Here is a 55,901-nt window from a genome sequence, read left to right as displayed (position 1 = left end):
CCGCTGTTCGGTTACTGCTGCTCCGGCGTGGTTTATACCGAGCATGACAACCCGGAAGAGACGATGTACCAGGTGCTGCATCACCAGTTTGTCGCCAGCGCCCTGGCGGTGAAAGCTGCGCGTCGCATTAACCCGGAGATGAAAGTCGGCTGTATGCTGGCGATGGTGCCGCTCTATCCCTACTGCTGTAACCCGGACGATGTGATGTTCGCTCAGGAGTCGATGCGCGAACGCTACGTCTTTACCGATGTGCAGCTACGCGGCTATTACCCGTCCTATGTGTTGAACGAGTGGGAGCGTCGCGGATTTAACATCAAAATGGAAGACGGCGATCTCGATGTACTGCGTGAAGGCACCTGCGATTATCTTGGTTTCAGCTATTACATGACCAACGCAGTGAAGGCCGAAGGCGGCACCGGCGATGCGATCTCTGGTTTCGAAGGCAGCGTACCGAACCCGTATGTTAAAGCGTCTGACTGGGGCTGGCAGATTGATCCAGTAGGTCTGCGCTATGCCCTTTGCGAACTGTATGAGCGTTATCAGAGGCCGCTGTTTATTGTCGAAAACGGTTTTGGCGCTTACGACAAAGTGGAAGAAGATGGCAGCATCAACGACGACTACCGCATTGACTACCTGCGCGCCCATATCGAAGAGATGAAAAAAGCGGTGACTTACGATGGCGTGGATCTGATGGGCTACACACCGTGGGGCTGCATCGACTGCGTATCGTTCACCACCGGGCAGTACAGCAAACGCTACGGCTTTATCTATGTGAATAAACATGACGACGGTGCTGGCGATATGTCGCGTTCACGTAAGAAGAGCTTTAACTGGTACCAAGAGGTGATTGCCAGCAACGGCGAGAAGCTTTAAGTCGATGAAGTACCGGATGCAATACTTGTTGCATCCGGTCAGACAACTTCCCTGTTTTATTTCCCGCCCGCCAAATCGATAAAACTTCCCGTGACGTAAGAGGCTTTATCACTTAGTAGCCAGACAATGGCCTGCGCGACCTCTTCTGCCTGTCCACCACGCTGCATGGGGATGTTCGACTTAACGCGATCGACGCGTCCAGGCTCGCCGCCGCTGGCGTGCATTTCGGTATAAATAAACCCTGGCCGCACGCAGTTAACGCGGATCCCCTGCGCGGCGACTTCCAGCGATAGTCCGGTGGTTAACGTATCAATCGCCCCTTTCGATGCCGCGTAATCAACATATTCCCCTGGCGAACCCAACCGTGAGGCCACCGAAGAGACATTGACGATAGCGCCGCCACTGCCACCATTTTTAAGCGCCATGCGTTTTACCGCCTCGCGGCAGCAGAGAAAATATCCCGTCACGTTGGTGGAAAGTACTCGGTTGATTCGCTCTGCGGTAAGGTTTTCAACGGTGCACTGGGTAAACAAGATCCCGGCGTTATTGACCAGCGCTGCTAGCGGTTCATCGTGCTGATCGATTGCTGTAAACATCGCAACGACCTGGTTTTCGTCGCTGATATCCGCCTGGAGCACGAATGCTTTGCCACCGGCTTGCGTTATTAAGTTCATCACTTCCTGCGCCGCGTGGAGGTTTTGCTGATAATTAACCGCCACCGTATACCCTTCTTGCGCCAACAGTAATGCAGTTGCCCGCCCGATGCCGCGACTGCCACCGGTCACAAGTGCTATAACCATTTGTTTTTCCGAGAAAAATTCATTCGTTGACGTATCTTTGAGATTGCTAACAAACTGGCTCAATCTTCAATGTTGGCACGCTTTTCCCCCTCGCCCTTTCAGGGAGAGGGCCGGGGTGAGGGTAAATATTCGCGCCAGTGCCGGCCTGTTCCCCTCACCCTCTCCCCAAAGGGGCGAGGGGACTGTCTGAGCACTTTTGTACTTTGTCATCTGACTAAAAAGGCGCCGAAGCGCCTTTAGAAAATAGTCGAATCAGTGAATTACTGGTATTCGCTAATCGGTACGCAGGAGCAGAACAGGTTACGGTCGCCGTAAACATCATCCAGACGTTTCACCGTCGGCCAGTATTTGTCTGCCACACCTGCCGGGAATACTGCAACCTCACGGCTGTACGGATGCGCCCACTCGGCGACCAGTTCGTTCTGAATGTGCGGCGCGTTCACCAGCGGGTTATCTTCCAGCGGCCAGACACCGGCTTTAACCTGGTCGATTTCTGCGCGGATAGCCAGCATCGCGTCGATAAAGCGATCCAGTTCCACTTTGCTTTCAGATTCAGTCGGTTCAACCATCAGCGTACCCGCCACCGGGAACGACATGGTCGGCGCGTGGAAACCGTAGTCGATCAGGCGCTTGGCAATATCCAGCTCGCTGATGCCGGTTTCTTCTTTCAGCGGGCGAATATCGAGAATACATTCGTGCGCCACGCGACCGTCGCGACCGGTATACAGCACCGGGAAGGCATCCTGCAGGCGGCTGGCAATATAGTTGGCGTTGAGGATTGCCACCTGGCTTGCTTTTTTCAGCCCTTCTGCGCCCATCATGCGGATGTACATCCAGCTGATTGGCAGGATAGAGGCGCTACCAAACGGTGCCGCAGAAACTGCGCCCTGACGGGTTAACATGCCTTCGATTTGCACCACGCTATGACCCGGTACAAACGGTGCCAGATGCGCTTTCACACCGATCGGTCCCATACCCGGACCACCACCGCCGTGCGGAATGCAGAAAGTTTTATGCAGGTTGAGGTGCGAAACGTCCGCGCCAATAAAGCCCGGCGAGGTGATGCCAACCTGGGCGTTCATGTTCGCGCCATCAAGGTAAACCTGACCGCCGAACTGATGCACGACTTCACACACTTCACGGATCGTTTCTTCATACACGCCGTGGGTAGAAGGATAAGTCACCATGATACAGGAGAGGTTATCGCCCGCCTGTTCCGCTTTCGCGCGCAGATCAGTCAGATCGATGTTGCCGTTTTTATCACACGCCACAACCACCACCTGCATTCCTGCCATATGTGCAGAAGCGGGGTTAGTTCCGTGCGCAGAAGCCGGGATCAGGCAGATATCGCGATGCCCTTCGTTGCGGCTTTCATGATAATGACGAATCGCCAGCAGGCCCGCGTATTCGCCCTGTGCGCCGGAGTTCGGCTGCATACAAACGGCGTCGTAACCGGTCAGTTTCACCAGCCAGTCAGCCAGCTGCGCAATCATCTGCTGATAACCTTCAGCCTGTTCCGGCGGACAAAACGGGTGCAGTTCGGCAAATTCCGGCCAGGTGATTGGGATCATCTCGGCGGCGGCGTTCAGTTTCATGGTGCAGGAACCCAGCGGGATCATCGCCTGATTCAGCGCCAGATCTTTACGCTCCAGCGAGTGCATATAGCGCATCATTTCGGTTTCGCTGTGGTAGCGATTAAACACCGGATGGGTGAGGATTTCGTCGTCGCGCAGCATCGCAGGCTGGATAGAGCGGCTGTCGTGAGCCACGTCTTTGTCCAGCGTGTCGATGTCCAGGCCGTGGTTATCGCCCAGCAGCACGTTGAAAAGCTGCATTACGTTTTCACGCGTGGTTGTTTCATCAAGGGTGATCCCAACCGCGTTCAGAATATCGCTACGCAGGTTGATTTCAGCCGCTTCGGCACGCGTCAGTACGCCCGCTTTGTCGGCCACTTCCACACACAAGGTGTCGAAATAGTGCGCATGGCGCAGTTTCAGACCTTTTTGTTGCAGGCCCGCCGCCAGGATATCGGTCAGACGGTGAATGCGGTTAGCGATACGTTTCAGGCCAATCGGGCCGTGATAAACGGCATACAGGCTGGCGATGTTTGCCAGCAGCACCTGGGAAGTACAAATGTTGGAGTTCGCTTTCTCACGGCGAATATGTTGCTCGCGAGTCTGCATCGCCATGCGCAGCGCGGTATTGCCAGCTGCATCTTTCGATACACCGATAATACGGCCCGGCATTGAGCGTTTGTATTCATCTTTCGCCGCAAAGAAGGCCGCGTGTGGGCCACCGTAGCCCATCGGCACGCCGAAGCGTTGCGCCGAACCAAAAACAATATCCGCGCCCTGTTTACCCGGCGCAGTTAACAGCACCAGCGCCATAATATCGGCGGCGACACTGACCACAATTTTGCGTGATTTCAGTTCGCTAATAAGCGCGGTGTAGTCGTGGATTTCACCGGTTGTGCCAACCTGCTGTAACAGCACGCCGAAGACGTCCTGATGGTCGAGCACTTTTTGCGCGTCATCGACAATCACTTCAAAACCAAAGGTTTCGGCACGAGTACGGACCACATCCAGCGTTTGCGGATGCACATCGGAAGCCACGAAGAAGCGGTTGGCATTTTTCAGTTTGCTGACGCGTTTCGCCATCGCCATTGCTTCGGCGGCAGCGGTGGCCTCGTCCAGAAGAGAAGCAGAGGCCATATCCAGTCCAGTCAAATCCAGCGTTACCTGCTGGAAGTTGAGCAGTGCTTCAAGGCGGCCCTGGGAGACTTCAGGTTGATACGGAGTGTACGCGGTATACCAGCCCGGATTTTCCAGCATGTTACGCAGGATAACCGGCGGTAGCTGCACGGCGGTGTAACCCATGCCGATGTAAGACGTGAAGCGTTTATTGCGACTGGCAATAGCCTTGAGTTCTGCCAGTGCGGCGTATTCGGTCGCCGGTGCGCCAACCTGCGGCGGGGTCGCAAGCTGAATATCTTTCGGCACAATCTGGCCGGTCAGCGCGTTTAACGATTGTGCACCAACGGCATTCAGCATTTCTTGCTGTTGCGCGGCGTCCGGTCCGATATGGCGTTCAATAAAAGCGCCGCTGTTTTCAAGCTGGCTTAACGTCTGTGTCATGAGCGATGGTTCCTGAAACGTGCAGTGAATTGTGAACCTCTCTCCTTACGAAGAGAGTGAGGGTGAGGCATAAATTTTCCTCACCCTGATCCTCTCCCGCAGAAGAGGAATAAAGCCGTTACTCGTCTTCTAACAATGCTTCGTATGCGGTCGCATCCAGCAGTGATTCCAGTTCGCTTTCATCGCTGGCTTTGATTTTAAAGATCCAGCCACCTGCATACGGTTCGCTGTTCACCAGTTCCGGGGAATCGCTCAGTGCGTCATTTACCGCCACGATTTCACCGCTTACTGGCGCATAAATGTCTGACGCCGCTTTTACTGATTCGGCAACCGCGCAGTCATCGCCCGCGCTAACCGTTGCGCCCACTTCCGGCAGGTCAACAAACACCATATCGCCTAACAGCTCCTGGGCATGTTCGGTTATACCAACGGTGTAAGTGCCGTCGGCTTCTTTACGCAGCCATTCGTGTTCTTTGCTGTATTTCAGTTCTGCTGGTACGTTGCTCATCAATCAATCTCCAAAAAAGTAAATCACGCGACGGCTTTACCGTTACGCACAAAAACAGGTTTCGTCACTTTAACCGGCATTTCACGGTTGCGAATTTGCACAATCGCCGTTTCGCCAATACCTTCCGGCACGCGTGCCAGCGCAATGCTGTAACCCAGCGTCGGGGAGAAAGTCCCGCTGGTGATAATGCCTTCATGCTGGTTGCCCTGCGCATCGGTAAAACGTACCGGCAGTTCATTACGCAGCACGCCTTTTTCGGTCATCACCAGACCAACCAGTTTTTCTGTACCATGCTCACGCTGCACTTCCAGGGCTTCACGACCGATAAAGTCACGATCTGCCGGTTCCCAGGCGATAGTCCAGCCCATGTTGGCGGCTAAAGGAGAAATAGTTTCGTCCATCTCCTGACCATAAAGATTCATGCCCGCTTCCAGACGCAGCGTGTCACGCGCGCCCAAGCCACATGGCTTAACACCCGCTTCCACCAGCGCACGCCAGAAATCGGCCGCTTTTTCATTGGGCAGCGCAATTTCATAGCCCGCTTCACCGGTATAACCAGTGGTGGCAATAAACAGATCGCCCGCCTGCACGCCAAAGAACGGTTTCATCCCTTCCACCGCCTGACGCTGGGCGTCATTAAACAGTGTGGCAGCTTTTGCCTGCGCATTCGGCCCTTGCACGGCAATCATGGAAAGGTCATCACGAACGGTAATTTCGATGCCGAAAGGTTCAGCGTGTTGGGTAATCCAGGAGAGGTCTTTTTCGCGGGTGGCGGAGTTAACAACGAGGCGGAAGAAATCTTCAGTAAAGTAGTAGACGATGAGGTCATCTATCACACCGCCAGAGGCATTCAACATCCCCGAGTAAAGGGCTTTGCCGCTTTTGGTGAGCTTCGCCACATCGTTCGCCAGCAGATAACGCAGAAACTCCCGGGTGCGGCTGCCGCGGAGATCGACGATGGTCATATGTGACACATCAAACATTCCGGCATCGGTACGTACCGCATGATGTTCGTCGATTTGCGAACCGTAATGCAGCGGCATCATCCAGCCGTGGAAATCCACCATGCGAGCGCCGCAAAGCGTGTGTTGTTCGTACAAAGGAGTCTGTTGTGCCATCTTGTCCTCATTGAATAAGCGGGGCTGACAACTTTTCATGGTGAAATTATCACCACGAAACCCAGCATCGGAGCCACTCCCGGTCCCCAACGCAATCGTTCTCTTTTGCCTGAACTTACCACCGAAACAGACTGTTAACCATAAGGTAAAATTGATCATCACATTAGCTTATGGTTAAAAAACGCCAAAATCGCGACAGAATAAAAAACCAAAAAACACACCAGTTTCTATATAAAGATGATGCCATTAGAAAGCTAATTTGAATAAGGCAATATTAAGAGCTAAAAAAATGTCAAAAAACACTAAATCAAAAAATAATGACATTAGAAAATATAATGCGAAAACGGAGGTGAAATTAGTTTATTTCAAATGAGGAAAATCTCCCGGCGAAAAAACCGGGAGATGAAAGTGTGATGGGTATCAAATAAACAGCAGAAGAGAAATTTTTAACGCAGCCATTCAGGCAAATCGTTTAATCCCATTGCCTGGCGGATAAGTTGTGGTTTAACGCCAGGAAGCGTGTCGGCCAGTTTCAAACCAATATCACGCAGCAGTTTTTTCGCCGGATTGGTACCGGAAAACAGATCGCGGAATCCCTGCATACCAGCCAGCATCAGCGCCGCACTGTGCTTGCGGCTACGCTCATACCGGCGCAGGTAAATGTACTGCCCGATGTCTTTCCCCTGACGATGCAACCGTTTCAGTTCAGCAATCAGCTCTGCAGCATCCATAAAGCCGAGATTTACTCCCTGCCCCGCCAGCGGGTGAATGGTATGCGCGGCGTCGCCCACCAGCACCAGACGGTGCGCGGCAAACTGGCGCGCATAACGCCCCGTCAGTGGGAACACCTGACGCGCGCTCTCAACCTTGCATAAGCCCAGGCGATTATCAAAAGCGATATTTAACGCGCGATTAAATTCATCTTCACTTGCCTGCTGCATCCGCTGCGCTTCCTCTGGCGACAGTGACCAGACAATTGAGCAAAGATGCGGATCGCTAAGCGGTAAAAAGGCCAGAATGCCTTCGCCATGGAAAACCTGCCGTGCCACCGCATCATGCGGTTCTTCCGTGCGAATGGTCGCTACCAGCGCGTGATGCTGATAATCCCAGAAAGTCAGCGGAATATCTGCTTTGTTGCGCAACCAGGAATTAGCACCGTCCGCGCCAATCACCAGACGCGCCGTTAACATGCTGCCATCTTTCAGCGTCAGGAAAGTTTCATTTTCTCCCCAGGCGACCTGCTGTAATTCTGCGGGGGCCAACAGAGTGATATCTGACGACTGCTGCGCTTTGTTCCACAACGCGTAGTGAATCACTGAGTTTTCAACGATATGCCCAAGATGGCTATATCCCATGCTTTGATCGTCAAACGAAATGTGACCAAAACTGTCTTTGTCCCACACTTCCATACCGTGATAACAACTGGCCCTACGAGAGAGAATGTCCTGCCAGACGCCAAGACGGGTGAGTAATTTTTCGCTGGCGGCATTGATAGCCGAAACGCGCAGTTGTGGTGGTGCATCCGCCGCCAGAGGTTCCGGTACGCGCTGCTCCAGTACGGCAACGCGTAAGCCGCTCCCCTGTAAGCCGCAGGCAACCGCCAGCCCCACCATGCCGCCACCAACAATGGCTACATCAACACTTTGCATTGTTTATTCCTTAAAACCGCCTTCAACGCGCCACCCAACCGAGGGTGCGCTGCGCCAGCACATCGCGTGCCGGGGTGAATAATTCCATCGTCATCAGTCCGATGTTGCGCCCGACAACCAGCGGTGCCCAACGGTTGGCAAAAAGATGTACCAGGCTGTCCGTGACGCCGATGGTTGCTTCGCGATCGCTCTGTCGACGCTGTTGATAGCGGCACAATATGCCGTAATCACCGATGTCTTCTCCGCGCTCATGCGCCTGAGTTAGGGTTTCCGCAAGGCTCATGACATCTCGCATACCGAGGTTAAACCCTTGCCCGGCAATCGGGTGCAGAGTTTGCGCCGCATTGCCCACCAGCACGGTACGATGGGTAATAGCTCTGGCGGCGCGGGTTAACGCCAGCGGATAAGCACTGCGTTTACCGGCGTGGGTAATTTTTCCAAGTCGCCAGCCAAAGGCCGACTGGAGTTCACGGCAAAACTTCTCGTCGCTCCACGACAGCACCTCTTCGCGCCGTTCCAGTGGATGACACCAGACCAGCGAACAGCGTCCGTCAGACATCGGCAACATCGCCAGCGGGCCATGTTGCGTGAAGCGTTCAAAAGCGCGGCCTTCGTGCGCAACGGAAGTCGCAACGTTGGCAATCACGGCCAGTTGTTCGTAAGGCTCCTGCTGCCAATCAACGCCGCACGCGGTGGCTAACGCTGAATGGGTGCCATCAGCGGCTATCAGCACGCGGCCCGTCAGCATCTCGCCGCTCTCCAGCGTCACTTCAACGTGACTCTGAGTACGGGCAACGTTAGCTACGCGATCGGGGCAATGCAGCATTACGCCAGGTGCTTTTCGCAGCAATGCAAACAGCCGTTGCCCGACATTATGCAATTCGACAACCTGCCCCAGCGCCGCCAGTTGGTAATCTTCTGCGGCGAGGGTGACGAATCCAGCATGACCACGATCGCTGACATGCACGGTAGTGATGGCGGTTGCGCAATCAGCCAGAGATTGCCAGACGCCGATGCGCGCCAGTTGCTGACAGGTCCCCGCCGCTAGCGCAATAGCTCGTCCATCAAAGCCCGGATGAGCATGTGACTCTGGCGCGGTCGCTTCAATCAAATGTACCGGCAGCGCCCCGTGACTTAACCGGGAAATAGCCAGCGCCAGCGTCGCGCCCGCCATGCCGCCACCGACGATGATTACGCTCATTGCTTTCTCGCAGCTGCCATCAACGCTTCGATTTCTTCCGGCTTTTTCACCACGCTGGCGGTGAGGTTTTCGTTACCGGTTTCGGTAATCACAATGTCGTCTTCAATACGAATGCCGATACCGCGATATTGTTCTGGCACTTCTGCATCCGGCGCAATATACAGCCCTGGCTCTACGGTCAGTACCATGCCCGGTTCCAGAATGCGCGAGCGATCCTGACCATAAACGCCAACGTCATGGACATCTAGCCCTAACCAGTGGCTAAGGCCATGCATAAAGAAAGGACGATGGGCGTTCTGAGCGATCAGTTCATCAACATCACCTTTCAGAATGCCGAGTTTTACCAGGCCGCTAACCATGATGCGCACCACTTCACCGGTGACTTCCTGCATGGAAGTTCCCGGACGATACAGGCGCAAGCTGGTTTCGAGAGACTCCAGCACAATGTCGTAGATTTCACGCTGGGCCTGAGTGAATTTGCCGTTGACCGGGAAGGTGCGGGTAATATCGCCAGCGTAACCTTTGTATTCACAACCCGCGTCAATCAACACCAGGTCACCGTCACGCAGTTCACACTCGTTTTCGGTGTAGTGCAAAATGCAGCCGTTTTCACCGCTGCCGACAATGGTGTTATAGGAAGGATAGCGCGCGCCGTGGCGGTTAAATTCGTGGTGAATTTCGCCTTCCAGGTGGTACTCGAACATTCCCGGACGGCATTTTTCCATCGCCCGGGTATGCGCCAGGGCGGTGATTTCACCCGCGCGGCGAAGTACGGCAATCTCTTCTGGCGATTTGAACAGGCGCATTTCATGAACAATGGGACGCCAGTCGATCATCGTTGCCGGCGCGGTGAGATTTTGTCGCGAACCTTTACGCAGCTTTTCCAGCGCGCTGTTCACGATTTCATCAGCATAGGTATATTCGCCCTGGGCGTGGTAAACCACATCCAGACCATTAAGTAATTGATAAAGTTGCTGATTAATTTCGCTGAATGCCAGTGCGCGGTCAACGCCCAGTTTCTCTGGCGCGGCATCCTGACCTAAACGACGGCCAAACCAGATCTCCGCCGTCAGGTCGCGAACGCGGTTAAACAGAACGCTGTGGTTATGAGTGTCATCGCTTTTAATCAGCACCAGCACCGCTTCCGGTTCGTTAAAGCCGGTGAAGTACCAGAAGTCACTGTTCTGACGATAGGGGTATTCGCTGTCGGCGCTACGTGTTACTTCTGGTGCAGCAAAAATCAGCGCGGCGCTGCCGGGTTGCATTTGCTCCACCAGGGCCTGACGGCGACGCTGAAACTCTTGCCGGGATATCTCACTCATAACACTCTCCTTACGTTTTTTGTTTTTAGTGTAGAGTCGGTTTTTGTACTTCTGGCGCGGTCGGTTGCGGATGAGTAAAGGTGTCGTGGCATAACAGCGCGGCAACACGAACGTATTCGATGATCTCTTCAAGCGACATTTCAAGCTCTTCCTGATCTTCGTCTTCGTCGTAACCCAGTTGCGCAATGTTACGCAGATCGTCGATAGCTTCACCGGTTTCGCCGGTCACTTTATCCAGCTTCGGTTGCGTAACGCCAAGACCAAGCAGGAAGTGATTGACCCAACCTGCCAATGCATCAGCCCGATCGAAAACGCTGACATCATCGCCATCAGGCAGATAAAGCTGAAAAAGGAAGCCGTCATCCTGCAGGGCATCGCTGGTGGCAGAGTGCATTTTACGCAGTGCCTGTGCCAGCTCATGACCGAAAGCCATGCCTTCGTTCGTCAGGTCGTGAAGTAGCGGTAGCCATGAGCTGTCATCGTTACCGCCACATATCATCCCACTGATTAAACCATGCATCTCAGCAGGGGTCAGACCCGTCCCTTGTTGGTTCAGATACTGGTTCATTTCGTTGTAACCAGGCATTTCGTTCTGTATAGACATAAGCATTCGTCGTCAAAGGGAGGAATATTCATGATATGCTACCACTTTGGGCCCTGGTGGACCAGAAAAGGGCTTGTCTCTTCTCATCAGGGTAGCTATAGTGTCGCCCCTTCGCAGACCATGGGTCTAAAGACGAAGGCAGCGCAGTCAATCAGCAGGAAGGTGGCATGTCTGCACAACCCGTCGATATCCAAATTTTTGGCCGTTCACTGCGTGTGAACTGCCCGCCTGACCAAAGGGATGCGTTGAATCAGGCAGCGGACGATCTGAACCAACGGTTGCAAGATCTGAAAGAACGCACTAGAGTCACAAATACTGAACAGTTGGTCTTCATTGCCGCATTGAATATCAGCTATGAGTTAGCGCAAGAAAAAGCGAAGACTCGTGACTACGCGGCAAGTATGGAACAGCGTATTCGGATGCTGCAGCAGACCATAGAACAAGCGTTACTTGAACAAGGTCGCATCACCGAAAAAACTAACCAAAACTTTGAATGACACTTTTCGGTTTACTGTGGTAGAGTAACCGTGAAGACAAAATTTCTCTGAGATGTTCGCAAGCGGGCCAGTCCCCTGAGCCGATATTTCATACCACAAGAATGTGGCGCTCCGCGGTTGGTGAGCATGCTCGGTCCGTCCGAGAAGCCTTAAAACTGCGACGACACATTCACCTTGAACCAAGGGTTCAAGGGTTACAGCCTGCGGCGGCATCTCGGAGATTCCCTTCTTATCTGGCACCAGCCATGACGCAACTACCAGAACTCCCACTGACATTATCCCGACAAGAAATCCGCAAAATGATTCGGCAACGTCGTCGTGCGTTAACGCCGGAACAACAGCAGGAAATGGGTCAACAAGCCGCTACCCGGATGATGACTTATCCCCCGGTGGTGATGGCGCATACGGTCGCTGTATTCCTCTCTTTTGATGGTGAACTCGACACCCAGCCGCTAATAGAACAACTCTGGCGCGCCGGTAAGCGCGTATATCTTCCAGTTTTGCATCCCTTTAGTGCCAGTAATTTGCTGTTCCTGAATTACCATCCGCAAAGCGAACTGGTGATGAACAGGTTGAAGATCCATGAGCCAAAACTGGATGTGCGTGACGTGCTACCCCTTTCCCGATTAGACGTGCTGATCACACCGCTGGTCGCCTTTGATGAGTACGGTCAGCGCCTGGGAATGGGCGGTGGTTTTTATGATCGGACCTTACAAAACTGGCAGCACTATAAAACGCAACCGGTGGGTTATGCGCATGATTGTCAGTTGGTGGAAAAACTCCCCGTTGAAGAGTGGGATATCCCTCTTCCTGCGGTGGTTACACCGTCGAAAGTCTGGGAGTGGTAAGGGCGATACACCTGCATCGCCCTGATTGACATCGTTGATTCTTTAACCTAATTTAGTGAGTAAGGGTAAGGGAGGATTGCTCCTCCCCTGTGACTGACTGTTAATAAGCTGGGAAACTTATGAGTAACAGTACAATCAGTATGATGGCAAGTCGCATCATAACCCTTCTCCTTCAAGCCCTCGCTTCGGTGAGGGCTTTACCGTTACAGCCCCATGCTGCCCAGCTATCGTAAGCTCTCTTTAAATAACCACAACGCATTGATCTACCTTTAAATCTTTTCTTCGAGCGTGCTCGAAAAACCCCATGCAAAACAGAGATAATTTTTGGGAAAAAGGATCTATTACGGCAGTAAACGTGGGCGATGAAGTGGCTATCAAAAAGTTCGGTTCAGGGCGATGCACCCCGCATCGCCCTGATTGACATCGTTGATTCTTTGACCTAATTTAGTGAGTAAGGGTAAGGGAGGATGACTCCTCCCCTGAGACTGACTGTTAATAAGCTCCGAAACTTATCAGTAACAGTACAATCAGTATGATGACAAGTCGCATCATAACCCTTCTCCTTTAAGCCCTCGCTTCGGTGAGGGCTTTACCGTTACAGCCCCATGCTGTCCCGCCATCGTAAATCCCCATTAAATAAACACAACGCATTGATCTGACTTTGATTTATTTTCTGGAGCAGACTCGCAAAGTAGAATGCGCAACGCGGCAACGGTGTGGAGAAGGGATAAAAAAACGGGCAAGTCAGTGACCTGCCCGTTAATTTTCAGAGAAGGGGAATTAGTACAGCAGACGGGCGCGAATGGTACCCGGAATAGCTTTCATTGCCTGCAGCGCTTTTTCGGCAACGTCTTCGTCAGCTTCAATATCAATAACTACATAACCCATCTGGGCGGAAGTTTGTAGATATTGCGCGGCGATGTTGACGCCCTGCTCGGCGAAGATTTTGTTCAGCGCAGTTAGCACGCCCGGACGGTTTTCGTGGATGTGCATCAGACGACGACCACCATGCAGTGGCAGCGAGACTTCCGGGAAGTTCACCGCAGAGAGCGTTGAGCCATTGTCAGAATACTTGATCAATTTACCCGCAACTTCCAGGCCGATATTCTCCTGCGCTTCCTGAGTCGAACCGCCAATGTGTGGCGTCAGAAGGACGTTGTCGAATTCACACAGTGGAGAGGTAAATGGATCGCTATTGGTCGCCGGTTCCGTCGGGAATACGTCGATTGCCGCCCCCGCCAGATGTTTGCTCGCCAGCGCATCACACAGCGCCGGAATATCCACCACAGTACCGCGCGAGGCATTAATCAGCAGCGAGCCGGGCTTCATTAGCGAAATCTCTTTCGCGCCCATCATATTTTTGGTGGACGGATTCTCTGGTACATGCAGACTCACCACATCGCTCATATTCAGCAGGTCAGAAAGATGCTGTACCTGAGTGGCGTTGCCCAGCGGCAGTTTGTTTTCAATATCATAAAAGTAAACATACATTCCCAGCGATTCAGCCAGAATGCCCAATTGCGTACCAATATGACCGTAGCCGATGATACCCAGCTTTTTGCCGCGCGCTTCAAAAGAACCCGCCGCCAGTTTGTTCCACACGCCACGGTGCGCTTTAGCATTGGCTTCCGGCACGCCGCGCAATAGCAGCAGCAGTTCGCCAATCACCAGCTCCGCAACAGAGCGCGTATTTGAGAACGGTGCGTTAAATACCGGGATCCCGCGCTTTGCCGCCGCATCCAGATCAACCTGGTTTGTTCCGATACAGAAACAGCCAATAGCGACCAGTTTTTCTGCGGCGTTGATCACGTCTTCAGTCAGATGGGTACGGGATCGCAGGCCGATGAAGTGGGCATCGCGGATGGATTCTTTTAATTGTTCATCATCCAGCGCGCCTTTGTGAAATTCGATGTTGGTGTAACCAGCTGCACGAAGGCTTTCCAGCGCCTTTTGGTGCACGCCTTCTACCAGCAGAAACTTAATCTTGTCTTTCTCCAGCGATACCTTTGCCATTTACCCAATCCTGTCTTTTGAAATGTTGTGTGCGGATTTGCATCCGCCTTTCAACATATCAAAAAATAATATTGCGGCAATATGAACGTTTGCGTCGCGATGTTGAGGAAATATCACGCAAAGGTAATTCTTGGATGAATATGCTGGTTTAGAGGATTTATTTAGAGCAATCGACAATTGCCTGGTAAAAGCGTGACACATGTCACCAAATTTAATGAAGAGAATTTTTTTAACGGGGGAGGTTCCCCCGTCAGATCATTTCACAATGGTTTTGACACCGTCAGGTGTGCCAATCAGCGCAACGTCCGCGCCACGGTTAGCAAACAAGCCAACAGTCACCACGCCAGGAATCGCATTTATGGCGTTTTCCATCGCTATCGGGTCAAGGATTTCCATGCCGTGGACGTCGAGGATCACGTTGCCATTATCGGTCACCACGCCCTGACGGTATTCCGGACGACCGCCCAGTTTCACCAGCTGACGCGCCACTGCACTACGTGCCATCGGGATAACTTCTACTGGCAGCGGGAATTTACCCAGAATATCAACCTGCTTGGAAGCGTCTGCAATACAGATAAATTTTTCTGCAACCGAAGCAATGATTTTTTCACGGGTCAGCGCCGCGCCGCCGCCTTTGATCATTTGCATGTGGCCGTTGATTTCATCTGCGCCATCAACGTAGATGCCAAGGCTGTCGACTTCGTTGAGATCAAAAACGTGAATGCCGAGGCTTTTCAGTTTTTCAGTGGAAGCATCTGAACTGGAAACGGCCCCTTCAATCTGGCCTTTCATTGTACCGAGCGCGTCAATAAAGTGTGCGGCGGTGGAACCTGTACCTACACCAACAATGGTGCCGGGCTGAACATACTGAAGTGCCGCCCATCCTACTGCTTTTTTCAATTCATCCTGCGTCATGATCGTTTCGCCTGTGGTATGAAATTTCACACGCATTATATACAAAAAAAGCGATTCAGACCCCGTTGGCAAGCCGCGTGGTTAACTCATCCATAAAATATCGCGCAATGGCAGGCATCCCCTTTCGCCCCGCAAATAAGGCATGCAACAATCTGGGTATGCCGCTCCACGGAGCAAACAGGCGCACCAGTTCACCGTTCACAAGCCCCTGTTTACAGGCAAATTGAGGCAATAACGCCACGCCATTCAACACAACCAGGGCGCGAACTCGCTGAGCGAAATGCATTAGCGCAAATCCCTGATCTTTTAAGCTGCGCGTTTAACCACGAATACAAATGTTACCCGCCGACGGCTTCGGTATATGCAACCTGACACAAAATTGTGTCATAGTGCAGGAAAAAGCATTTACCAGGAGCAGACAACAGCAATGAAACGCCCGGACTACAGAACATTACAGGCACTGGATGCGGTGATACGTGAACGAGGATTTGAGCGCGCGGCACAAAAGCTGTGCATTACACAATCAGCCGTCTCACAGCGCATTAAGCAACTGGAAAATATGTTCGGGCAGCCGCTGTTGGTGCGTACCGTACCGCCGCGCCCGACGGAACAAGGGCAAAAACTGCTGGCACTGCTGCGCCAGGTGGAGTTGCTGGAAGAAGAGTGGCTGGGCGATGAACAAACCGGTTCGACTCCGCTGCTGCTTTCACTGGCGGTCAACGCCGACAGTCTGGCGACGTGGTTGCTTCCTGCACTGGCTCCTGTGTTGGCTGATTCGCCTATCCGCCTCAACTTGCAGGTAGAAGATGAAACCCGCACTCAGGAACGTCTGCGCCGCGGCGAAGTGGTCGGCGCGGTGAGTATTCAACATCAGGCGCTGCCGAGTTGTCTTGTCGATAAACTTGGTGCGCTCGACTATCTGTTCGTCAGCTCAAAACCCTTTGCCGAAAAATATTTCCCTAACGGCGTAACGCGTTCGGCATTACTGAAAGCGCCAGTGGTCGCGTTCGACCATCTTGACGATATGCACCAGGCCTTTTTGCAGCAAAACTTCGATCTGCCTCCAGGCAGCGTGCCCTGCCATATCGTTAATTCTTCAGAAGCGTTCGTACAACTTGCTCGCCAGGGCACCACCTGCTGTATGATCCCGCACCTGCAAATCGAGAAAGAGCTGGCCAGCGGTGAACTGATTGACTTAACGCCTGGGCTATTTCAACGACGGATGCTCTACTGGCACCGCTTTGCTCCTGAAAGCCGCATGATGCGTAAAGTCACTGATGCGTTACTCGATTATGGTCACAAAGTCCTTCGTCAGGATTAATCCATCAAATAATGCCTGATAGCACATATCAGGCGTTGTCCTCACTTCTTTTTGTATTCCTTGAATCACATCACAAAATAGACAAATCTCAGGCGGCAAAAAACGACGTCTGAATGCATTTTTTTTGCTGGCGACAAACCCACGTAAAAAGCTCACCGTAGGCGCAAATACCCTCATTTTGATTGCGTTTTACGGAGCAAATAATGTCTAACGTGCAGGAGTGGCAACAGCTTGCCAACAAGGAATTGAGCCGTCGGGAGAAAACTGTCGACTCGCTGGTTCATCAAACCGCGGAAGGGATCGCCATCAAGCCGCTGTATACCGAAGCCGATCTCGATAATCTGGAGGTGACAGGTACCCTTCCTGGTTTGCCGCCCTACGTTCGTGGCCCGCGTGCCACTATGTATACCGCCCAACCGTGGACCATCCGTCAGTATGCTGGTTTTTCAACAGCAAAAGAGTCCAACGCTTTTTATCGCCGTAACCTGGCCGCCGGGCAAAAAGGTCTTTCCGTTGCGTTTGACCTTGCCACCCACCGTGGCTACGACTCCGATAACCCGCGCGTGGCGGGCGACGTCGGCAAAGCGGGCGTCGCTATCGACACCGTGGAAGATATGAAAGTCCTGTTCGACCAGATCCCGCTGGATAAAATGTCGGTTTCGATGACCATGAATGGCGCAGTGCTACCAGTACTGGCGTTTTATATCGTCGCCGCAGAAGAGCAAGGTGTTACACCTGATAAACTGACCGGCACCATTCAAAACGATATTCTCAAAGAGTACCTCTGCCGCAACACCTATATTTACCCACCAAAACCGTCAATGCGCATTATCGCCGACATCATCGCCTGGTGTTCCGGCAACATGCCGCGATTTAATACCATCAGTATCAGCGGTTACCACATGGGGGAAGCGGGTGCCAACTGCGTGCAGCAGGTAGCATTTACGCTCGCTGATGGGATTGAGTACATCAAAGCAGCAATCTCTGCCGGACTGAAAATTGATGACTTCGCTCCTCGCCTGTCGTTCTTCTTCGGTATCGGCATGGATCTGTTTATGAACGTCGCCATGTTGCGTGCGGCACGTTATTTATGGAGCGAAGCGGTCAGTGGATTTGGCGCACAGGATCCGAAATCACTGGCGCTGCGTACCCACTGCCAGACCTCAGGCTGGAGCCTGACTGAACAGGATCCGTATAACAACGTTATCCGCACCACCATTGAAGCACTGGCTGCGACGCTGGGCGGTACTCAGTCACTGCATACCAACGCCTTTGACGAAGCGCTTGGTTTGCCTACCGATTTCTCAGCACGCATTGCCCGCAACACCCAGATCATCATCCAGGAAGAATCAGAACTCTGCCGCACCGTCGATCCACTGGCCGGATCCTATTACATTGAGTCGCTGACCGATCAAATCGTCAAACAAGCCAGAGCTATTATCCAACAGATCGACGAAGCCGGTGGCATGGCGAAAGCGATCGAAGCAGGTCTGCCAAAACGAATGATCGAAGAGGCCTCAGCGCGCGAACAGTCGCTGATCGACCAGGGCAAGCGTGTCATCGTTGGTGTCAACAAGTACAAACTGGATCACGAAGACGAAACCGATGTACTTGAGATCGACAACGTGATGGTGCGTAACGAGCAAATTGCTTCGCTGGAACGCATTCGCGCCACCCGTGATGATGCCGCCGTAACCGCCGCGTTGAACGCCCTGACTCACGCCGCACAGCATAACGAAAACCTGCTGGCTGCCGCTGTTAATGCCGCTCGCGTTCGCGCCACCCTGGGTGAAATTTCCGATGCGCTGGAAGTCGCTTTCGACCGTTATCTGGTGCCAAGCCAGTGTGTTACCGGCGTGATTGCGCAAAGCTATCATCAGTCTGAGAAATCGGCCTCCGAGTTCGATGCCATTGTTGCGCAAACGGAGCAGTTCCTTGCCGACAATGGTCGTCGCCCGCGCATTCTGATCGCTAAGATGGGCCAGGATGGACACGATCGCGGCGCGAAAGTGATCGCCAGCGCCTATTCCGATCTCGGTTTCGACGTAGATTTAAGCCCGATGTTCTCTACACCTGAAGAGATCGCCCGCCTGGCCGTAGAAAACGACGTTCACGTAGTGGGCGCATCCTCACTGGCTGCCGGTCATAAAACGCTGATCCCGGAACTGGTCGAAGCGCTGAAAAAATGGGGACGCGAAGATATCTGCGTGGTCGCGGGTGGCGTCATTCCGCCGCAGGATTACGCCTTCCTGCAAGAGCGCGGCGTGGCGGCGATTTATGGTCCAGGTACACCTATGCTCGACAGTGTGCGCGACGTACTGAATCTGATAAGCCAGCATCATGATTAATGAAGCCACGCTGGCAGAAAGTATTCGCCGCTTACGTCAGGGTGAGCGTGCCACACTCGCCCAGGCCATGACGCTGGTGGAAAGCCGTCACCCGCGTCATCAGGCACTAAGTACGCAGCTGCTTGATGCCATTATGCCGTACTGCGGTAACACCCTGCGACTGGGCGTTACCGGCACACCCGGCGCGGGGAAAAGTACCTTTCTTGAAGCCTTTGGCATGTTGTTGATTCGTGAGGGATTAAAGGTCGCGGTTATTGCGGTCGATCCCAGCAGCCCGGTCACTGGCGGTAGCATTCTCGGGGATAAAACCCGCATGAATGACCTAGCGCGTGCCGAAGCGGCGTTTATTCGCCCGGTACCATCCTCCGGTCATCTGGGCGGTGCCAGTCAGCGAGCGCGGGAATTAATGCTGTTATGCGAAGCGGCGGGTTATGACGTAGTGATTGTCGAAACGGTTGGCGTCGGGCAGTCGGAAACGGAAGTCGCCCGCATGGTGGACTGTTTTATCTCGTTGCAAATTGCCGGTGGCGGCGATGATCTGCAGGGCATTAAAAAAGGGCTGATGGAAGTGGCTGATCTGCTCGTTATCAACAAAGACGATGGCGATAACCATACCAATGTCGCCATTGCCCGGCATATGTACGAGAGTGCCCTGCATATTCTGCGACGTAAATACGACGAATGGCAGCCACGGGTTCTGACTTGTAGCGCACTGGAAAAACGTGGAATCGATGAGATCTGGCACGCCATCATCGACTTCAAAACCGCGCTAACTGCCAGTGGTCGTTTACAACAAGTGCGGCAACAACAATCGGTGGAATGGCTGCGTAAGCAGACCGAAGAAGAAGTACTGAATCACCTGTTCGCGAATGAAGATTTCGATCGCTATTACCGCCAGACGCTTTTAGCGGTCAAAAACAATACGCTCTCACCGCGCACCGGCCTGCGGCAGCTCAGTGAATTTATCCAGACGCAATATTTTGATTAAAGGAATTTTTATGTCTTATCAGTATGTTAACGTTGTCACTATCAACAAAGTGGCGGTCATTGAGTTTAACTATGGCCGCAAACTTAATGCCTTAAGTAAAGTCTTTATTGATGATCTTATGCAGGCGTTAAGCGATCTCAACCGGCCGGAAATTCGCTGTATCATTTTGCGCGCGCCGAGTGGATCCAAAGTCTTCTCCGCAGGTCACGATATTCACGAACTGCCGTCTGGCGGTCGCGATCCGCTCTCCTATGATGATCCATTGCGTCAAATCACCCGCATGATCCAAAAATTCCCGAAACCGATCATTTCGATGGTGGAAGGTAGTGTTTGGGGTGGCGCATTTGAAATGATCATGAGTTCCGATCTGATCATCGCCGCCAGTACCTCAACCTTCTCAATGACGCCTGTAAACCTCGGCGTCCCGTATAACCTGGTCGGCATTCACAACCTGACCCGCGACGCGGGCTTCCACATTGTCAAAGAGCTGATTTTTACCGCTTCGCCAATCACCGCCCAGCGCGCGCTGGCTGTCGGCATCCTCAACCATGTTGTGGAAGTGGAAGAACTGGAAGATTTCACCTTACAAATGGCGCACCACATCTCTGAGAAAGCGCCGTTAGCCATTGCCGTTATCAAAGAAGAGCTGCGTGTACTGGGCGAAGCACACACCATGAACTCCGATGAATTTGAACGTATTCAGGGGATGCGCCGCGCGGTTTATGACAGCGAAGATTACCAGGAAGGGATGAACGCTTTCCTCGAAAAACGTAAACCTAATTTCGTTGGTCATTAATCCCTGCGAACGAAGGAGTAAAAATGGAAACTCAGTGGACAAGGATGACCGCCGATGAAGCGGCAGAAATTATCCAGCATAACGACATGGTGGCATTTAGCGGCTTTACCCCAGCGGGTTCGCCGAAAGCCCTACCCACCGCGATTGCCCGCAGAGCTAACGAACAGCATGAGGCCAAAAAGCCGTATCAAATTCGCCTGCTGACGGGGGCGTCAATCAGCGCCGCCGCTGACGATGTACTTTCTGACGCCGATGCTGTTTCCTGGCGTGCGCCATATCAAACATCGTCCGGTTTACGTAAAAAGATCAATCAGGGCGCGGTGAGTTTCGTTGACCTGCATTTGAGCGAAGTGGCGCAAATGGTCAATTACGGTTTCTTCGGCGACATTGATGTTGCCGTCATTGAAGCATCGGCACTGGCACCAGATGGTCGAGTCTGGTTAACCAGCGGGATCGGTAATGCGCCGACATGGCTGCTGCGGGCGAAGAAAGTGATCATTGAACTCAATCACTATCACGATCCGCGCGTTGCAGAACTGGCGGATATTGTGATTCCTGGCGCGCCACCGCGGCGCAATAGCGTGTCGATCTTCCATGCAATGGATCGCGTCGGTACCCGCTATGTGCAAATCGATCCGAAAAAGATTGTCGCCGTCGTGGAAACCAACTTGCCTGACGCCGGTAATATGCTGGATAAGCAAAATCCCATGTGCCAGCAGATTGCCGATAACGTGGTCACGTTCTTATTGCAGGAAATGGCGCATGGGCGTATTCCGCCGGAATTTCTGCCGCTGCAAAGTGGCGTGGGCAATATCAATAATGCGGTAATGGCGCGTCTGGGGGAAAACCCGGAAATTCCTCCGTTTATGATGTATTCGGAAGTGCTACAGGAATCGGTGGTGCATTTACTGGAAACCGGCAAAATCAGCGGGGCCAGCGCCTCCAGCCTGACAATCTCGGCCGATTCCCTGCGCAAGATTTACGACAATATGGATTACTTTGCCAGCCGCATTGTGTTGCGTCCGCAGGAGATTTCCAATAACCCGGAAATCATCCGTCGTCTGGGCGTCATCGCTCTGAACGTCGGCCTGGAGTTTGATATTTACGGGCATGCCAACTCAACACACGTAGCCGGGGTCGATCTGATGAACGGCATCGGCGGCAGCGGTGATTTTGAACGCAACGCGTATCTGTCGATCTTTATGGCCCCGTCGATTGCTAAAGAAGGCAAGATCTCAACCGTCGTGCCAATGTGCAGCCATGTTGATCACAGCGAACACAGCGTCAAAGTGATCATCACCGAACAAGGGATCGCCGATCTGCGCGGTCTTTCCCCGCTTCAACGCGCCCGCACTATCATTGATAATTGTGCACATCCTATGTATCGGGATTATCTGCATCGCTATCTGGAAAATGCGCCTGGCGGACATATTCACCACGATCTTAGCCACGTCTTCGACTTACACCGTAATTTAATTGCAACCGGCTCGATGCTGGGTTAATGACTCGTCCCGTCACGATCTTCAGCAATATGCTGAAGCATCGTGGCGGTATAACGATGATTTCTGATTGAATAAAGATATTCCTGCATATACATCGGCCTGTGCGGTGCATCAAAATATTTCAGCGTTGCCGGATTCACCAGTCGCCAGGCAAAATGCGGGATCACCGTCAGAAAATGTCCGCGCTCCACGGCGCTGATTTTGGCCATAAAACTGTAGGGACGATAAATAATGGTTGGATTGATCCCACAAGGTCGCATATTCGCATCAATCATTGCTTCGAAGTTGGCCCGGTTCTGAAAGCGCATTTGTAGCCAGGGCAGCTCCTGAAGCAGCTCTTGCTCTTGTCGCTCTTCATAACGGCGAGAAACGAGAAAGCCTAATCGCAGCGGTGGTAGTTCACTGATAGTCAGGTTTTCCAGTTCCTGAACTCGTGCAGATACATGCTGTGGGGAGATAATAAAATCTAACTGGCGGTCAAAAAGATTATCGATAACGCCATTTTCGCTGAACTCAACTGGCTGGGCGGTCACGCCTTCATACTTATCTCCGAGACTAATCAACTGATCGAAAATAATTGTCGGATAAGTATTATCTATGCCAATCACAATTTCTCGTGAACGACGCCCTGAGTTATGGATTTCATTATCAATCGCAGAAAGCCGTTGATAAACCGGGAACAGTTTTTGATACAGTTCCTGTCCGGCTTTATTGAGGCTGATATTATTATCTTTGCGGGTAAATAGCGTATAGCCAATTTGTTCTTCCAGCGCGGCAATGCTTTTACCAAATGGCGAAGCCGTCATATGGATTTTTTCTGCCGCCCGGGCAATATTATTGGTTTGCGCTAATAAAATGAAATTGCGCATCTTTTTCGAAATAAAAATGTCCATCCCCCTCCCCCGCATCCTTGTCCGCTTAACCGTTTCAGTCAGCCTATCCTTGATGAAACCGCGAGCAAAGATAGGTGATTACGTCATGGTTTTACAGAAAATTACAGAAAAAGGAGGCAATATCGGGTAAAGGCATTAGCCCGACGAATACGTCGGGCTACAAATATTATTGTGCTGCAGGTGTTTTAGCGGGTTGTTGATCCACAGGTTCTAACTGGAAGACCACATCGACCTGATCATCAAACTGAATAGCGGCCTGCTCGTAAGTTTCCTGGGCGGACACCGGCGCGGCATCGGCTTTCATCATCCGCACCATTGGGCTGGGCTGATAGTTGGAAACATGGTAGCGCACGCTATATACCGGCCCCAGTTTACGATGAAAGCCGTTCGCCAGTTCCTGCGCCTGATGAATCGCGTTATCAATCGCTGCCTTACGCGCTTTGTCTTTATAGGCATCCGGCTGCGCCACGCCCAGCGACACAGAACGAATTTCGTTAAGACCCGCCTTCAGCGCGCCATCCAGCAAGGAATTCAGTTTGTCTAACTGACGGAGCGTGACTTCCACCGTTCTCACAGCGCGGTAGCCTTTAAGGATACTTTTACCATCCTGATAATCATAATCTGGCTGGGTGCGTAAGTTCGCTGAGCTGATATCTTTTTTCGCGATCTGATTGAGTTCAAGGAAGGAAATGTATTGTGCGACGCGCTCATCTGCCTGTTTCTTGGCAGTAGCGGCATCCTTCGCGGCCACGTTAACTTCAATCGCAAGAGTGGCAATGTCTGGCACCGCATCCACGCTTGCCGTACCGGAGGTGACAATATGCGGTCCATCCGGCAATTCGTTAGCCTGCGCTGCCATCCCGCTAATACCCATTAATGCCGCCAGGGCGATAACTTTGAACTTCACGTTAGTCTCTCCGTGTTAATTGACTTGCCCAAAATTCAGGACCTCTGGAGGCAAGCTTAGCGCCTCTGTTTTATTTTTCCATCAGATAGCGCCTAACTGAACAAGGCTTGTGCATGAGCAATACCGTCTCTCGCCAGCTGCAAGGCAATAAACCACATAACACATCCCACAACCAGATTGATAATGCGCTGTGCTTTTGCCGTGCGCAGACGCGGTGCCAGCCAGGCTGCGAGAAGAGCCAGACCAAAGAACCACAGGAAAGAGGCGCTAATTGTCCCGAGTGCAAACCAGCGTTTTGGTTCCACATCAAGTTGCCCGCCAAGGCTGCCCAGTACAACAAAAGTATCCAGGTAAACATGCGGATTCAGCCAGGTCACTGCCAACATGGTGGCGATAATTTTCCATCTGCCTTGCTTCATGACTTCGGCGCTGGCTAACTCAATATTACTGCTCATTGCTGTTTTAAAAGCGCCAAAACCATACCACAGCAAGAAGGCTACGCCGCCCCAGGTGACCAGCGCCAGCAACCACGGCGACTGCATCAATAACGCGCTGCCACCAAAAATCCCGGCGCAAATCAGGACCAAATCGCTGATAGCACAAAGTAAGGCAATCATAATGTGGTACTGACGACGTATGCCCTGATTCATCACAAAAGCATTTTGTGGACCGAGCGGTAGGATCATAGCCGCCCCAAGTGCAAGTCCTTGAAAGTAATAAGAAAACACGTTGGATATTCCGAATTAAGTATCTGATGCAGAGACTATATCGCGGGATTGTTATTAGCGGAAATTGATAATATTAATTGGCAATCAGAAAAACTAATAAGAGAGAGGCCAGAGAGTATTATCTGGCCTCAGCGTTGATTACGCAGCTTTGTCTTCTTTCACCCGCTTAAAGTTCACATCCATTTGCGGGTACGGGAAGCTGATACCGGCGGCATCAAATTCACGTTTAATACGCTCCAGCACATCCCAGTACACGTTTTGCAGATCGCCGCTGTTGCTCCAGACGCGGACCACGAAATTAATCGACGATGCACCAAGTTCGTTCAGGCGCACAGTCATTTCGCGATCTTTCAAAATGCGATCTTCAGACTGGATAATATTGGTCAGGATCTGCTTAACCTGATCGATATCGGAATCATACGCCACGCCAATAATAAATTCGTTACGGCGAACTGGCTCGCGGGAGAAGTTAATAATATTTCCGGCAATAATTTTACCGTTCGGAATAACGATAATTTTACCGTCTGCAGTACGCATGGTGGTGGAGAAAATCTGCACACTCAGCACAGTACCGGCTACGCCGCCCAGGTCAACATATTCTCCGGCACGGAACGGGCGGAACATGACAAGTAACACGCCAGCGGCCAGGTTAGAAAGTGACCCCTGCAAAGCCAGACCAACAGCTAAGCCTGCGGCACCGAGTACAGCAATGACTGACGCTGTTTGTACACCCACGCGTCCCAGGGCTGCGATTAGCGTAAAGGCGATAATACCGTAACGGACTAATGCAGAAAGAAAATCAGCAACAGTGGCATCGATTTTACGGGAGATCATCAGGCGATTCACCGCGTTGGAAATCATCCGCGCGATAATCAAACCAACGATGATGATCGCGAGTGCCGCCACGATGTTTACTGCATAACTTAGCAGCAGCGCCTGGTTAGCTACCAGCCAGCTTCCCGCGCCGTTTATGCTATCGACAACATTCAAATCTTCCATTCAATATTCCTTTTCAACTGACTCAAAATGGAGAAATACACTCCGCCGCCTTATGACGGGCAGTCTGACAAGGGTAAACAATAAAGCATAATTTTGCCAAATAGATCACAGATTTCTCATCTGAATCACCTTGCTTTTGGCGAAAAAATCCCCGCAGAGCGGGGCTCAGACAGATATCAATGTGCGTTTTGTCATGCCGGATGCGGCGTGAACGCCTTATCCGGCCTACAAAAACCTGCAAATTCAATATATTGCAGGATACGTGTAGGCCTGATAAGCGTAGCGCATCAGGCAATTTTGCTTTTGGCGAAAAAAAGACCCGCAGAGCGGGCCTTGAGATAAGCAGAAAGGAATATCTTACAGAACGTCGATCGCGTTCAGTTCCTGGAATGCTTTTTCCAGACGAGCGATCATCGAAGTCTGACCGGCACGCAGCCATACGCGCGGATCGTAGTATTTCTTGTTCGGCTGATCTTCGCCTTTCGGGTTACCCAACTGCCCCTGCAGATAAGCTTCGTTCGCTTTGTAGTAGTTCAGAACGCCTTCCCAGGTTGCCCATTGGGTATCGGTATCGATGTTCATTTTTACTACGCCGTAGCTTACGGAGTCTTTGATTTCCTGAGCAGTAGAACCGGAACCACCGTGGAATACGAAGTTCAGGCTGTTGTGCGGCAGGTTGTGTTTCTTAGAAACATATTCCTGAGAATCACGCAGGATGGTCGGAGTCAGAACCACGTTACCCGGCTTGTAAACACCGTGTACGTTACCGAAGGACGCAGCGATGGTGAAACGCGGGCTGATTTTGCTCAGCTCGGTGTATGCGTAATCAACGTCTTCCGGCTGGGTGTACAGTGCAGAAGCGTCCATGTGGCTGTTGTCCACGCCGTCTTCTTCACCACCGGTGCAACCCAGTTCGATTTCCAGAGTCATGCCGATTTTGGACATGCGCTCCAGGTATTTAGAGCAGATTTCGATGTTCTCTTGCAGAGATTCTTCAGACAGGTCGATCATGTGAGAAGAGAACAGCGGCTTACCGGTAGCTGCGAAGTGTTTTTCACCCGCGTCCAGCAGACCGTCGATCCACGGCAGCAGTTTCTTCGCGCAGTGGTCAGTGTGCAGGATAACCGGAACACCATAATGTTCAGCCATCTGGTGAACGTGATGCGCACCAGAGATCGCGCCCAGGATAGCAGCACCCTGCGGAACGTCAGATTTCACGCCTTTACCAGCGATAAAGGAAGCACCACCGTTGGAGAACTGAACGATAACCGGCGCTTTAACTTTAGCAGCAGTTTCCAGTACGGCGTTGATGGAGTCAGTACCGACGCAGTTTACTGCTGGCAGTGCGAAGTTGTTTTCTTTTGCTACCTGGAAAACTTTCTGTACGTCATCACCAGTGATTACGCCAGGTTTTACGAAATCAAAAATCTTAGACATGTCTCTTGTCCTGTATCGTCGGGCCTTATACTCATCATACTTCAAGTTGCATGTGCTGCGTCTGCGTTCGCTCACCCCAGTCACTTACTTATGTAAGCTCCTGGGGATTCACTCTCTTGTCGCCTTCCTGCAACTCGAATTATTTAGAGTATGAAAAAATGCGTGCTCTAAAAGCGCGCTGAAACAAGGGCAGGTTTCCCTGCCCTGTGATTTTTTACTTCTTAGCGCGCTCTTCGAGCATCGCTACTGCAGGCAGTACTTTACCTTCCACGAATTCGAGGAATGCGCCGCCGCCAGTGGAGATGTAGGAGATTTTGTCAGCAATGCCGAACAGGTCGATTGCTGCCAGAGTGTCGCCGCCGCCAGCGATGGAGAACGCTTCGCTGTCTGCGATAGCGTTAGCCACGATTTCAGTACCTTTGCGGAAGTTCGGGAATTCGAACACGCCAACCGGACCGTTCCACAGAATGGTTTTCGCATTCTTCAGGATTTCAGCCAGTTCCTGAGCGGAAGCATCACCGATATCCAGGATCTGCTCGTCAGCTTTCACATCGTTAACAGATTTCAGGGTAGCCGGTGCAGTTTCAGAGAACTCGGTTGCTACGCGAACATCAGACGGAACCGGGATGTTGCAGGTGGTCAGCAGACGTTTAGCTTCGTCAACCAGGTCAGCTTCGTACAGGGATTTACCCACATCGTGGCCTTGTGCCGCGATAAAGGTGTTAGCGATACCACCACCAACAATCAGCTGGTCAGCGATTTTAGACAGGGAGTCCAGAACGGTCAGTTTGGTAGATACTTTAGAACCACCAACGATAGCCACCATCGGGCGAGCAGGTTCTTTCAGTGCTTTACCCAGCGCGTCCAGTTCAGCTGCCAGCAGCGGGCCTGCGCACGCAACGTCAGCGAATTTACCGATACCGTGAGTAGAAGCCTGCGCGCGGTGAGCAGTACCGAATGCGTCCATTACGAACACGTCACACAGTGCAGCGTATTTTTTGGACAGGGTTTCGTCGTCTTTCTTCTCGCCTTTGTTGAAGCGAACGTTTTCCAGAACAACCAGTTCACCTTCAGCAACGTCAACGCCGTCGAGGTAATCTTTAACCAGACGAACCGGGTTAGACAGTTTGTCTTTCAGGTAGTTAACAACCGGCAGCAGAGAGAATTCTTCGTTGTACTCGCCTTCGGTAGGACGACCCAGGTGGGAAGTTACCATCACTTTTGCGCCTTGTTTCAGGGCCAGTTCGATGGTCGGCAGAGAAGCACGGATACGCGCGTCGCTGGTTACTTTCCCGTCTTTTACTGGTACGTTCAGATCCGCACGGATAAATACACGTTTCCCAGCAAGATCCAGATCGGTCATCTTAATTACAGACATGGTGAATCCTCTCGTTGATTCTAAAAGTTTTGCAGACGCTGCTTGCGTCTTACCTGAAAGCAACAGTAGCCATAGCTAACGTCGTGTCGAGCATTCGGTTAGCAAAGCCCCATTCGTTATCGCACCAGACCAACGTTTTGATCAGGTGTGCGCCACTGACCCGGGTTTGGGTGCCATCGACAATGGCACTGTGCGGATCGTGGTTAAAATCTACAGAGACCAACGGCAATTCCGTATAGTCAACTATACCATGAAATGCACCTTGTGCTGCTTTTTGCAGCAACAGGTTGACTTCATTGGCTTTTACAGGTTTCTTCACCGTCACGCTTAAATCGATTGCCGTCACATTTATGGTTGGCACACGTACCGCAATCGCTTCAAAGCGATCGTTAAATTGCGGAAAAAATCGTGTGATACCGGCGGCCAGTTTAGTATCGACCGGAATGATCGACTGGCTGGCTGCCCGGGTGCGACGCAGGTCAGGATGGTATGCATCAATAACCTGTTGATCGTGCATGGCGGAGTGAATTGTGGTCACTGTGCCGGACTCAATACCGTACGCATCATCTAACAATTTGATGACGGGAATTATGCAATTCGTGGTACAGGAAGCGTTAGAAACGATGCGGTGTTCCGCACGAAGTTGATCCTGATTGACGCCGTAAACAACGGTCGCGTCGAGATCGTTACTGCCAGGATGTGAAAAGAGCACTTTTTTGGCCCCGGCGGCAATATGCGCTTCGCCATGCTCGCGGGAGCCATATACGCCGGTGCAGTCGAGGACTACATCAACGCCAAGTTCACGCCAGGGGAGCGATTGCAGTGAACGTTCATGCAATACGCGGATGGCGTCATCACCAACAAAAAGTTGATCGCGTTCCTGTCGTACTTCCCATGCAAAACGGCCATGGCTGGTGTCATATTTCAACAAATGCGCCATGCCCGCAGCATCCGCCAGTTCGTTGATTGCCACCACGGTAATTTCCGCCCGGCGTCCGGATTCATACAAAGCACGAACCACATTACGCCCGATGCGACCGAAGCCATTTATCGCTACGCGTACGGTCATAGATCTCCTGCAAGGTTTTCCCTGAGCAAATTTGCCAGACAGAGTAATCCAGCAAATCGTCCGGGGAAACCTTACCTGTCGCAAACTGCGACTGATTGGTTAATTGTCGAACATTTAATCGACTGAAACGCTTCAGCTAGGATAAGCGAAACGTGGAATAAAAGGAATGATTGTCCAGTCAAAGAAAGCAATTATCTGACTTACGTCACGTTTTCAGCCCCGCCCCTGTGGAATTTATTCCACTTTGCAGAATCACGAATAAGCGTAGCAAAATCTTTTCGTTGTGCCGTCACAAACCCTGACTTATATCAGAATATGACTGATGCAGCGTCGATATTATCCGCAATACGTCCGAGTTTCGGAGTACTCCAATGATGACATTGCCCTACCCATATTCTTCCTCCGCACGCTTTTACGCACTGCGCCTCCTCCCCGGGCAGGAAGTTTTTTCCCAGCTACACGCTTTTGCACAGCAGCATCAACTTCATGCCGCCTGGATTGCAGGCTGTACCGGTAGCCTGACTGACGTCGCCTTGCGCTATGCCGGGCAAGAAGGCACCACGCTCCTGAACGGTACATTCGAAGTGATCTCACTAAACGGCACGCTGGAACAGAGTGGTGAGCATCTTCATCTCTGCGTTTCCGATCCACACGGCACGATGCTTGGCGGTCATATGATGCCCGGCTGTACCGTGCGGACCACGCTTGAACTGGTGATCGGTAGCCTTGAGGAACTGGCGTTTAGCCGCCAACCTTGCGCGCTTTCTGGTTACGACGAGTTGCATATTTCCCCCGTTAAATAACTACTTTCAAAGAGGTTTTCTTATGGCGCGTAGCCACTTTTCCAGTCAGGCACTGGTGTTGATCGTTATATCTATCGCCATCAATATGATCGGCGGGCAACTGGCCAGCATGGTCAAATTACCTATATTTCTCGACTCCATCGGCACACTTATTAGCGCGGTACTGCTTGGTCCGGTGATCGGAATGCTGACCGGCTTACTGACCAATTTACTCTGGGGATTGCTGACCGACCCGATCGCCGCCGCATTTGCACCCGTCGCGATGGTCATCGGCCTGGTCGCCGGTTGGCTGGCGCGAGCGGGTTGGTTTCGCACCCTGCCAAAAGTCGTTGTCAGCGGCGTGATTATTACGCTTGCGGTAACGGTCGTCGCTGTACCGCTGCGTACTGCGCTGTTCGGCGGTGTCACCGGTAGCGGAGCCGATTTGTTCGTTGCCTGGATGCACTCGATGGGGCAAAACCTGGTGGAGTCGGTGGCGATTACGGTGATAGGCGCGAACCTGGTCGATAAAATTCTTACAGCGGTGATTGTCTGGCTTTTACTGCGCCAGCTGCCGATTCGCACCACGCGCCATTTTCCGGCAATGGCTGCCGTGCGCTAAATGCATCCATTTACCTCATTAACACTGTGGGCATTGGCGGCCTGCACCACGCTTATCCTGCCCGCGCAGACCATTTTGCCGATCTATAGCGCGGCGACCTTTTTCTGCCTTATTGCGCTAAAGGCCACGCGGCGGCGGGCAAAATATGTCGTCTGGCTGATGTTCTCGCTGGGAGCCGGGCTGTGGCTGGTACACGGTGGCTGGCTACCAGAATGGCTAAGCGGCACGCCACGCTCGCCAGAACGGTGGTCGCATGCTATTACGCTCTGGTTGCGGATTCTGGCGATTGTTTCAACCTCACAGTTGTGGATGCAGTACGTCCCCGTGCAATGTTTTATTCGCGCTCTGTTTGCTTCTCGCCTGCCGCCAGGCGTCGCTTATCTGTTTGCCGGGCCGTTATTGGTCGTTGAGCAGTTAAAACGGCAATTAGCGATTATTCATGAAGCGCAGCGTGCCCGCGGCGTGCCGCTGGATGAGGGCTGGTATCAGCGTTTACGTGCGATGCCCGCGTTAATTATTCCGCTAACACACAATGCGCTTAACGATCTGGCTGTCCGTGGTGCGGCGCTGGATATGCGGGCATTTCGGATCCACAACCGACGAACAACGTTGTGGGCACCAGCCGATAGCACCCTACAACGCGTAGCGCGTTACACCATGATCTTGCTGATGCTGACAGAATTCGGAGCGTGGATATGGTTACGTTAGAACAGTTCCGTTATTGCCCGACACACTCAACGCATCCTCCGTTCTGTTATGACTTTCACTATGTCAAACCGGGGATGGTCGCCATCTTTGGTGACAACGGCAGTGGCAAAAGTACGCTGGCACAGCTGATGGCGGGCTGGTATCCGGACTTTCTGCCAGGAGAGATAACAGGCACGGGGACGCTCCTCGGTACGCCCATTGGGCATCTCCCGCTTAATGAACAATCCGCCACCATCCAGCTCGTCCAGCAATCGCCCTATTTGCAGCTCTCCGGCTGTACCTTTAGCGTGGAAGAAGAAGTTGCCTTTGGGCCAGAAAATCTGTGTCTTGCTGAAGCAGAGATTATGGCGCGGATTGATGCCGCCCTGACTCTGACCGAGTGCCAGCCGTTGCGCCATCGTCACCCGGCAACACTCTCCGGTGGAGAGACACAGCGCGTGGTCATCGCCTGCGCCATCGCGATGCAGCCAAAGCTCTTAATTCTTGATGAAGCCTTTAGCCGCCTGACTCCGCAGGCCAGCGAAATGCTGTTGCAGCGCTTACAACACTGGGCGTTTGAACGTGGTTCGCTGATTATTCTTTTTGAACGTCATCGCACACCTTTCCTGAACTACTGCCAGCAAGCGTGGCAATTGCAAAACGGAGCGCTCCAGCCACTATGTTAACGTTAAATAAGATATCTTATCGCTGGCCTGGCGCGGCAACGGATTGTCTTTGCGACATTTCTCTGCAACTCAAACAAGGTGAATGGTTGGCGCTGACCGGCGACAATGGCGCGGGAAAATCGACGCTGTTACGAGTAATGGCAGGTCTTCTTACGCCCACAGCCGGTACGGTTATGCTGCAACAACAGGCGATGAAAAACCTGAAAAACCGCCAGCGCGCGGCAAAGGTTGGCGTACTGTTTCAGGAAGCGGAAAACCAACTTTTTCACAGCACCGTCGCTGACGAGATCGCATTTGGTTTGAAACTGCAAAAATGCCCGGCGGATGAAATCACTCAACGTACCCATGCTGCCCTGCAATGTTGTCAGTTAGCAGACACTGCCAACGCGCACCCGTTGGATCTGCATAGTGCGCAGCGACGGATGGTCGCCGTCGCCTGCCTGGAAGCACTCTCTCCGCCACTATTGCTGCTGGACGAGCCGAGTCGGGATTTTGACGAAAATTGGTTGAGCGTGTTTGAAAGCTGGCTGGAGAAGTGCGGCCAGCGAGGCACGAGCGTCGTAGCAATCAGTCATGACGCCGCATTTACCCGGCGTCATTTCTCTCGTGTGGTGCGACTGGAAGATGGTCTAATCAGGAACGTTAATCCACCAGACGATATTCACCCGTAGCGGTCATCATTAAGGTCAAATTTGCAGGCAGACTCTCTTCCAGCACCCGGCGAACATTCGGCCCGTCGGTACGGTCATAAAAAGCTTCTGCGTCTGCCAGCGATACCCCTCCCGCCAGCTTGCGCCCTACCAGTCGTTCCCGCAACGCAGTAGCTGGCGCGTTGATAAAGATCGAGAAATCACAAAATTGCGCAAGCTGGCACCACTTCTCGTCGTCCAGCAACAACCAGTTTCCTTCGACGATGACGAGTGGTGCGGTAACGTGCAACGCATCTTCAACAGGATCATGCTTTTGTCGATCATACTGCGGCCACGCACAATCCCCTTCCACTACCTGGCGCAGATTTTCCGCCAGTTTCGCTACATCGAATGTCTCTGGTGCGCCTTTGAAGGGGCGCAATTGATGCGCATCCAGCCAGCTATTGTAATGGTGAAAACCATCCATCGGGAGTGTCTGAATAGCGGGCAGTTCGGGGTCTTGTTGCGCGAGATATTCCCAGAGGGTGGTTAGGGTTGATTTACCCGTCCCCGGCGGAGCGCAAAGAAAAACCACCGTACGTCGCTGCGGACTTACCGCCTGTAAGGCCGCCAGCATACGCAGTAGCGGTTTATGAACATTCTCAATTTCATCATCAGAGTACTGCGCCTGTACCTTTAGTCCATTCACCGTCAGTTCGATTTTCACGGCGTTAATTCCTTTAAAGTTGTCGTTACTGCCAGCGTCAGCGCCGTTTTGACCATCCCGCTAAAACGCGCCTCTGACCAGACGGCGAAATCGGCGAACTTCATCGCTTTCAACGCGTCATAGAGCGTCGCATTGCGGGTTATACTATTGACGTTGCTGATAAAATCCCAGGTCATGTCATCGGCAAACCCGGGCGTTTCATCCTGTTCGTTCAGGTAATGCCAGAACTGGGAAAAATGCGTGATATCGGCGTACAACCATTTATCCATTTTCCCCAACGCATAAATCAAACGCAGTGCAACATCAATATCGTCAAGCGGGCCGCTTTGGGCGAGTAACGGCTTCACTGCATATTCCACGATCTCTTCATCGTTATCGACAAACAGCGACGGCAGAAACTGGCGTATCCCCTGGAGCAAAATGGTATGCGCAGTTTTCATAAATGAAAATAAATTGTCCTGTGCATCCAGTTGCTCAAGCACATCATCTTCTGTCAGCGTCGCCATTGGTCTTCCGATAGATCACCATCAATGCAGGGAGTCTATTATATTACACGTTTGGTCCGCGCCGCCGATCAGTAATGTCTGCGTCCGCACCCCATTCGCCGTCTGTTGGATACCGTTCACCAGCTCACCGCCCGTCACGCCCGTAGCGCTAAAGAGGATATCGTTCCCCCTCACCAGTTCATCGAGCGAGTACACACGGTTAACGTCAACGCCCATTGCCTTGCAACGCTTGCGCTCCTGCTCTGCAATCTGCCGATTTTCCGTGTAATCCCCTTTAGCCTGGCAAAAGTCAATCAGCTCGGCCTGCATATCCCCGCCTAATGCTTTAACGGCACAGGCAGAAATCACGCCTTCTGGCGCACCGCCGATGGTGTACATCACATCGTAAGGATTATCCTGCCAGCAGGTCAGCACGCTGGCGGCGACATCGCCATCCGGCAGGGCAAAAACCTTCACGCCCAGCTGTGTTGCTTCCTCAATCGCGGCACTCAGGCGCGGTTTATCCAGCGTAACCATGCGCAGCTTATCCAGCGGTTTGCCTAACGCTTTCGCCACGTTGCGCAGGTTGTCCGCCAGAGGCAAAGACAGATCAATCACCCCAGCAGCCAGTCGATTAACAACCAGCTTTTTCATATACATATCGGGCGCATGTAACAGGCTATCTCGAGGGGCGAAGGCCATCACCGCCAGCGCATTGCTCTGCCCCATCGCCACCATCCGGGTGCCTTCAATCGGGTCAACCGCGATATCGACTTCTGGCCCATCGCCTTTGCCCACCTCTTCGCCAATCCACAGCATCGGCGCATGGTCAATTTCTCCTTCGCCGATAACCACTCGTCCACGAAAAGCGACGTCGTTTAATGCCTGGCGCATCGCGGTGACCGCCAGGCCATCAATTTTATTTTTGTCGCCACATCCGGTTTGCGGCCAGGCAGCCAACGCTGCCTGTTCCGTAACGCGAAATAATGGCCACGCCAGGGACATCATTGCGCGGCCTCCCCGATATCAACGCCAAATTGTGCCAGCAGATATTTCTCGGCCTGTTCATTCCAGATGCCGTGCGTTTCCTCAACCAGCCGCGCCAACTCTTTAAACAGCGGATCGGTTTTGCCTTTTTCGGCAAAATCGGCAATGGCAGTGAGCGGCATGGTCACGCCGTTATAAATGAGTTTTTTACCGCCAGGGATATCCGGCAGATTGAGCACGGTTTCTGGCACCGCATCCAGGCCACCGATATGGGTCACCATAAACGACGGCTGTAACTGCCCAGTGGCGCTAAGGGCAATCGCCTCTTTCATGTCGTCCGTTGAACCGCCAGATGTACCGACGACGTGCGTGCTGTTGTAATGGACGTTGTAGAAATTAAACGGCACTTTGAAGTTTTTATCCGTCGGCCCGGCAAAGAAGTTCAGACAGCCATCTTCCGCCAGTAATTCATCAGCCATCTCAACGACAGCAGGCACCGCCGCATAAACAAAAATGTCATCGAACCCGGCATCTCCTGTCAGCGCCCGCAGCATCTGGACAGGATCGCTCATCCCTTTGGTATTCACATACACCAGCTCAATGCCTTTACTGGCCGCCAGTTCCACCGGCAGCAGCTTCTGTACCTGCGCCAGACGTTTGTCGTCGATATCGACCACCACCACCCGCGACGGTTGTATGCCGCCGTTAATGGCGTAATCGATAGCGCCAATGCCCATCGGACCTGCACACGCCAGCAGTGCAATATTGCCGCCAGGTTTGACGCCCATGCGATGCTCATAAACATATTGCGTGGTGTGATAATTGGCATGATAAGCACCAATAATGCAGCACATAGGCTCTGCCAGCGACGCCGCAGCAAAATAAGAGCCGTGATACGGTAATACGCAGCCCAAATTAATGGCGATTTCGGGAATAATCATATAAGTGGCATTGCCGCCAAAATATTCGTAGCTGTAGCCCGCTGAATATCCGCTTGGTAACCCCATCGCCGGTTGCAATACAAAACGCTGGCCTTTTTTATATTTGCCAGTGAGATTTTTACCCACTTCGACAATAACCCCGGCACATTCATGCCCGGTAATGACCGGATGATTTTCTAAATCGTCGGGTACGCGTTTATGTTCACTACCGAGTAACGCCGCTTTCCAGGTCGATAAACAGACGCTGTCAGAAATTACACTCACCAGTAATTCATTATCGGTAATTTCTGGCAGTTCAAATACGCGCAGACGGACATCCCGCTTGCCATAAATAGCAGCAACTTTGGTTTTCATTTTTACCTCTGTAATCAGTGTTTATGTTCGGCGGTTAATTGATTAAATAAAGTGTCGAGTTTTGGATCGCCAATATAGTTATTAATCAATATCAGTGGTTTATCCGTCACACGTTTCACGCGCCCTTCCAGACTGGCATGAGTAACGACGATATCCGCATCCGCAGGCACGTTTTCTATGGCGTAATGTTTTACTTCAATTGCCAGCCCCGCTTTTTCCAGGCGTTTACGGAAGGTGGTCGCGCCCATCGCACTGGAGCCCATCCCCGCATCGCAAACAAAGGCGATACGCTTAACCCTGCTTAACGAGAATGCACCCTCTTGTTTCATCGCCTTAACCGCATTGGCTGACTGAGCAAACTCATCTTCGCTCTCCGTTTCCACCGTTTTTTCCATCTTCAGTATCAGCGAAGTAATAGCAAAGGACACCAGGGTACCTACCGTAACACCGGCAATTGTCGCCAGGAACGAGCCTTTCGGCGTCAGTGCCAGGTAAGCAAAGATAGACCCCGGACTTGGGCCAGCCACCAGACCACCGTCCAGTAAGTTAAACATCCAGGTGCCAGACATACCGCCCGCAATCATGGCAATAATGGTCAGCGGCTTCATCAGCACATACGGGAAATACAGTTCGTGGATCCCACCGAGGAAGTGAATAATCATCGCCCCGGGCGCAGAACGTTTACTCATCCCTTTACCAAACAAGGTAAACGCCAGCAGCAGCCCCAGGCCCGGACCTGGGTTAGAGGCCACCATAAAGAAGATGGATTTACCGTTAACCGAAGCCTGTTGCATTCCCAGCGGATAATAGACGCCCTGATCGATCGCATTATTGAGGAAAAGCACTTTCGCCGGTTCATTGATGACTGACAACAATGGCAGATAACCCGCATGTACCAGCGCCTCAATACACTCTTTGACGAAAGTATTGGCAATTAACACCGCCGGGCCGATCACTTCAAAACCCAGCAGACAAAGGAGCATCCCCGCGATACCTAATGAGAAGTTATTGATAACCATCTCAAAACCAGCAGGTATGCGTTTTTCCAGTGCCTTATCAACATATTTTATGACCAGCCCACCGAGCGGCCCCATAATCATTGAGCCAAGGAACATCGGGATCTCTGCGCCGACGATCACACCAATAGTACCTATTCCGCCCATGACCGCGCCGCGTTTACCGCCGACCAGATGACCACCGGTAGAACCAATCATCACGGGCAATAAATAGGTAATCATCGGGCCGACAATTTTGGCGAAATGTTCGTTAGGCAGCCAACCGGTGGGAATAAATAACGCAGTAATAAAACCCCAGGCAATAAAAGCACCAATATTGGGGATGACCATTGCAGTCAAAAAGCCCCCAAAAGCCTGGACCTTTGCACGAGCAGACTTGTTTTCCATAATATTATCCTGTAGAGGAGAGAGTAATTATCCGCGGCTGATAATGTCCGCTAATTGTTTTTCTGATGATGCTGTTAAGAGTTGTTCGAGTATTTCTTCTTCGCACAGTAATTCACTTAACGCCTGAATAGCGCCAATGTGCGAATCGGCATCGGCAGCAGAGAGTCCGATGAGTAATTTAATTGGTTCGTCATTCCCCGGAAAATAAACACCTTGTTCAAGTAATGTCAAAGACATCCCGGTTTTAAGCGCCCCACATTCCGGTCGCGCATGAGGCATTGCCACGCCTGGTGCGAGAATATAATAAGGGCCATTGTTAATGGTGGAATCTTTAATTGCCTGAATGTAATTCTCGCTGATATAGTTTTTATCCAGCAATGATACCATCGAGAAATCGATAGCTTCCTGCCAATCTTTTGCTGAATGTATAACTGAGATTGATGATTCTGGAAAATAATCACTAAGCCGCATAAATTATCCTTATTTTATTTTTAGGGTACCGTCCGGCGGTAAAAATAAAATACTCGTGCGGTTTAATGAAAGCAATTGAGCAGGGAAACCGGTGTTTTGAAAACAGTTAATTATTAATTTCTTATATAACATTGAGTTATAGTTATAACAACAAATGTCAATACGCATATCGTGATGCATATTACATAATTGATATTTATTGCATATAAATATTTGTGATCTACAACACGCTTTATCTATTGCTTGTCCGCAAACGGACATATCAAGGTAATAAAAAAGGTCGCCGAAGCGACCTTTTTACCCGAAATGCTAATTACAGCAGTTCTTTTGCTTTCGCAACAACGTTATCAACAGTGAAGCCGAACTCTTCAAACAGCAGCTCTGCCGGAGCAGATTCACCGAAGGTGGTCATACCGACGATAGCACCGTTCAGGCCAACATACTTGTACCAGTAGTCAGCAATACCCGCTTCTACAGCAACGCGTGCAGTAACCGCTTTCGGCAGTACGGATTCACGGTAAGCAGCATCCTGCTTGTCAAATGCGTCGGTAGACGGCATGGACACCACGCGCGCTTTCACGCCTTCGGCAGTCAGTTTTTCGTAGGCAGCAACAGCCAGTTCAACTTCTGAACCGGTAGCGATGAAAATCAGTTCCGGCTGACCGGCGCAGTCTTTCAGCACATAACCACCGCGCGCGATGTTTGCCAGTTGCTCTTCAGTTCGTTCCTGCTGCGCCAGGTTCTGACGGGAGAGGATAAGCGCAGTCGGGCCGTCCTGACGCTCAACGCCGTATTTCCACGCGACCGCGGATTCAACCTGGTCACACGGACGCCATGTAGACATGTTCGGGGTCACGCGCAGAGAAGCGACCTGCTCAACCGGCTGGTGAGTCGGGCCATCTTCGCCCAGACCGATGGAGTCGTGGGTGTAAACCATCACCTGACGCTGTTTCATCAGCGCAGCCATACGTACGGCGTTACGTGCGTATTCCACGAACATCAGGAAGGTGGAGGTGTACGGCAGGAAACCACCGTGCAGGGAGATACCGTTAGCAATCGCGGTCATACCGAACTCGCGAACACCGTAGTGGATGTAGTTACCTGCAGCATCTTCGTTGATTGCTTTAGAACCAGACCACAGGGTCAGGTTAGACGGTGCCAGGTCAGCAGAGCCGCCGAGGAATTCAGGCAACAGCGGGCCGAACGCTTCGATAGCATTCTGCGACGCTTTACGGCTGGCGATTTTCGCCGGATTAGCCTGCAGTTTAGCGATAAACTCTTTCGCTTTGGCGTCGAAGTCAGACGGCATTTCGCCTTTCATACGGCGGGTAAATTCAGCCGCTTCCTGCGGATAAGCTTTCGCGTAAGCCGCAAACTTCTCATTCCATGCAGATTCTTTCGCCTGGCCTGCTTCTTTCGCATCCCACTGAGCATAGATTTCAGACGGGATTTCGAACGGCGCGTATTTCCAGCCCAGCTGTTCGCGGGTCAGGGCAATTTCAGCGTCGCCCAGCGGCGCACCGTGGGAGTCGTGGGTACCGGCTTTGTTCGGGGAACCGAAACCGATGATGGTTTTGCACATCAGCAGGGACGGTTTGTCAGTCACTGCGCGCGCTTCTTCTACTGCGCGTTTGATGGATGCCGCGTCATGACCGTCGATGTCGCGAATAACGTGCCAGCCGTAAGCTTCGAAACGCATTGCGGTGTCGTCAGTGAACCAGCCTTCAACGTGACCATCGATTGAGATACCGTTGTCATCGTAGAACGCAATCAGTTTACCCAGCTTCAGCGTACCCGCCAGAGAGCAAACTTCGTGGGAGATGCCTTCCATCATGCAGCCGTCGCCCATGAAGGCATAGGTGTAGTGGTCGACAATGTCGTGGCCCGGACGGTTAAACTGCGCCGCCAGCGTTTTTTCTGCAATCGCCATACCGACTGCGTTGGCAATACCCTGACCCAGCGGACCGGTGGTGGTTTCCACACCAGCGGTGTAACCCACTTCCGGGTGACCCGGAGTTTTAGAGTGCAGCTGACGGAAGTTTTTCAGTTCTTCCATCGGCAGATCGTAACCGGTGAGGTGCAGCAGGCTGTAGATCAGCATGGAGCCGTGGCCGTTGGACAGCACGAAGCGGTCACGGTCAGCCCAGGACGGATTCTGCGGGTTGTGTTTCAGGAAATCACGCCACAGGACTTCGGCAATGTCAGCCATACCCATAGGGGCACCCGGGTGACCGGATTTGGCTTTCTGTACTGCGTCCATGCTCAGCGCACGAATAGCATTGGCAAGCTCTTTACGTGAGGACATTTTGACTCCAGATCGGATGATGAAGGGCACGCCCTTAACGACTTGACGACAGCGCGTTTTGGGCTACGCCGGAAAATTTGCCAACAATTTACCGCAAGCCGCGCGTCATGTACATGGAACATCCTTTTGCCGCTTCAGAAATCTCTGGATCATGCTCGCATGTTGCGCAATCTACTCGCCCGTCCGCTGCGCTTTTCCTTATACTGAGACTGAGCGTCGATTCACCTGCAAACGGCGCATTTTTAGAATAATCCTGACCTTGTGCGGAAGAGAAAACATGAAAATTCGCGCCTTATTGGTAGCAATGAGCGTGGCAACGGTACTGACCGGTTGCCAGAATATGGACTCCAACGGACTGCTTTCATCAGGAGCGGAAGCTTTTCAGGCTTACAGTTTGAGTGATGCGCAGGTGAAAGCCCTGAGCGATCAGGCATGTCAGGAGATGGACAGCAAGGCGACGATTGCGCCAGCCAATAGCGAATACGCTAAACGTCTGACAACTATTGCCAATGCGCTAGGCAACAATATCAACGGTCAGCCGGTGAATTACAAAGTGTATATGGCGAAGGATGTGAACGCCTTTGCAATGGCTAACGGCTGTATCCGCGTCTATAGCGGGCTGATGGATATGATGACGGATAACGAAGTCGAAGCGGTGATCGGTCACGAGATGGGGCACGTGGCGTTAGGCCATGTGAAGAAAGGGATGCAGGTGGCGCTTGGTACAAATGCCGTGCGAGTAGCTGCGGCCTCTGCGGGCGGGATTGTCGGCAGTTTATCTCAATCACAACTTGGTGATCTGGGCGAGAAATTAGTCAATTCGCAATTCTCCCAGCGCCAGGAAGCAGAAGCCGATGATTATTCTTACGATCTTCTGCGCCAACGCGGCATCAGCCCGGCAGGTCTTGCCACCAGCTTTGAAAAACTGGCGAAACTGGAAGAAGGCCGCCAAAGCTCAATGTTTGACGACCATCCTGCATCCGCCGAACGCGCCCAGCATATTCGCGATCGCATGAGCGCGGATGGGATTAAGTAAAGCCTGGTGGTGTCGAACGTAGGTCAGATAAGGCGTTCACGCCGCATCTGACATGAATGGCACATTTGTTACCTTGTGCGCATTGCCGGATGCGATGCTGGCGCATCTTATCCGGCCTACGGGTGCCGAACGTAGGTCGGATAAGGCGTTCACGCCGCATCCGACATTAATGGCACGTTTTACCCGTGCGCATCGCATCTGGTGCTTACTCGCCCTTTTTCGCCGCCTGAATATACAGCATCTCCAGCGCCAGCGTCGCCGCAGCCAGAGCGGTGATTTCCGACTGATCATATGCCGGAGCCACTTCCACTACGTCCATCCCAACGATGTTGAGATCTTTCAGGCCGCGTACCAGTTTAATAGCGCGATCGGAGGTCAGGCCGCCAATCACTGGCGTACCGGTGCCTGGTGCAAAAGCAGGATCCAGGCAGTCGATATCAAAGGTCAGGTAAACCGGCATATCACCCACAATCTGTTTCACCTGGGCGATAACGTCATCCACGCTGCGATCGTTCACCTGGCAGGCGTCCAGCACGGTAAAGCCGTTGTCTATATCAAACTCGGTACGAATACCAATCTGCACGGAATGATTCGGGTCGATCAGACCTTCTTTCGGCGCGGTATAGAACATGGTGCCGTGGTCAAATTCACAACCGTTCGCATAGGTATCGGTGTGGGCGTCAAAGTGTACCAGCGCCATTTTACCGAAATGCTTCGCATGAGCACGCAGCAGCGGCAGCGTAACAAAGTGGTCACCACCGAAGGAGAGCATACGCTTACCGGCAGCCAGCAGCTTCTCGGCGTGCGCCTGCAGCTTCTCGCTCATCTCACGGGCATCGCCGAAAGCATATACCAGATCACCGCAGTCCACGACGTTCAGACGCTCACGCATGTCGAAATTCCACGGGAAGCGATTGTGTTCCCAGGCCAGATTCGTCGAAACCTGACGGATCGCTGCCGGACCGTGGCGACCACCGGCACGGCCAGAGGTGGCCATGTCGAACGGCACACCAGTAATCACCCAGTCAGCATCGCTGTCATACGGCTGGAAGTTCATCGGCAGGCGTAAAAAACCAAAGGCGTTGGAAACCAGTGAGTTATCGTATTGATGACCTAAGGTGCTCATGGATGGACTCCTATTACAAAGTCGATATAAAAAAACCCTTCCGCGTCGTTAGGCCCGACGAGGAAGGGTTGGATTTGTCACAATAAATTGTGGCGGATTATCACCGCTAAATTAAGCGGATTCAAGTAACACAGGACTTACTCATCTTCAAGATAAGTATAACCGTACAAACCTGCCTCGAACTCTTCAAGGAACTGTTGTTGCAGTTCAGCATCAAGATCGGTTTTCTTCACTTGATCGCGGAACTGGGTTAACAGCGTTTTCGGATCGAGCTGTACATATTGCAGCATGTCCGCCACGGTATCGCCTTCGTCAGACAGTTCTACTTCTACGCTACCGTCAGGGAACACGAACACGTCAACCGCTTCGGTATCACCGAACAGGTTGTGCATATTGCCAAGGATCTCCTGATATGCGCCGACCATAAAGAAACCGAGCATCGGCGGATTCTCTGGATCGTACTCCGGCATTGGCATTGTCGTGGCAATACCATCACCATCAATATAGTGGTCGATAGCACCGTCAGAGTCACAGGTAATATCCAGCAGCACAGCGCGACGTTCCGGCACTTGATCCAGCCCTTCCAGCGGCAGAACCGGGAACAACTGGTCGATCCCCCATGCGTCCGGCATTGACTGGAACAGCGAGAAATTGACGTACATTTTGTCCGCCATACGTTCCTGCAGTTCGTCGATTATCGGACGATGCGCACGGTTTTGCGGATCCAGTTGCTTCTGCACTTCATGGCACATGCTCAGATAGAGTTGTTCTGCCCATGCACGTTCTTGCAGGCTAAAGGTGCCGGAAGAGTAGCCGATATGAATGTCGTGCAGATCCATCTGACTGTCGTGTAACCATTCACGCAGAGAACGGCGAGTTCCCGGTTCGTGCATCTCCTGCCAGGTTTCCCACATGCTTTGCAGCGCGCGCGGCGCATCTTCTGCAGGCGCGGTCGGCACCGTGTATTCGTTACGTTCCACGCCGATGATATTAGACACCAGCACGGTGTGATGCGCAGTCACCGCACGACCCGATTCGGTGATTACCGTCGGATGCGGCAGACCGTTTTCTTCACACGCATCACCAATCGCCCAGATGATGTTGTTGGCATATTCATTGAGGCCGTAGTTTACGGAGCAGTCAGACTGCGAACGGGTGCCTTCATAGTCCACGCCCAGACCGCCGCCGACGTCGAAGCACTGAATATTGACGCCCAGCTTGTGCAGTTCCACATAGAAACGCGCCGATTCACGAACGCCTGTGGCGATATCGCGAATATTCGCCATCTGCGAACCGAGGTGGAAGTGCAGTAGTTGCAGGCTGTCGAGACGCCCGGCTTCACGCAGGGTTTCAACCAGTTGCAGTACCTGAGTCGCAGCCAGGCCGAACTTCGATTTTTCCCCGCCGGAGGACTGCCATTTACCCGAGCCCTGCGAAGCCAGACGTGCACGCACGCCCAGACGAGGAACGACATTCAGACGTTCTGCTTCATCCAGCACAATGGCGATTTCTGACATCTTCTCAATGACCAGATAGACCTTGTGCCCCATCTTCTCGCCAATTAATGCCAGGCGGATATATTCGCGGTCTTTATAACCGTTGCAGACGATGACGCTACGGGTCATGCCAGCATGTGCCAGCACTGCCATCAACTCGGCTTTGGAACCGGCTTCCAGACCCAGCGGTTCGCCCGAATGAATCAGGGACTCAATCACGCGACGGTGCTGGTTAACTTTGATCGGATAAACAAGGAAGTAATCGCCGTTATAGCCGTAGGATTCCCGCGCACGTTTGAACGCGGCGTTAATGGAACGCAAACGGTGCTGCAGGATCTGTGGGAAACAGAACAGTGCAGGCAGACGCTGGCCCTGTGCTTCACGAGTTTTCACTAACTGCGCGAGATCGACGCGAGCTTCCGGGACGTCCGGGTCCGGGCACACGCTGATGTGGCCCAGCTCGTTAACGTCATAGTAGTTATTGCCCCACCAGGCAATATTGTAAGTACGCAGCATCTTGCTGGCTTCCTGGGAGCTCATTGCAACCTCCTGCATGGAGCGTAGTACACCGTGTTCGCCCGCTGACGAAGGCAAACCCATAGACATGTCGTCAGACATAGCGAACCTCAAATTATTTTATTAAGTGTAAAACAGTTAACGACTATCGCAGCCTGGAACTGCGATAACAACCCATAAGCACATGGATTTTCCAGCAGTGAATGCTGACGCTCCAACTGCGCAACCGGTTTCTTTTTCATAACATTATTAAGCACATAACCGAACGTAAGTGTGACAGTTCGGCGAAACCACGAGAAAACTCTTGTTTTTACAAGAGCGCCCTTGTTCAGTCCTCAGTAACTGTAACCAGCTCTTGAATCCTGAGAAGCGCCGAGATGGGTATAACATCGGCAGGTATGCAAAGCAGAGATGCAGAGTGCGGGGAACGAATCTTCACCAGAACGGTGAGACAGGTTAAGCAGCAGACAACGGTTCATTATTTCGTATCACCTCCACGGCCGCCTGTTAAGACGAACCCACAAGCCAAAACTCTGATTTCAACCCGGCTGGAAGTGGCAACACGAAAGAAACGTCGTGTGCTTTTTATTTAAGCCGCGCGCCGCGTTTTATACCCCACAATGGCAGAAAATTGCAAAAGATAAATACGCAGAATGCCGGCATTGTCAGGAAAAATTTCCAGCCACGTTTTTAACAGAATGAGACACGATTCAAAAAAAAGTGGAAATCGGGTGAAGAATTGACCTAAAATAGCCATCCAGATGTTAATCCATCCATACCGATTAACACTCAGACTGCCAGTGTTTTTAACCTGCAGAGTCGTGGTAGGATCCGCTACCACAGAAAATCCACACAACAGTTTGAGCTAACCAAATTCTCTTTAGGTGATATTAAATATGGCAAAACACCTTTTTACGTCCGAGTCCGTCTCTGAAGGGCATCCTGACAAAATTGCTGACCAAATCTCTGATGCCGTTTTAGACGCGATCCTCGAACAGGATCCGAAAGCACGCGTTGCTTGCGAAACCTACGTAAAAACCGGCATGGTTTTAGTTGGCGGCGAAATCACCACCAGCGCCTGGGTAGACATCGAAGAGATCACCCGTAACACCGTTCGCGAAATTGGCTATGTGCATTCCGACATGGGCTTTGACGCTAACTCCTGTGCGGTTCTGAGCGCTATCGGCAAACAGTCTCCTGACATCAACCAGGGCGTTGACCGTGCCGATCCGCTGGAACAGGGCGCGGGTGACCAGGGTCTGATGTTTGGCTACGCAACTAATGAAACCGACGTGCTGATGCCAGCACCTATCACCTATGCACACCGTCTGGTACAGCGTCAGGCTGAAGTGCGTAAAAACGGCACTCTGCCGTGGCTGCGCCCGGACGCGAAAAGCCAGGTGACTTTCCAGTATGACGACGGCAAAATCGTTGGTATCGATGCTGTCGTGCTTTCCACTCAGCACTCTGAAGAGATCGACCAGAAATCGCTGCAAGAAGCGGTAATGGAAGAGATCATCAAGCCAATTCTGCCCGCTGAATGGCTGACTTCTGCCACCAAATTCTTCATCAACCCGACCGGTCGTTTCGTTATCGGTGGCCCAATGGGTGACTGCGGTCTGACTGGTCGTAAAATTATCGTTGATACCTACGGCGGCATGGCGCGTCACGGTGGCGGTGCATTCTCTGGTAAAGATCCATCAAAAGTGGACCGTTCCGCAGCCTACGCAGCACGTTATGTCGCGAAAAACATCGTTGCTGCTGGCCTGGCCGATCGTTGTGAAATTCAGGTTTCCTACGCAATCGGCGTGGCTGAACCGACTTCCATCATGGTAGAAACTTTCGGTACTGAGAAAGTGCCTTCTGAACAACTGACTCTGCTGGTACGTGAGTTCTTCGACCTGCGCCCATACGGTCTGATTCAGATGCTGGATCTGCTGCACCCGATCTACAAAGAAACCGCAGCATACGGTCACTTTGGTCGTGAACATTTCCCGTGGGAAAAAACCGACAAAGCGCAGCTGCTGCGCGATGCTGCCGGTCTGAAGTAATCTTTCTTCACCTGCTTTCAAAGGCCAGCCTCGCGCTGGCCTTTTTCTTATACCTCACCGCGGTGGATATGCGTTCACGCCGCATCCGGCAAAAAAACCGCCTGCACAATAACATCATTCTTCCTGATCACGTTTCACCGTAAATTATCATCACAACTGAAACCGATTACACCAACCACAACAGACAAAGATTTGTAATATTTTCATATTATTATTCGGTTTTCACAGTTGTTACATTTCTTTTCAGTAAAGTCTTAATTGCAGATAACAGCGTTTAATCTATGATGATATAACTCAATTATTTTCATGCACTTAAACCATAACTAAGATAAATGTTAGTGTAAGCGATTACACTGATGTGATTTGCTTCACATCTTTTTACGTCGTACTCACCTATCTTAATTCACAATAAAAAATAACCATATTGGAGGGCATCATGCCTGACGCTAAAAAACAGGGGCGGTCAAACAAGGCAATGACGTTTTTCGTCTGCTTCCTTGCCGCTCTGGCGGGATTACTCTTTGGCCTGGATATCGGTGTAATTGCTGGCGCACTGCCGTTTATTGCAGATGAATTCCAGATTACTTCGCACACGCAAGAATGGGTCGTAAGCTCCATGATGTTCGGTGCGGCAGTCGGTGCGGTGGGCAGCGGCTGGCTCTCCTTTAAACTCGGGCGCAAAAAGAGCCTGATGATCGGCGCAATTTTGTTTGTTGCCGGTTCGCTGTTCTCTGCGGCTGCGCCAAACGTTGAAGTACTGATTCTTTCCCGCGTTCTACTGGGGCTGGCGGTGGGTGTGGCCTCTTATACCGCACCGCTGTACCTCTCTGAAATTGCGCCGGAAAAAATTCGTGGCAGTATGATCTCGATGTATCAGTTGATGATCACTATCGGGATCCTCGGTGCTTATCTTTCTGATACAGCCTTCAGCTACACCGGTGCATGGCGCTGGATGCTGGGTGTGATTATCATCCCGGCAATTTTGCTGCTGATTGGTGTCTTCTTCCTGCCAGACAGCCCACGTTGGTTTGCCGCCAAGCGCCGTTTTGTTGATGCCGAACGCGTGCTGCTACGCCTGCGTGACACCAGCGCGGAAGCGAAACGCGAACTGGATGAAATCCGTGAAAGTTTGCAGGTTAAACAGAGTGGCTGGGCGCTGTTTAAAGAGAACAGCAACTTCCGCCGCGCGGTGTTCCTTGGCGTACTGTTGCAGGTAATGCAGCAATTCACCGGGATGAACGTCATCATGTATTACGCGCCGAAAATCTTCGAACTGGCGGGTTATACCAACACTACCGAGCAAATGTGGGGGACCGTGATTGTCGGCCTGACCAACGTACTTGCCACCTTTATCGCAATCGGCCTTGTTGACCGCTGGGGACGTAAACCAACGCTAACGCTGGGCTTCCTGGTGATGGCTGCTGGCATGGGCGTACTCGGTACAATGATGCATATCGGTATTCACTCTCCGTCAGCGCAGTATTTCGCCATCGCCATGCTGCTGATGTTTATTGTCGGTTTTGCCATGAGTGCCGGTCCGCTGATTTGGGTACTGTGCTCCGAAATTCAGCCGCTGAAAGGCCGCGATTTTGGCATCACCTGCTCCACCGCCACCAACTGGATTGCCAACATGATCGTTGGCGCAACGTTCCTGACCATGCTCAACACGCTGGGTAACGCCAACACCTTCTGGGTGTATGCGGCTCTGAACGTACTGTTTATCCTGCTGACATTGTGGCTGGTACCGGAAACCAAACACGTTTCGCTGGAACATATTGAACGTAATCTGATGAAAGGTCGTAAACTGCGCGAAATCGGCGCTCACGATTAATCTCCTCAGGCTTCCTCCCATCGCGGAGGAAGCCACCTCTTGCAGTCATCTTTTCTTCGCTCTATCCTCTGCCGCTATGAAAACATCCCGTCTCCCTATCGCCATCCAGCAGGCCGTTATGCGCCGCCTGCGGGAAAAACTCGCCCAGGCCAACCTGAAGCTAGGGCGTAACTACCCGGAGCCAAAACTCTCTTACACCCAGCGCGGAACCTCCGCCGGAACAGCCTGGCTGGAAAGCTATGAAATCCGCCTCAATCCCGTTTTGCTGTTGGAAAACAGTGAAGCTTTTATTGAAGAAGTGGTACCGCACGAACTGGCACATTTGCTGGTATGGAAACATTTCGGCCGCGTAGCGCCACATGGCAAAGAGTGGAAGTGGATGATGGAAAGCGTGCTGGGCGTTCCCGCCCGTCGTACGCATCAGTTCGAACTGCAATCCGTGCGTCGCAACACCTTCCCCTACCGCTGCAAGTGCCAGGAGCATCAGCTTACCGTACGCCGCCATAATCGCGTAGTTCGTGGCGAGGCCGTCTATCGCTGTGTTCACTGCGGTGAACAGCTGGTTGCGAAATAACCATCTGAACTATCAGGAACTTTCCTGATCTGGCTGATTGCATACCAAAACAACTTTCGCTACGTTGCTGGCTCGTTTTAACACGGAGTAAGTGATGTACCGTTATTTGTCTATTGCTGCGGTGGTACTGAGCGCAGCATTTTCCGGCCCGGCGTTGGCCGAAGGTATCAATAGTTTTTCTCAGGCGAAAGCCGCGGCGGTAAAAGTCCACGCTGACGCGCCCGGTACGTTTTATTGCGGATGTAAAATTAACTGGCAGGGCAAAAAAGGCGTTGTTGATCTGCAATCGTGCGGCTATCAGGTGCGCAAAAATGAAAACCGAGCCAGCCGCGTAGAGTGGGAACACGTCGTTCCCGCCTGGCAGTTCGGTCACCAGCGCCAGTGCTGGCAGGACGGTGGACGTAAAAACTGCGCTAAAGATCCGGTCTATCGCAAGATGGAAAGCGATATGCATAACCTGCAACCGTCAGTCGGCGAGGTGAATGGCGATCGCGGCAACTTTATGTACAGCCAGTGGAATGGCGGCGAAGGCCAGTACGGTCAATGCGCCATGAAGGTCGATTTCAAAGAAAAAGCTGCCGAACCACCAGCGCGTGCACGCGGTGCCATTGCACGCACCTACTTCTATATGCGCGACCAATACAACCTGACACTCTCTCGCCAGCAAACGCAGCTGTTCAACGCATGGAACAAGATGTATCCGGTTACCGACTGGGAGTGCGAGCGCGATGAACGCATCGCGAAGGTGCAAGGCAATCATAATCCGTATGTGCAACGCGCTTGCCAGGCGCGAAAGAGCTAACCTACACTAGCGGGACTCTTTTTGTTAACCCCTACCCCACGCGTACAACCGCGTGGGGAGACGACGCGGATTTTTAACTATGCGTATCCCCCGCATTTATCATCCTGAACCACTGACCAGCCATTCTCACATCGCGCTTTGCGAAGATGCCGCCAACCATATCGGGCGCGTACTGCGCATGGGGCCGGGGCAGGCGTTGCAATTGTTTGACGGTAGCAACCAGGTCTTTGACGCCGAAATTACCAGCGCCAGCAAAAAAAGCGTGGAAGTGAAGGTGCTGGAAGGCAAGATCGACGATCGCGAATCTCCGCTGCATATTCACCTCGGTCAGGTGATGTCGCGTGGTGAAAAAATGGAATTTACGATCCAGAAATCGATCGAACTCGGTGTAAGCCTCATTACGCCACTTTTTTCTGAGCGCTGCGGCGTTAAACTGGATAGTGAACGTCTGAACAAGAAGCTCCAGCAGTGGCAGAAGATTGCAATTGCTGCCTGTGAGCAGTGTGGTCGTAACCGGGTGCCGGAAATCCGCCCAGCGATGGATCTGGAAGCCTGGTGTGCAGAGCAGGATGAAGGACTGAAACTGAATCTTCACCCGCGCGCCAGTAACAGCATCAATACGTTGCCGTTACCGGTTGAACGCGTCCGCCTGCTGATTGGCCCGGAAGGCGGTTTATCGGCAGATGAAATTGCCATGACTGCCCGCTATCAATTTACTGATATCCTGTTGGGACCTCGCGTTTTGCGTACAGAGACAACTGCGCTCACCGCCATTACCGCGCTACAAGTACGATTTGGCGATTTGGGCTAACGGAGAAGAATAATGATCAAGCTCGGCATCGTGATGGACCCCATCGCAAACATCAACATCAAGAAAGATTCCAGTTTCGCTATGTTGCTGGAAGCACAGCGTCGTGGTTACGAACTTCACTATATGGAGATGGGCGATCTGTATCTGATCAATGGCGAAGCCCGCGCCCATACCCGCACGCTGAACGTGAAGCAGAACTACGAAGAGTGGTTTTCGTTCGTCGGTGAACAGGATCTGCCGCTGGCCGATCTCGATGTGATCCTGATGCGTAAAGACCCGCCGTTTGATACCGAGTTTATCTACGCGACCTATATTCTGGAACGTGCCGAAGAGAAAGGGACGCTGATCGTTAACAAGCCGCAGAGCCTGCGCGACTGTAACGAGAAACTGTTTACCGCCTGGTTCTCTGACTTAACGCCAGAAACGCTGGTTACGCGCAATAAAGCGCAGCTAAAAGCGTTCTGGGAGAAACACAGCGACATCATTCTTAAGCCGCTGGACGGTATGGGCGGCGCGTCGATTTTCCGCGTGAAAGAAGGCGATCCAAACCTCGGCGTGATTGCCGAAACCCTGACTGAGCATGGCACTCGCTACTGCATGGCGCAAAATTACCTGCCAGCCATTAAAGATGGCGACAAACGCGTGCTGGTGGTGGATGGCGAGCCGGTACCGTACTGCCTGGCGCGTATTCCGCAGGGGGGCGAAACCCGTGGCAATCTGGCTGCCGGTGGTCGCGGTGAACCTCGTCCGCTGACGGAAAGTGACTGGAAAATCGCCCGTCAGATCGGGCCGACGTTGAAAGAAAAAGGGCTGATTTTTGTTGGTCTGGATATCATCGGCGACCGTCTGACTGAAATTAACGTCACCAGCCCAACCTGTATTCGTGAGATTGAAGCAGAGTTTCCGGTGTCGATCACCGGAATGTTAATGGATGCCATCGAAGCACGTTTACAGCAGCAGTAACCCACCTTAGCGAGAAGGATCTCGTTGAGACTCTGAGTGACAGCGCCCTTCTTTCCACGCATACTGGGCGCTGTTGCTTTTTTGAACCAGGAAACAGAACCTCTGACAATGAATTTACAGCATCACTTTCTTATTGCCATGCCTGCTCTCCAGGATCCGATTTTCCGTCGTTCCGTGGTCTACATTTGCGAACATAATACCAATGGTGCAATGGGGATCATCGTCAACAAGCCGCTGGAAAATCTCAAAATTGAAGGGATTCTGGAAAAGCTGAAGATCACGCCGGAGCCGCGTGATGAATCAATCCGTCTGGATAAACCGGTTATGCTCGGCGGTCCGCTGGCTGAAGATCGCGGGTTTATTTTGCATACTCCGCCCTCCAATTTTGCTTCCAGCATTCGCATTTCAGACAACACAGTGATGACCACTTCCCGCGATGTGCTGGAAACGCTCGGCACCGATAAACAACCGTCTGACGTATTGGTGGCTCTGGGTTATGCCTCCTGGGAAAAAGGTCAACTGGAACAAGAAATTCTCGATAACGCGTGGCTAACGGCCCCGGCGGATCTGAATATTCTGTTCAAAACGCCGATTGCCGACCGCTGGCGCGAGGCGGCAAAACTGATTGGTGTGGATATTCTCACCATGCCTGGTGTGGCAGGGCACGCCTGATGAGTGGAACCTTACTCGCCTTCGACTTCGGCACCAAAAGCATTGGCGTAGCGGTCGGCCAACGCATTACCGGCACTGCTCGCCCTTTGCCTGCAATTAAAGCACAGGACGGTACGCCGGACTGGAACCTCATCGAACGTTTACTGAAAGAGTGGCAGCCGGACGAAATCATCGTCGGTTTGCCGCTGAATATGGACGGCACCGAGCAACCATTGACTGCCAGAGCGCGTAAATTTGCCAACCGTATTCATGGTCGTTTCGGTGTTGAAGTAAAGCTCCATGACGAACGTCTTAGCACCGTGGAAGCCCGTTCCGGTCTGTTTGAACAGGGCGGCTATCGGGCGCTCAACAAAGGCAAAGTCGACTCTGCCTCTGCGGTTATTATTCTCGAAAGCTATTTCGAGCAGGGATATTAAGGCGATCTAAAAGCCTGGCGGATAGTCGTTACCGCCATCTTGCCGGATGCGGCGTGAACGCCTTATCCAGCACACATCTGGCAGCGGCTGTAGGTCTGATAAGACGCGTTAGCGTCGCATCAGACATTTATTGCCTTTATAGGCCCTATAAACTTGCGCATCGGGCATGGCAACGTCACAAACGCCCTTCCCCCACCCGCTGCTGATAACTCTGCTGAAACGTTAACATCCCCACCTGCTGCCCGGTTTGAATAACATGCGGTAACTGGTGGGTTTTCCCTTCGCGAATCAAATTCCCCACCGCGGGAGTGTTAATCAATAATTCAAACAGCGCCACGCGTCCTTCCTGTTTATCCACTTCCAGCTTTTGTGACAACACGGCCCGTAAACTACCTGCCAGTTGATTACGTACGGGATCTTTTTCCTGCGCCGGAAATGAATCCACCAGTCGCTCAACTGCCTGCGCGGCACCACGCGTATGTAATGTTGCCAGCACCAAATGCCCGGTTTCTGCCGCCGTCAGTGCCAGACGGATTGTCTCGCTGTCACGCAGCTCTCCGAGCAAAATCACATCAGGATCTTCCCGCAATGCGGCCCGCAATCCCGATGCGAACGTCATACAGTGCAAACCAATTTCCCGCTGCTGGATCAAACATCGCTGGCTGGCATAGATATATTCAACAGGATCTTCCAGCGTCAGAATATGCGCATCGGCATGTTGATTGAGATAGCCAACCATCGCCGCCAGCGTGGTAGATTTGCCGCTCCCCGTCGCCCCCGTCACCAGAATCAGGCCATTCTCGCTCTTGAGTAATTCCGGCAATACCGTTGGTGCGCCAAGCTGTTCGAGCTGTGGACAGTGCGAAGGTAACAACCGTAATGCCAGAGAAATACCTTGCCGTTGCGCGAACGCACTGCCACGCAACCGCTGGTTTTCCGCCAGCGACACGGCAAAATCCAGCTGGCCATTTTCCAGCAATATTGCCCGCTGATCGTCATCCAGCCACTCCCGCAGTAGCTCTTCGACGTCCGGCGCATCAAACGGCGCAGCTTCCATTAGCCCGCGAATGCGCCATCGTGCGGACCAGGCGCTGCACAGGTGTAGATCCGAGACGTTATGCTTTACACTAAGGGCCACAATTTCTTCCATATTCATACTAAGATCCTCGGAAAATGAACGATATTGCGCATAACCTGGCACAGGTCCGGGACAAAATCTCAGCGGCTGCAACGCGTTGCGGCCGTTCTCCAGAAGAAATTACGCTGCTTGCAGTCAGTAAAACAAAACCTGCGAGCGCCATCGCAGAAGCCATTGATGCCGGGCAGCGTCAATTTGGTGAAAACTACGTTCAGGAAGGGGTAGATAAAATTCGCCACTTTCAGGAACTGGGCGTAACAGGATTAGAATGGCATTTTATTGGCCCGTTGCAGTCTAATAAAAGCCGCCTGGTGGCAGAGCATTTCGACTGGTGTCATACCATCGACCGTTTGCGCATCGCTACCCGCCTCAACGATCAGCGCCCGGCAGAACTTCCCCCTCTTAACGTACTGATTCAAATTAATATTAGTGATGAAAACAGTAAGTCCGGGATTCAACTGGCAGAACTGGACGAGCTGGCAGCTGCGGTCGCTGAACTACCGCGTTTACGTCTGCGCGGGCTGATGGCAATCCCTGCACCTGAGTCAGAATATGTAAGGCAGTTTGAAGTTGCACGCCAAATGGCTGTAGCATTTGCCGGACTGAAAACGCGCTACCCGCATATCGACACGCTCTCTCTGGGAATGTCGGACGATATGGAAGCCGCCATTGCGGCAGGTAGCACGATGGTTCGTATCGGCACTGCAATTTTTGGTGCGCGTGATTACTCTAAAAAATAAGGAATTAAAGGAACGCCATGAATACGTTGACTTTCCTGCTTTCAACGGTCATTGAGCTGTATACCATGGTGCTGTTATTACGCATCTGGATGCAGTGGGCTCATTGTGATTTTTACAACCCCTTCTCACAGTTTGTAGTGAAGGTAACGCAGCCAATTATCGGGCCACTGCGCCGCGTTATTCCGGCAATGGGCCCCATTGACAGCGCCTCGCTGCTGGTTGCCTATATTCTCAGTTTTATCAAAGCCATCGTGCTGTTTAAAGTGGTGACCTTCCTGCCAATCATCTGGATTGCCGGTTTACTGATTCTGCTGAAAACCATCGGCCTGCTGATTTTCTGGGTCCTGCTGGTGATGGCGATTATGAGCTGGGTAAGCCAGGGTCGTAGCCCGATTGAATACGTGCTGATTCAGCTGGCCGATCCGCTGCTGCGCCCGATTCGCCGCCTGCTACCGGCAATGGGTGGGATTGATTTCTCGCCGATGATCCTCGTTCTGCTGCTGTATGTCATCAATATGGGTGTCGCAGAAGTATTACAGGCAACCGGAAACATGCTGCTGCCGGGGCTGTGGATGGCGTTATGAGTGCCGTAACAGTTAATGATGACGGTCTGGTTTTACGGCTCTATATTCAGCCGAAAGCCAGCCGTGATTCTATTGTCGGTTTACATGGCGACGAAGTTAAAGTCGCCATTACCGCGCCGCCGGTTGACGGTCAGGCCAACAGTCATCTGGTGAAGTTTCTCGGTAAGCAATTCCGGGTTGCCAAAAGCCAGGTGGTGATTGAAAAAGGCGAACTTGGC

59 protein-coding genes, 1 other RNA gene and 1 pseudogene (2 of these 61 only partly in view) are annotated in these 55,901 nt (G+C 52.2%); 28 read left to right on the top strand and 33 right to left on the bottom strand.

What is annotated here, in order from left to right; translation table 11 throughout:
* On the top strand, positions 1 to 873 hold the 3' portion of the coding sequence (bglA, locus tag HGD79_RS20105; protein WP_001342496.1) for a 6-phospho-beta-glucosidase BglA. It extends 561 nt beyond the left edge of the window; only the last 873 of its 1,434 coding nucleotides appear in the window; its start codon lies beyond the left edge, outside the window; it ends in the stop codon at positions 871 to 873.
* A gap of 56 nt (positions 874 to 929) precedes the next feature.
* Here bglA and HGD79_RS20100 read toward each other — a convergent pair whose 3' ends face one another.
* From HGD79_RS20100 to gcvT, 4 genes are all read right to left on the bottom strand, one after another.
* Entirely contained in the window at positions 930 to 1,673 is a 744-nt protein-coding gene (locus HGD79_RS20100) for an SDR family oxidoreductase (protein ID WP_001436959.1), read from the bottom strand.
* 260 nt (positions 1,674 to 1,933) lie between these two features.
* Positions 1,934 to 4,807: an aminomethyl-transferring glycine dehydrogenase gene (gene gcvP, locus HGD79_RS20095; RefSeq protein WP_000195023.1), complete on the bottom strand. Its 2,874-nt coding sequence runs from the start codon at positions 4,805 to 4,807 to the stop codon at positions 1,934 to 1,936.
* Positions 4,808 to 4,925: 118 nt separating this feature from the next.
* Positions 4,926 to 5,315: a glycine cleavage system protein GcvH gene (gcvH, locus tag HGD79_RS20090; protein WP_001295377.1), complete on the bottom strand. Its 390-nt coding sequence runs from the start codon at positions 5,313 to 5,315 to the stop codon at positions 4,926 to 4,928.
* A gap of 23 nt (positions 5,316 to 5,338) precedes the next feature.
* Positions 5,339 to 6,433 (bottom strand): glycine cleavage system aminomethyltransferase GcvT, encoded by a 1,095-nt coding sequence (gcvT, locus tag HGD79_RS20085; RefSeq protein WP_000068701.1) that lies wholly within the window; start codon positions 6,431 to 6,433, stop codon positions 5,339 to 5,341.
* A 289-nt stretch (positions 6,434 to 6,722) separates the two neighbouring features.
* Here gcvT and HGD79_RS20080 point away from each other — a divergent pair, with 289 nt between their 5' ends.
* Positions 6,723 to 6,806, top strand: a complete 84-nt coding sequence (locus HGD79_RS20080) for a hypothetical protein (RefSeq protein ID WP_122056850.1) — start codon at positions 6,723 to 6,725, stop codon at positions 6,804 to 6,806.
* A 73-nt stretch (positions 6,807 to 6,879) separates the two neighbouring features.
* Here the strand turns inward: HGD79_RS20080 and ubiI are convergent, their stop codons facing one another.
* The 4 genes from ubiI to ygfB are packed head-to-tail and all read right to left on the bottom strand — an operon-like array spanning position 6,880 to position 11,209.
* Positions 6,880 to 8,082 carry an FAD-dependent 2-octaprenylphenol hydroxylase gene (gene ubiI, locus HGD79_RS20075; RefSeq protein WP_001192185.1) on the bottom strand — a complete coding sequence of 401 codons (1,203 nt, stop codon included), beginning with the start codon at positions 8,080 to 8,082 and terminating at the stop codon, positions 6,880 to 6,882.
* Positions 8,083 to 8,104: 22 nt separating this feature from the next.
* Positions 8,105 to 9,283, bottom strand: coding sequence for a 2-octaprenyl-6-methoxyphenyl hydroxylase (ubiH, locus tag HGD79_RS20070; RefSeq protein WP_000111171.1), 1,179 nt, complete (start codon positions 9,281 to 9,283; stop codon positions 8,105 to 8,107).
* The gene (pepP, locus tag HGD79_RS20065) at positions 9,280 to 10,605 is read right to left on the bottom strand and encodes a Xaa-Pro aminopeptidase (RefSeq protein WP_001290141.1); all 1,326 of its coding nucleotides are present in this window, start codon (positions 10,603 to 10,605) and stop codon (positions 9,280 to 9,282) included. Before pepP ends, ubiH begins: the two co-directional genes overlap by 4 nt.
* Positions 10,606 to 10,630: 25 nt before the next feature.
* Entirely contained in the window at positions 10,631 to 11,209 is a 579-nt protein-coding gene (ygfB, locus tag HGD79_RS20060) for a UPF0149 family protein YgfB (RefSeq protein ID WP_001295378.1), read from the bottom strand.
* A gap of 167 nt (positions 11,210 to 11,376) precedes the next feature.
* Between ygfB and zapA the strand changes: the two genes are divergently transcribed.
* The 3 genes from zapA to HGD79_RS20045 all read left to right on the top strand — a co-directional run bounded on the left by zapA (position 11,377) and on the right by HGD79_RS20045 (position 12,554).
* A complete protein-coding gene (zapA, locus tag HGD79_RS20055; protein ID WP_001276008.1) occupies positions 11,377 to 11,706 on the top strand; it encodes a cell division protein ZapA in 330 nt (109 codons plus the stop codon).
* A gap of 41 nt (positions 11,707 to 11,747) precedes the next feature.
* Positions 11,748 to 11,931, top strand: a non-coding RNA gene (gene ssrS, locus HGD79_RS20050) — 6S RNA.
* A gap of 20 nt (positions 11,932 to 11,951) precedes the next feature.
* Positions 11,952 to 12,554: a 5-formyltetrahydrofolate cyclo-ligase gene (locus HGD79_RS20045; protein ID WP_096147499.1), complete on the top strand. Its 603-nt coding sequence runs from the start codon at positions 11,952 to 11,954 to the stop codon at positions 12,552 to 12,554.
* A gap of 100 nt (positions 12,555 to 12,654) precedes the next feature.
* On the opposite strand, the gene HGD79_RS20040 is transcribed toward HGD79_RS20045, so the two are convergent.
* The 5 genes from HGD79_RS20040 to HGD79_RS20020 form a co-directional block, all read right to left on the bottom strand.
* Complete coding sequence (locus HGD79_RS20040) at positions 12,655 to 12,714, bottom strand: type I toxin-antitoxin system Ibs family toxin (protein WP_001387035.1); 60 nt, start codon at positions 12,712 to 12,714, stop codon at positions 12,655 to 12,657.
* A 332-nt stretch (positions 12,715 to 13,046) separates the two neighbouring features.
* Positions 13,047 to 13,106 (bottom strand): type I toxin-antitoxin system toxin IbsC, encoded by a 60-nt coding sequence (ibsC, locus tag HGD79_RS20035; protein WP_071524576.1) that lies wholly within the window; start codon positions 13,104 to 13,106, stop codon positions 13,047 to 13,049.
* Between the two features lie 228 nt (positions 13,107 to 13,334).
* The gene (gene serA, locus HGD79_RS20030) at positions 13,335 to 14,567 is read right to left on the bottom strand and encodes a phosphoglycerate dehydrogenase (protein ID WP_001151604.1); all 1,233 of its coding nucleotides are present in this window, start codon (positions 14,565 to 14,567) and stop codon (positions 13,335 to 13,337) included.
* A gap of 255 nt (positions 14,568 to 14,822) precedes the next feature.
* The gene (gene rpiA, locus HGD79_RS20025) at positions 14,823 to 15,482 is read right to left on the bottom strand and encodes a ribose-5-phosphate isomerase RpiA (RefSeq protein ID WP_000189743.1); all 660 of its coding nucleotides are present in this window, start codon (positions 15,480 to 15,482) and stop codon (positions 14,823 to 14,825) included.
* 55 nt (positions 15,483 to 15,537) lie between these two features.
* Entirely contained in the window at positions 15,538 to 15,768 is a 231-nt protein-coding gene (locus tag HGD79_RS20020; protein WP_001322018.1) for a hypothetical protein, read from the bottom strand.
* Positions 15,769 to 15,909: 141 nt separating this feature from the next.
* Here HGD79_RS20020 and argP point away from each other — a divergent pair, with 141 nt between their 5' ends.
* From argP to scpC, 5 genes are all read left to right on the top strand, one after another.
* A complete protein-coding gene (argP, locus tag HGD79_RS20015; RefSeq protein WP_000828351.1) occupies positions 15,910 to 16,803 on the top strand; it encodes a DNA-binding transcriptional regulator ArgP in 894 nt (297 codons plus the stop codon).
* A 203-nt stretch (positions 16,804 to 17,006) separates the two neighbouring features.
* Complete coding sequence (gene scpA / locus HGD79_RS20010) at positions 17,007 to 19,151, top strand: methylmalonyl-CoA mutase (protein ID WP_000073223.1); 2,145 nt, start codon at positions 17,007 to 17,009, stop codon at positions 19,149 to 19,151.
* Positions 19,144 to 20,139, top strand: coding sequence for a methylmalonyl Co-A mutase-associated GTPase MeaB (gene meaB, locus HGD79_RS20005; protein WP_000606527.1), 996 nt, complete (start codon positions 19,144 to 19,146; stop codon positions 20,137 to 20,139). Before scpA ends, meaB begins: the two co-directional genes overlap by 8 nt.
* A 10-nt stretch (positions 20,140 to 20,149) precedes the next feature.
* Positions 20,150 to 20,935 carry a methylmalonyl-CoA decarboxylase gene (gene scpB / locus HGD79_RS20000; protein WP_000122080.1) on the top strand — a complete coding sequence of 262 codons (786 nt, stop codon included), beginning with the start codon at positions 20,150 to 20,152 and terminating at the stop codon, positions 20,933 to 20,935.
* Between the two features lie 23 nt (positions 20,936 to 20,958).
* A complete protein-coding gene (scpC, locus tag HGD79_RS19995; RefSeq protein WP_000449941.1) occupies positions 20,959 to 22,437 on the top strand; it encodes a propionyl-CoA:succinate CoA transferase in 1,479 nt (492 codons plus the stop codon).
* Here the strand turns inward: scpC and HGD79_RS19990 are convergent.
* The 4 genes from HGD79_RS19990 to mscS all read right to left on the bottom strand — a co-directional run bounded on the left by HGD79_RS19990 (position 22,434) and on the right by mscS (position 25,964).
* On the bottom strand, positions 22,434 to 23,330 hold the full coding sequence (locus HGD79_RS19990; protein ID WP_000350807.1) for a LysR family transcriptional regulator: 897 nt from the start codon (positions 23,328 to 23,330) through the stop codon (positions 22,434 to 22,436). The genes scpC and HGD79_RS19990 overlap by 4 nt on opposite strands.
* A gap of 166 nt (positions 23,331 to 23,496) precedes the next feature.
* A complete protein-coding gene (locus HGD79_RS19985; protein WP_000669834.1) occupies positions 23,497 to 24,237 on the bottom strand; it encodes an oxidative stress defense protein in 741 nt (246 codons plus the stop codon).
* Between the two features lie 92 nt (positions 24,238 to 24,329).
* Entirely contained in the window at positions 24,330 to 24,965 is a 636-nt protein-coding gene (gene argO, locus HGD79_RS19980) for an arginine exporter ArgO (protein WP_000493352.1), read from the bottom strand.
* A 138-nt stretch (positions 24,966 to 25,103) separates the two neighbouring features.
* Positions 25,104 to 25,964: a small-conductance mechanosensitive channel MscS gene (gene mscS, locus HGD79_RS19975; protein ID WP_000389818.1), complete on the bottom strand. Its 861-nt coding sequence runs from the start codon at positions 25,962 to 25,964 to the stop codon at positions 25,104 to 25,106.
* A gap of 195 nt (positions 25,965 to 26,159) precedes the next feature.
* Between mscS and HGD79_RS26905 the strand changes: the two are divergent.
* A pseudogene (locus HGD79_RS26905) lies at positions 26,160 to 26,258 on the top strand (hypothetical protein); the annotation flags it as partial.
* Between the two features lie 63 nt (positions 26,259 to 26,321).
* Here the strand turns inward: HGD79_RS26905 and fbaA are convergent.
* The 3 genes from fbaA to epd form a co-directional block, all read right to left on the bottom strand.
* The gene (fbaA, locus tag HGD79_RS19970; protein WP_000034372.1) at positions 26,322 to 27,401 is read right to left on the bottom strand and encodes a class II fructose-bisphosphate aldolase; all 1,080 of its coding nucleotides are present in this window, start codon (positions 27,399 to 27,401) and stop codon (positions 26,322 to 26,324) included.
* Positions 27,402 to 27,615: 214 nt separating this feature from the next.
* Positions 27,616 to 28,779 carry a phosphoglycerate kinase gene (gene pgk / locus HGD79_RS19965; RefSeq protein WP_000111269.1) on the bottom strand — a complete coding sequence of 388 codons (1,164 nt, stop codon included), beginning with the start codon at positions 28,777 to 28,779 and terminating at the stop codon, positions 27,616 to 27,618.
* A gap of 49 nt (positions 28,780 to 28,828) precedes the next feature.
* Positions 28,829 to 29,848 (bottom strand): erythrose-4-phosphate dehydrogenase, encoded by a 1,020-nt coding sequence (gene epd / locus HGD79_RS19960; protein WP_000218480.1) that lies wholly within the window; start codon positions 29,846 to 29,848, stop codon positions 28,829 to 28,831.
* A 371-nt stretch (positions 29,849 to 30,219) separates the two neighbouring features.
* Here epd and HGD79_RS19955 point away from each other — a divergent pair, with 371 nt between their 5' ends.
* Genes HGD79_RS19955 through HGD79_RS19935 form a run of 5 tightly spaced genes read left to right on the top strand, consistent with a single transcriptional unit; the run spans position 30,220 to position 33,296 of the window.
* Positions 30,220 to 30,651, top strand: coding sequence for a PPC domain-containing DNA-binding protein (locus HGD79_RS19955; RefSeq protein WP_000988693.1), 432 nt, complete (start codon positions 30,220 to 30,222; stop codon positions 30,649 to 30,651).
* A gap of 22 nt (positions 30,652 to 30,673) precedes the next feature.
* On the top strand, positions 30,674 to 31,252 hold the full coding sequence (locus HGD79_RS19950) for an ECF transporter S component (RefSeq protein WP_000124312.1): 579 nt from the start codon (positions 30,674 to 30,676) through the stop codon (positions 31,250 to 31,252).
* The gene (locus HGD79_RS19945) at positions 31,253 to 31,960 is read left to right on the top strand and encodes an energy-coupling factor transporter transmembrane component T (protein ID WP_000553217.1); all 708 of its coding nucleotides are present in this window, start codon (positions 31,253 to 31,255) and stop codon (positions 31,958 to 31,960) included.
* On the top strand, positions 31,948 to 32,625 hold the full coding sequence (locus HGD79_RS19940) for an energy-coupling factor ABC transporter ATP-binding protein (protein WP_000256969.1): 678 nt from the start codon (positions 31,948 to 31,950) through the stop codon (positions 32,623 to 32,625). Before HGD79_RS19945 ends, HGD79_RS19940 begins: the two co-directional genes overlap by 13 nt.
* The gene (locus HGD79_RS19935) at positions 32,619 to 33,296 is read left to right on the top strand and encodes a sulfate/molybdate ABC transporter ATP-binding protein (RefSeq protein WP_000956866.1); all 678 of its coding nucleotides are present in this window, start codon (positions 32,619 to 32,621) and stop codon (positions 33,294 to 33,296) included. Before HGD79_RS19940 ends, HGD79_RS19935 begins: the two co-directional genes overlap by 7 nt.
* Here HGD79_RS19935 and HGD79_RS19930 read toward each other — a convergent pair.
* From HGD79_RS19930 to tkt, 7 genes are all read right to left on the bottom strand, one after another.
* Complete coding sequence (locus HGD79_RS19930; protein WP_032267373.1) at positions 33,268 to 33,981, bottom strand: nucleoside/nucleotide kinase family protein; 714 nt, start codon at positions 33,979 to 33,981, stop codon at positions 33,268 to 33,270. The two genes, HGD79_RS19935 and HGD79_RS19930, sit on opposite strands and share 29 nt — an antisense overlap.
* Entirely contained in the window at positions 33,978 to 34,487 is a 510-nt protein-coding gene (gene fumE, locus HGD79_RS19925) for a fumarase E (protein ID WP_000224148.1), read from the bottom strand. The genes HGD79_RS19930 and fumE overlap by 4 nt, the downstream gene beginning before the upstream one ends.
* Positions 34,488 to 34,508: 21 nt before the next feature.
* Positions 34,509 to 35,474 carry a class II fructose-bisphosphatase gene (gene glpX, locus HGD79_RS19920; protein ID WP_032267374.1) on the bottom strand — a complete coding sequence of 322 codons (966 nt, stop codon included), beginning with the start codon at positions 35,472 to 35,474 and terminating at the stop codon, positions 34,509 to 34,511.
* On the bottom strand, positions 35,471 to 36,748 hold the full coding sequence (locus tag HGD79_RS19915) for a zinc-binding dehydrogenase (protein WP_000853247.1): 1,278 nt from the start codon (positions 36,746 to 36,748) through the stop codon (positions 35,471 to 35,473). Before HGD79_RS19915 ends, glpX begins: the two co-directional genes overlap by 4 nt.
* A 14-nt stretch (positions 36,749 to 36,762) precedes the next feature.
* Positions 36,763 to 38,151 (bottom strand): PTS mannitol transporter subunit IICB, encoded by a 1,389-nt coding sequence (cmtA, locus tag HGD79_RS19910; RefSeq protein WP_000428805.1) that lies wholly within the window; start codon positions 38,149 to 38,151, stop codon positions 36,763 to 36,765.
* A gap of 27 nt (positions 38,152 to 38,178) precedes the next feature.
* Positions 38,179 to 38,622, bottom strand: a complete 444-nt coding sequence (gene cmtB / locus HGD79_RS19905) for a PTS mannitol transporter subunit IIA (protein WP_001239650.1) — start codon at positions 38,620 to 38,622, stop codon at positions 38,179 to 38,181.
* A gap of 313 nt (positions 38,623 to 38,935) precedes the next feature.
* Positions 38,936 to 40,927 carry a transketolase gene (gene tkt / locus HGD79_RS19900; RefSeq protein WP_000098614.1) on the bottom strand — a complete coding sequence of 664 codons (1,992 nt, stop codon included), beginning with the start codon at positions 40,925 to 40,927 and terminating at the stop codon, positions 38,936 to 38,938.
* Between the two features lie 277 nt (positions 40,928 to 41,204).
* Between tkt and loiP the strand changes: the two genes are divergently transcribed.
* Positions 41,205 to 41,963, top strand: a complete 759-nt coding sequence (loiP, locus tag HGD79_RS19895; RefSeq protein ID WP_000701841.1) for a metalloprotease LoiP — start codon at positions 41,205 to 41,207, stop codon at positions 41,961 to 41,963.
* A gap of 205 nt (positions 41,964 to 42,168) precedes the next feature.
* Here loiP and speB read toward each other — a convergent pair whose 3' ends face one another.
* The 5 genes from speB to yqgD form a co-directional block, all read right to left on the bottom strand.
* The gene (speB, locus tag HGD79_RS19890; protein ID WP_000105559.1) at positions 42,169 to 43,089 is read right to left on the bottom strand and encodes an agmatinase; all 921 of its coding nucleotides are present in this window, start codon (positions 43,087 to 43,089) and stop codon (positions 42,169 to 42,171) included.
* A 137-nt stretch (positions 43,090 to 43,226) separates the two neighbouring features.
* The gene (speA, locus tag HGD79_RS19885) at positions 43,227 to 45,203 is read right to left on the bottom strand and encodes a biosynthetic arginine decarboxylase (protein WP_001295380.1); all 1,977 of its coding nucleotides are present in this window, start codon (positions 45,201 to 45,203) and stop codon (positions 43,227 to 43,229) included.
* 8 nt (positions 45,204 to 45,211) lie between these two features.
* Entirely contained in the window at positions 45,212 to 45,343 is a 132-nt protein-coding gene (gene yqgB, locus HGD79_RS19880; protein ID WP_001297406.1) for an acid stress response protein YqgB, read from the bottom strand.
* A 93-nt stretch (positions 45,344 to 45,436) separates the two neighbouring features.
* Entirely contained in the window at positions 45,437 to 45,580 is a 144-nt protein-coding gene (yqgG, locus tag HGD79_RS26900) for a protein YqgG (protein WP_001297404.1), read from the bottom strand.
* Between the two features lie 110 nt (positions 45,581 to 45,690).
* On the bottom strand, positions 45,691 to 45,942 hold the full coding sequence (gene yqgD / locus HGD79_RS26895; RefSeq protein ID WP_001303651.1) for a protein YqgD: 252 nt from the start codon (positions 45,940 to 45,942) through the stop codon (positions 45,691 to 45,693).
* A gap of 55 nt (positions 45,943 to 45,997) precedes the next feature.
* Between yqgD and metK the strand changes: the two genes are divergently transcribed.
* The 8 genes from metK to ruvX all read left to right on the top strand — a co-directional run bounded on the left by metK (position 45,998) and on the right by ruvX (position 53,221).
* Positions 45,998 to 47,152: a methionine adenosyltransferase gene (gene metK / locus HGD79_RS19870; protein WP_001062128.1), complete on the top strand. Its 1,155-nt coding sequence runs from the start codon at positions 45,998 to 46,000 to the stop codon at positions 47,150 to 47,152.
* 436 nt (positions 47,153 to 47,588) lie between these two features.
* Positions 47,589 to 48,983, top strand: a complete 1,395-nt coding sequence (gene galP / locus HGD79_RS19865) for a galactose/proton symporter (protein ID WP_001112301.1) — start codon at positions 47,589 to 47,591, stop codon at positions 48,981 to 48,983.
* A 76-nt stretch (positions 48,984 to 49,059) separates the two neighbouring features.
* On the top strand, positions 49,060 to 49,557 hold the full coding sequence (locus HGD79_RS19860; RefSeq protein ID WP_000858396.1) for a SprT family zinc-dependent metalloprotease: 498 nt from the start codon (positions 49,060 to 49,062) through the stop codon (positions 49,555 to 49,557).
* A 94-nt stretch (positions 49,558 to 49,651) separates the two neighbouring features.
* Positions 49,652 to 50,359, top strand: coding sequence for a deoxyribonuclease I (gene endA / locus HGD79_RS19855; RefSeq protein WP_000286500.1), 708 nt, complete (start codon positions 49,652 to 49,654; stop codon positions 50,357 to 50,359).
* Positions 50,360 to 50,438: 79 nt separating this feature from the next.
* Positions 50,439 to 51,170: a 16S rRNA (uracil(1498)-N(3))-methyltransferase gene (gene rsmE / locus HGD79_RS19850; protein WP_001222508.1), complete on the top strand. Its 732-nt coding sequence runs from the start codon at positions 50,439 to 50,441 to the stop codon at positions 51,168 to 51,170.
* Between the two features lie 12 nt (positions 51,171 to 51,182).
* Complete coding sequence (gene gshB, locus HGD79_RS19845) at positions 51,183 to 52,133, top strand: glutathione synthase (RefSeq protein ID WP_000593273.1); 951 nt, start codon at positions 51,183 to 51,185, stop codon at positions 52,131 to 52,133.
* 108 nt (positions 52,134 to 52,241) lie between these two features.
* On the top strand, positions 52,242 to 52,805 hold the full coding sequence (locus tag HGD79_RS19840) for a YqgE/AlgH family protein (RefSeq protein WP_001053178.1): 564 nt from the start codon (positions 52,242 to 52,244) through the stop codon (positions 52,803 to 52,805).
* Positions 52,805 to 53,221: a Holliday junction resolvase RuvX gene (ruvX, locus tag HGD79_RS19835; protein ID WP_000017111.1), complete on the top strand. Its 417-nt coding sequence runs from the start codon at positions 52,805 to 52,807 to the stop codon at positions 53,219 to 53,221. Before HGD79_RS19840 ends, ruvX begins: the two co-directional genes overlap by 1 nt.
* 175 nt (positions 53,222 to 53,396) lie before the next feature.
* On the opposite strand, the gene HGD79_RS19830 is transcribed toward ruvX, so the two are convergent.
* On the bottom strand, positions 53,397 to 54,377 hold the full coding sequence (locus HGD79_RS19830) for a type IV pilus twitching motility protein PilT (RefSeq protein ID WP_001055633.1): 981 nt from the start codon (positions 54,375 to 54,377) through the stop codon (positions 53,397 to 53,399).
* A 17-nt stretch (positions 54,378 to 54,394) separates the two neighbouring features.
* Here HGD79_RS19830 and yggS point away from each other — a divergent pair, with 17 nt between their 5' ends.
* The 3 genes in view from yggS to yggU are tightly spaced (at most 17 nt apart) and all read left to right on the top strand, a layout consistent with a single transcriptional unit that may run on beyond the window.
* Positions 54,395 to 55,099 carry a pyridoxal phosphate homeostasis protein gene (gene yggS / locus HGD79_RS19825; protein WP_000997795.1) on the top strand — a complete coding sequence of 235 codons (705 nt, stop codon included), beginning with the start codon at positions 54,395 to 54,397 and terminating at the stop codon, positions 55,097 to 55,099.
* Between the two features lie 17 nt (positions 55,100 to 55,116).
* Positions 55,117 to 55,683: an osmotic shock tolerance protein YggT gene (gene yggT, locus HGD79_RS19820; RefSeq protein ID WP_001094831.1), complete on the top strand. Its 567-nt coding sequence runs from the start codon at positions 55,117 to 55,119 to the stop codon at positions 55,681 to 55,683.
* Positions 55,680 to 55,901, top strand: partial view of a DUF167 family protein YggU gene (yggU, locus tag HGD79_RS19815; RefSeq protein WP_001277222.1) — the 5' portion only. 69 nt of this gene lie beyond the right edge of the window; only the first 222 of its 291 coding nucleotides appear in the window; the start codon lies at positions 55,680 to 55,682; its stop codon lies beyond the right edge, outside the window. Before yggT ends, yggU begins: the two co-directional genes overlap by 4 nt.

Origin of the sequence: Escherichia sp. SCLE84, from assembly GCF_012584495.1 — a bacterium.
In the GTDB taxonomy this organism is placed as follows: domain Bacteria; phylum Pseudomonadota; class Gammaproteobacteria; order Enterobacterales; family Enterobacteriaceae; genus ECMA0423.
This window is presented reverse-complemented; position numbering and strand designations above follow the sequence as displayed.

Excerpts from the sequence above, each read along its gene's own strand:
- cmtA (WP_000428805.1), bottom strand. The coding sequence starts at position 38,151 with ATGGAAAACAAGTCTGCTCGTGCAAAGGTCCAGGCTTTTGGGGGCTTT.
- HGD79_RS19830 (WP_001055633.1), bottom strand. The coding sequence starts at position 54,377 with ATGAATATGGAAGAAATTGTGGCCCTTAGTGTAAAGCATAACGTCTCG.
- HGD79_RS20020 (WP_001322018.1), bottom strand. The coding sequence starts at position 15,768 with ATGCATTTCGCTCAGCGAGTTCGCGCCCTGGTTGTGTTGAATGGCGTG.
- ruvX (WP_000017111.1), top strand. The coding sequence starts at position 52,805 with ATGAGTGGAACCTTACTCGCCTTCGACTTCGGCACCAAAAGCATTGGC.
- HGD79_RS19840 (WP_001053178.1), top strand. The coding sequence starts at position 52,242 with ATGAATTTACAGCATCACTTTCTTATTGCCATGCCTGCTCTCCAGGAT.
- HGD79_RS19990 (WP_000350807.1), bottom strand. The coding sequence starts at position 23,330 with ATGGACATTTTTATTTCGAAAAAGATGCGCAATTTCATTTTATTAGCG.
- yggT (WP_001094831.1), top strand. The coding sequence starts at position 55,117 with ATGAATACGTTGACTTTCCTGCTTTCAACGGTCATTGAGCTGTATACC.
- cmtB (WP_001239650.1), bottom strand. The coding sequence starts at position 38,622 with ATGCGGCTTAGTGATTATTTTCCAGAATCATCAATCTCAGTTATACAT.
- fumE (WP_000224148.1), bottom strand. The coding sequence starts at position 34,487 with ATGGCGACGCTGACAGAAGATGATGTGCTTGAGCAACTGGATGCACAG.
- scpB (WP_000122080.1), top strand. The coding sequence starts at position 20,150 with ATGTCTTATCAGTATGTTAACGTTGTCACTATCAACAAAGTGGCGGTC.
- HGD79_RS20100 (WP_001436959.1), bottom strand. The coding sequence starts at position 1,673 with ATGGTTATAGCACTTGTGACCGGTGGCAGTCGCGGCATCGGGCGGGCA.
- pepP (WP_001290141.1), bottom strand. The coding sequence starts at position 10,605 with ATGAGTGAGATATCCCGGCAAGAGTTTCAGCGTCGCCGTCAGGCCCTG.
- HGD79_RS20045 (WP_096147499.1), top strand. The coding sequence starts at position 11,952 with ATGACGCAACTACCAGAACTCCCACTGACATTATCCCGACAAGAAATC.
- HGD79_RS19940 (WP_000256969.1), top strand. The coding sequence starts at position 31,948 with ATGGTTACGTTAGAACAGTTCCGTTATTGCCCGACACACTCAACGCAT.
- gshB (WP_000593273.1), top strand. The coding sequence starts at position 51,183 with ATGATCAAGCTCGGCATCGTGATGGACCCCATCGCAAACATCAACATC.
- speB (WP_000105559.1), bottom strand. The coding sequence starts at position 43,089 with ATGAGCACCTTAGGTCATCAATACGATAACTCACTGGTTTCCAACGCC.
- rpiA (WP_000189743.1), bottom strand. The coding sequence starts at position 15,482 with ATGACGCAGGATGAATTGAAAAAAGCAGTAGGATGGGCGGCACTTCAG.
- ygfB (WP_001295378.1), bottom strand. The coding sequence starts at position 11,209 with ATGTCTATACAGAACGAAATGCCTGGTTACAACGAAATGAACCAGTAT.
- epd (WP_000218480.1), bottom strand. The coding sequence starts at position 29,848 with ATGACCGTACGCGTAGCGATAAATGGCTTCGGTCGCATCGGGCGTAAT.
- yggS (WP_000997795.1), top strand. The coding sequence starts at position 54,395 with ATGAACGATATTGCGCATAACCTGGCACAGGTCCGGGACAAAATCTCA.
- ubiH (WP_000111171.1), bottom strand. The coding sequence starts at position 9,283 with ATGAGCGTAATCATCGTCGGTGGCGGCATGGCGGGCGCGACGCTGGCG.
- gcvP (WP_000195023.1), bottom strand. The coding sequence starts at position 4,807 with ATGACACAGACGTTAAGCCAGCTTGAAAACAGCGGCGCTTTTATTGAA.
- fbaA (WP_000034372.1), bottom strand. The coding sequence starts at position 27,401 with ATGTCTAAGATTTTTGATTTCGTAAAACCTGGCGTAATCACTGGTGAT.
- endA (WP_000286500.1), top strand. The coding sequence starts at position 49,652 with ATGTACCGTTATTTGTCTATTGCTGCGGTGGTACTGAGCGCAGCATTT.
- glpX (WP_032267374.1), bottom strand. The coding sequence starts at position 35,474 with ATGATGTCCCTGGCGTGGCCATTATTTCGCGTTACGGAACAGGCAGCG.
- argP (WP_000828351.1), top strand. The coding sequence starts at position 15,910 with ATGAAACGCCCGGACTACAGAACATTACAGGCACTGGATGCGGTGATA.
- ubiI (WP_001192185.1), bottom strand. The coding sequence starts at position 8,082 with ATGCAAAGTGTTGATGTAGCCATTGTTGGTGGCGGCATGGTGGGGCTG.
- rsmE (WP_001222508.1), top strand. The coding sequence starts at position 50,439 with ATGCGTATCCCCCGCATTTATCATCCTGAACCACTGACCAGCCATTCT.
- speA (WP_001295380.1), bottom strand. The coding sequence starts at position 45,203 with ATGTCTGACGACATGTCTATGGGTTTGCCTTCGTCAGCGGGCGAACAC.
- loiP (WP_000701841.1), top strand. The coding sequence starts at position 41,205 with ATGAAAATTCGCGCCTTATTGGTAGCAATGAGCGTGGCAACGGTACTG.
- gcvT (WP_000068701.1), bottom strand. The coding sequence starts at position 6,433 with ATGGCACAACAGACTCCTTTGTACGAACAACACACGCTTTGCGGCGCT.
- HGD79_RS19935 (WP_000956866.1), top strand. The coding sequence starts at position 32,619 with ATGTTAACGTTAAATAAGATATCTTATCGCTGGCCTGGCGCGGCAACG.
- scpC (WP_000449941.1), top strand. The coding sequence starts at position 20,959 with ATGGAAACTCAGTGGACAAGGATGACCGCCGATGAAGCGGCAGAAATT.
- yqgG (WP_001297404.1), bottom strand. The coding sequence starts at position 45,580 with ATGAACCGTTGTCTGCTGCTTAACCTGTCTCACCGTTCTGGTGAAGAT.
- HGD79_RS19860 (WP_000858396.1), top strand. The coding sequence starts at position 49,060 with ATGAAAACATCCCGTCTCCCTATCGCCATCCAGCAGGCCGTTATGCGC.
- metK (WP_001062128.1), top strand. The coding sequence starts at position 45,998 with ATGGCAAAACACCTTTTTACGTCCGAGTCCGTCTCTGAAGGGCATCCT.
- HGD79_RS19945 (WP_000553217.1), top strand. The coding sequence starts at position 31,253 with ATGCATCCATTTACCTCATTAACACTGTGGGCATTGGCGGCCTGCACC.
- scpA (WP_000073223.1), top strand. The coding sequence starts at position 17,007 with ATGTCTAACGTGCAGGAGTGGCAACAGCTTGCCAACAAGGAATTGAGC.
- zapA (WP_001276008.1), top strand. The coding sequence starts at position 11,377 with ATGTCTGCACAACCCGTCGATATCCAAATTTTTGGCCGTTCACTGCGT.
- HGD79_RS19955 (WP_000988693.1), top strand. The coding sequence starts at position 30,220 with ATGATGACATTGCCCTACCCATATTCTTCCTCCGCACGCTTTTACGCA.
- yqgB (WP_001297406.1), bottom strand. The coding sequence starts at position 45,343 with ATGAAAAAGAAACCGGTTGCGCAGTTGGAGCGTCAGCATTCACTGCTG.
- gcvH (WP_001295377.1), bottom strand. The coding sequence starts at position 5,315 with ATGAGCAACGTACCAGCAGAACTGAAATACAGCAAAGAACACGAATGG.
- HGD79_RS19950 (WP_000124312.1), top strand. The coding sequence starts at position 30,674 with ATGGCGCGTAGCCACTTTTCCAGTCAGGCACTGGTGTTGATCGTTATA.
- mscS (WP_000389818.1), bottom strand. The coding sequence starts at position 25,964 with ATGGAAGATTTGAATGTTGTCGATAGCATAAACGGCGCGGGAAGCTGG.
- tkt (WP_000098614.1), bottom strand. The coding sequence starts at position 40,927 with ATGTCCTCACGTAAAGAGCTTGCCAATGCTATTCGTGCGCTGAGCATG.
- meaB (WP_000606527.1), top strand. The coding sequence starts at position 19,144 with ATGATTAATGAAGCCACGCTGGCAGAAAGTATTCGCCGCTTACGTCAG.
- serA (WP_001151604.1), bottom strand. The coding sequence starts at position 14,567 with ATGGCAAAGGTATCGCTGGAGAAAGACAAGATTAAGTTTCTGCTGGTA.
- pgk (WP_000111269.1), bottom strand. The coding sequence starts at position 28,779 with ATGTCTGTAATTAAGATGACCGATCTGGATCTTGCTGGGAAACGTGTA.
- HGD79_RS19915 (WP_000853247.1), bottom strand. The coding sequence starts at position 36,748 with ATGAAAACCAAAGTTGCTGCTATTTATGGCAAGCGGGATGTCCGTCTG.
- galP (WP_001112301.1), top strand. The coding sequence starts at position 47,589 with ATGCCTGACGCTAAAAAACAGGGGCGGTCAAACAAGGCAATGACGTTT.
- HGD79_RS20080 (WP_122056850.1), top strand. The coding sequence starts at position 6,723 with ATGTCAAAAAACACTAAATCAAAAAATAATGACATTAGAAAATATAAT.